Source organism: uncultured Allofournierella sp. (genome assembly GCA_944382705.1).
Classification (GTDB): Bacteria; Bacillota; Clostridia; order Oscillospirales; family Ruminococcaceae; genus Allofournierella.
This window is the reverse complement of the sequence record CALWNE010000012.1, coordinates 1-52,055: the sequence shown is the minus strand read 5'-3', so window position 1 is coordinate 52,055 and position 52,055 is coordinate 1. Positions and strand designations below refer to the sequence as shown.

The following is a 52,055-nucleotide window of genomic DNA, read 5'->3' as shown; positions in this document are numbered from 1 at the left end:
TTTGGAATTGTTTAATGTGATTTTCCATCACAATTAAGGTTCCGTTCAAGCTTCTTGATATTGTTCAATTTTCAAGGTCCTGGTCGCTTTTCTCTTGCGAGATAGCTTGTTTATTATATCTTGTCTTCAGTGCTTTGTCAAGTACTTTTTCAAGATTTTTTATTCAGCTTTTCAGCGACAACCGCGTTATCTGCGGCTCAGTTATAATATCACATTCCATGCCTAGAAGTCAACACCTTTTTTCAAAAAAGTGTGATTTATTTGAAAATCACCTTTTTTGCCCTTAAAACTCTGCTAACGGCTTACTTAAAACAATCCCCGGAGCACATTATAATGTGCTCCGGGGGCAAAGCGAACCAAATCGAATGTTGGATTTAATCTTACTTTATAATAATAGGCCTATTTTTATGGATTTGTGATTATCCTACAGTATGCTCTTTTATCGGCTCAGCAGGCTCTCTATGCGCAGCTTCCTTGCGCAGCAAGGGTGCATTTGCCTTCATCTTTACAAACAAGGGCAGATACTCCACTGCCAACACCGAGTTCTCCAGGCCATACCAGCGGGCCGGAGATCCTGCCACATGGCGGATTGCATACTTTGCGGTGAGAATGTTCTGATCCGATACCGAAAGCTCGCTTTCCGGCACTACTCTTTTGCGGATGATGCAAAAACGGAAACTTCCCACAATGCCTGGAGTCTGTACCGCATAATTTTGCTGCTGGTGGGGCAGCTCGCCGCTGCGCATCAATTCCTGCACAATCTGCCGCAGATACACATTTACACGCTGGTTTTCCTTAAAGCCCAGATTCAGCTGTACCCGAAAGATGTAATCGGTGCCAAAGCTCTCCACCGAATATTCCTTTTTATAAGGTACATCCTCCACATGGATATTTACAAACCAATAGGCTTTGGCCCGCTTGGGGCCTTTTTCCAAAATAGAATACAGAATGTCCCGCTCCACAAAATTGCAGTAACGGCTTTTGGTAAGGTAAACCAGGTTATCTGCAAAGCAGGGCACCGTTTCATCTCCACGCAAACGCTTCAGGGTCTCCTTGTACTTATCTACACTTAGGTAAATAGCCTGGGATTCCTCTACCTGGGTGCCCCGATGCCAAATGTACATCACCGCCAACAGCAGTGCTGCCAGCGTTACTGCCACATATCCCCCATCCAAAAACTTTGTAAGGCTGGAGAACAGGAACATCAGCTCCAGGCCGCCAAACAACACCAAAAAGCAATAAGCCGTAACCGTTTTCTTTTTGATGGTTTTTAAAAACACAAACAGCAGTAAGGTAGTCATCAGCATGGTTACGGTAATGGCCAGGCCATAGGCCGCCTCCATGCGATGGCTGCTCTGGAAATACAGCACCAGCAGCGAGCAGCCTACCCACAGACAGCTGTTCACCAAAGGAATATACAGCTGGCCCATGGTGTGGGAAGGATAGATTACCTGCATATGGGGCAGCAAATCCAGTTTGCAGGCCTCTGCCACCATGGTGAATGCACCGGTAATCAATGCCTGAGAAGCAATAATGGCCGCCAAGGTGCTCAGCAGCACTGCTACGGGACGAATCCCCTGGGGCATCATCTGAAAGAAGGGATTCAAATCCTCCAGCTCATACAAGCTGGCATCGTTTTGGTGCTGAATCAGCCATGCGCCCTGGCCCAGGTAGTTGAGTATCAGGCAGATTTTTACCAAAGGCCAGCTGATGTAAATATTCCCTTTGCCCACATGGCCCATGTCCGAGTACAGCGCCTCGGCACCGGTGGTGGCCAGGAACACACTGCCCAAAATAAAAATCCCCATCTTATTATAGGGGCCCACCAGCACATGCAGCGCCAGTAAGGGATTCAGTGCCTGCAGCACGCTCAAATCCATGCCCATGCGGTAGATGCCCAGGCCACCCAAAAACAAAAACCAAACCATCATCACCGGCCCAAAAGCCTTACCGATGGAGCTTGTTCCTGCCCTTTGAATCAAAAACAGTACCGCAATAATCAGCAGCGTAATCTGCACAATTCTGCCCTGCCCCACACCCAGTAGGGCATCCAGCGCCGGAATGCTTCGCAAACCTTCTATGGCGGTGGTTACGGTAACGGCGGGGGTAAGCACCCCATCTGCCAGCAATGCGGCGCCGCCAATCATTGCAAAAAACACCAGGTGCTTTCCATTTCTGCGCAGTATGCTGTACAGCGAAAAAATACCGCCCTCGCCATGGTTGTCTGCCTGCATGGCCACCAGAACATATTTTACGGTGGTAAGTAAGGTGAGCGTCCAGATAATCAGCGAGAGTGAACCCAGCACAAGCTGAGAGTTCATTGCCGCCAATCCCCCGTTTCCGGCCATAATGGATTTCATGACATACATGGGCGATGTGCCAATATCGCCGTACACCACACCAATGGCCACCAATGCCGCAGCCGCACTGATTGGTATGGCTGTATGTTTTTGTATCTGCTGCATTGTTTCCTCCTTTTATTTTCTGTTCGTCTTCACACAACAAAGGGCAAGCCGCCAGCGCATCGTCCTTGGGCCTGCCTGTCTCCTTTTGATTTGTTGCTGTGTACCTACATATCTACTCCTTTTAGTGGATAAAGTCAATGGCTTTTTATGTTTTATATTTTGCAACAAAAAATAGCACCTGCAAAACACGATGCTGCCGTGTTTTGCAGGTGCCGAAAAAACGCATTATTCTTTTTCAAATTTGCTGTTGAAGCGGTCCAGTGCCAGCGCAGCTGCCACGCCCACTGCCAGGCAGATCAGGTTAACTACCATGCTGGAGGAGGTTGCAAAGCTGTTGTAGGGTACAATCACCAGGGTTGCGGCAACCACAATGCCCACAATGCCATGGAACGCAATGGAGTAATGATGCTCAAACAGGCTGTCAATGGCCTTTGCCAGGCAGATTACTGTCACCAAGGCACCAATACCGCCCGGAATCAGCACGCTGAGGTTCAGATGGCCCAGACCCTCCACAAAGGGGGTGTACAGGCCCAGAGGCATCAGCAGGGTGGAAAAGCTCATGCCGGGGGCAATTACGCTGAGAGCCAGGCAGAATCCACAGAACAGATACCAGCCAAAGTTTGCAGTAATCTTCACCGAGAAGGTCTCCAGACCCACCAGCAGGCCCAGAACCACTGCAAAGGCTACTACCATGGAAATATAAGAGCCCTTGGTGCGGCCCTTCTGGCCTGCTTCACGCAGCAGGCTGGGCAGCATACCGGCAATCAGGCCCACAAACACGCAAACAGAAGGTTCAGGGTATTGATCCAAAAAGAACGCCAGAACATTTGCCACGCCCAAAAAGCCAATGCCCATACCAATAATAACAGGAATCAAGCGAGGCACATGGGTTTTAAAGTTCCGCACCGGGTTGGAGAGCAGCTCCATCACCGGCTTGTAAATTCCAAAAATCACACAGAGCACACCGCCAGAAATACCCGGCAAAACTGCACCCAAACCAATAAGTGCTCCCTGAAACACCTGAAACAGCAGGCTGAACAGATTTTTTTGCTGCTTGTTATTCTCCAAAATCAAACAATCCCCTTTCTTGGTTGAAGCGGCTTTCCGGCTGCTTCTGTTTTACTATTGTATGCGCGATAAATTGCAAAAAAGAAACCCGAATCTGCTTTTGGGAGCAGATTCGGGTTTTGGTGACCCATCCGGGAATCGAACCCGGGTTACCGCCGTGAAAGGGCGATGTCTTGACCGCTTGACCAATGGGCCTTATAAAATACAAAGTTTAGCTAAAACAGCAAGCATACTTCATCACCCACTATTGCGGGCAACCCCCAAGTATCCTAGCTAAACCTTGTATTAAGTGGTAGCGGTAACTGGATTTGAACCGGTGACACTTCGGGTATGAACCGAATGCTCTAGCCAACTGAGCTATACCGCCATGTATGTTGCTCCCTCAAGTGGGTGCTTTTATATTATATTCAATCATGATGGATTTGTCAACGATTTTTTAAAAGTTTTTTAAAAAAATAAATGGAAATTTATGGTTTTTTGTTTTTCCTGTTGTTTTGCTTTGCCCTGCAAAAAACCACCCCGGTTTTACGAAACCGGGGTGGTTAAAACAGCGCTGTATGTTGCGGTATTTGGGGAACAGTCTTTTTCTTCTTGGCTTTTTTCGCCGTTCAAAAATCAGTCCCCTTGGCAATGTGCCTGCTCTTGCCTTACTTGTTGGCAGGTACCAAAAGCTCCTTGCCGCCCATGTAGGGACGCAGTGCTTCGGGAATCTTTACGGTGCCGTCTGCCTGCAGGTTGTTCTCCAGGAAGGCAATCAGCATACGGGGAGGTGCCACGCAGGTGTTGTTCAGGGTATGGGGCAGGTAGTTGCGGCCATCCTCACCCTTTACACGGATTTTCAGGCGGCGGCTCTGGGCATCGCCCAGGTTGGAGCAGCTGCACACCTCAAAATACTTCTGCTGGCGGGGGCTCCAGGCCTCAATGTCGCAGCTCTTTACCTTCAGGTCGGCCAAATCACCAGAGCAGCACTCCAGCTGGCGCACAGGAATATCCAGGCTGCGGAACAGCTCCACGCTGTACTTCCACATCTTTTCGTACCATTCCATGCTTTCCTCAGGCTTGCAGACCACAATCATCTCCTGCTTTTCAAACTGATGGATGCGGTATACACCACGCTCCTCCAGGCCGTGGGAGCCCTTTTCCTTACGGAAGCAGGGGCTATAGCTGGTCAGGGTCTGGGGCAGCTGGCTTTCGGGCATCAGCTGATCCATAAAGCGGCCAATCATGGTATGCTCGGAGGTACCGATGAGGTACAGGTCCTCGCCCTCTATTTTGTACATCATGGCCTCCATTTCGGGGAAGCTCATTACGCCCTGCACCACGCTGCCGTGCATCATAAAGGGAGGGATTACATAGGTAAAGCCCTTGTCAATCATAAAATCACGGGCATAGGCCAGCACTCCCTCATGCAGCCGGGCAATGTCACCCAGCAGATAGTAAAAACCGTTGCCGGATACCCGACGGGCGCTGTCCAGGTCAATACCGTTAAAGCTCTCCATAATTTGAGTGTGGTAGGGAATTTCAAATTCAGGTACCACAGCCTCACCAAAACGCTCAACCTCCACATTGTGGCTGTCGTCGGGGCCAATGGGCACGCTGGGATCAATGATATTGGGCAGGGTGAGCATGATGTTGCGGATTTTTTCCTCCAGCTCGCCTTCCTTGGCCTCCAGCTCCTTCAGGCGGTTTGCCTGGGTAGCCACCTGAGCCTTTACCTGCTCGGCCTCTTCCTTTTTGCCCTGAGCCATCAGGCCACCAATCTCCTTAGACAGACGGTTACGGTCTGCACGCAGGGTGTTGGCCTCGGTTACGGTGTTGCGGTTTTCCAAATCCAGCGCAATCACCTCATCCACCAGGGGCAGCTTGCTGTCCTGGAATTTTTTGCGGATGTTCTCTTTTACCACTTCAGGGTTCTCTCGTACAAAACGCAGATCCAACATACAGGGTATCTCTCCTCTTTTTTATTGTTCCTTTTGGTAAGCGCCCAGCAGGTTGGCAAAATCGGTCAACTGCTGGTCGGAATAAAAATGCACGGTCAGGCTGCCCCGTCCGTTTTTGTAAGCAACCTTTACCTCATTGCCCAGCACCTGCTGTAAGGCAATTTCCACCTCGCTGGGCAGGGTAGACTGTACCGGCTGTTCCTTGGGCTCCTTTTCCGGCTGGGTCAGCTTTTTGCAAAGTGCTTCGGTCTGGCGAACATTCAAATCGTTCTCCACCACCTGCTGGGCAGCCTTTTCCTGAAGTTCCGGTTCTTCCAAGCCCAAAATGGCCTTGGCGTGGCCGGGGGTCAGGTGGCCGGTTTGCAGCCACTCCAGCGCACGCTGGGGCAGGTTCAGCAAACGCAGGCTGTTGGCTACAGAACTTCGGCTCTTGCCCAGCCGCTTGGCGGCCTGTTCCTGGGTTAGGCCGCACCGGTCCATCAGCTGCTTGTAACCAAAGGCTTCTTCCACCGGGTCCAAATCCTCACGCTGAAGATTCTCCACCAGCGCCAGTTCCATGGCTTCCCCTTCGGTTACATCCTTGATAACCACGGGAATTTCGGTCAGCCCTGCCAGACGGGCTGCACGCCACCGCCGCTCTCCGGCAATGATTTTATATCCCCCTGTGGCGCAGGGGCGCACGGTAATAGGCTGGAGCACGCCATGTTCTGCAATGCTGGCCGCCAGCTCGTTGAGGGGCTCCTCTGCAAAATCCTTGCGAGGCTGCTCCTTGTCCGGCTCAATATCCCGCAGGGGCAGGGTCATTACATCATTTCCCACATCCCGGACGGTCTCCTCAAACAGGCTTTCCAGACCCCGGCCAAGGCCGCCTTTTTTTACTGCCATGTTACCACTCCTTTACCGATTGTTCTCCAGCAGCTCCTGGGCCATGGCACGGTATGCCTCACAGCCCTTGCTGGACGGGTCGTAGTAATTGATGGGCTGTCCATAGCTGGGTGCTTCCGACAGGCGAACATTGCGGGGCACGGTGGTTTTGTACACCTTGTCCCCAAAAAATTTCTTCACCTGCTCCACCACCTGCAAGGTCAAATTCAATCGGCCTGCGTACATGGTAAATACCACGCCTTCAATTTCCAGGTAGCGGTTGTACAGCTTGCGCACGGTTTTGAGCGTGCTCATCAACTCCGAAAGACCTTCCAGTGCATAGTATTCGCACTGAATGGGAATCAGTACCGAGTCGCTGGCGCACAAGCCGTTCAAGGTAAGCAGGTCCAGGCTGGGTGGGCAGTCAATAAAGATGTAATCGTAATCGGAATTCACCTGAGCCAATGCCTCCCGCAAGCGATTTTCACGCCGCTCCATGTTCACCAGTTCCACCACTGCACCAGACAGCTGAATGTTGGACGGAACCACATCCACATGAAATTCTGTGTGCAGAATCACATCCTTGGTGTTTACCTGACCAATCAATAAATCGTATACACTATATTCTACATTTCGTTTTGAAATGCCATAGCCGCTGGTGGTATTGCCCTGAGGGTCCAGGTCCACAATCAGAACCCGTTTTCCCTCCTGTGCCACACAGGACGCCAGGTTCACGGCGGTGGTACTTTTACCAACGCCACCCTTCTGGTTCGCTACTGCAATGATTTTACCCAACGCTTGCGCCCTCCGTTTGTTCTATAAGTAAATATTGGCTCTGCTTGCAATATACCGTCTGCAACCAGGCTTCTTTGTGTATTATAGCATAGTTTATTCTTTCTGGACAGTATCGCCCATCATTTTCTGCCCCAAACCGCCTGTTTTTCGCAAAATGTTCCACGTGGAACATTTTGCACGCTGTTTCACAACTCCTGATTGTCTTTCTAGCCACCGAATCTTCTCTTTTTGATTCAAACTGATTTTATATTTGTTTTCAGGGCATCTTAACTCCTTTAGCAAATCAATGGCATTGTTGCACTTCGATTTTTTCGTTTACACTTGCCGAGCCGAGCCTTTTATGCTTTTTTCTTTCACCATGCAAAAATCAGTCTCCAACCATTCCGCCACTTTTTAATTAAATCTTCAAAAAATTTTGCCCTTCCTGAATTAAAGCATCTTTCCTTTCGTTCTTCAAATAATCCGATGTTCTTCTCCGGCACTTCCAGTCTCCAACAGCCGTCCTGCCTAAAATCAATCAGTGTTTTTGTAACCACGGTTAGTGCCCATCCGCTTTTCCAGGATTATCCGTCCATTTTAATTTATACCAAATCAAACGCTTGCGGTGGTGTTCAAAAAAACCGAATAAACCAAAAGCTCGAAAAATGTTCCACGTGGAACATTTTTCGAGCTTTCCATAAAATCCCCTGCTGTTAAGGGACAACAGTCTGGCTATATTCCTTTACCTTGGCAGCTTCCACCGGAATGCGCACCGTGTATTCCAGATAGCCTTCCTCCTCCTTTTTTTCTGCCTTCGCTGGTACTCCTGCCTCCACCATCAGCTGCACCGCCTTGTTGATGGTGTTTACAAAGATACGCACATCTCGCACCATGGGAATTCTCTTCCGCCTCTGGGGTGGCTGGGTCAGCATCCGTTCCACCAGTCCATCCGCCTGCCTGGCATTTAAGCCCTGCTGGGCAAACTGCTCCAGCGCCCGTTTCCTTTGGGGGCCTTCAGGCAGTCTTAAAATTGCCCTTGCGTGGCGTTCGGTGAGATTTTGCTCCAGGCAGTAGGCTTGTTCTTCCGGTGTGAGTGCCAACAGCCGAAGCTTATTATTTAAGGTAGGCTGTGCCATCCCCAGGCGGCGGGCTGCTTCTTCCTGGGTACAGCCCCACAGCGCAATCATTTCTTTAATCCCCTTCGCCTGGTCAAAAGCATTCAAATCCTGACGCTGCAAATTTTCCAGCAAGCTTAATGCAGCGGTTTGCTCGTCCTGGTAATCACACAAAATGGCAGGTACCTGGCTTAATTTGGCCATCCGGCAGGCCCGCAGCCTTCGTTCTCCCGCAATCAGCTCATACTTCTGCCCTCGTTTGCGCACCGTTACCGGCTGCAACAAACCGTTTTCCAAAATGCTCATGGCCAATCCCGCCAGTTCCTCTTCCTCAAATTGTGTGCGGGCCTGAAAGGGACAGGGCTGAATTTGGTCAATGGGCAACATGAGTACCTTTCCTTTTCCCTGTTTTTTGTATGGCAGTATCATCAAGTCCTCATCCTTTCCCAAGTGGTTTTATATTCCCTGTTTCAGGACCAATCTTTCCCGCCCGAAACAGCCCTGCGGCACACCTTTTCAGGACCAAAAAAACAGCACATTCCTGGTTCTCTGAAAGCTTAGCCGCAGCCTTTTCCAAAGTATACCATGAATGCGCTGTACGCACCAGAAAATTCCATTTACAAGGTTCTGGATTTTTTCGCCTGTTCTGTCATCACTTTAAGGGAGCTTTTGCAATTTTTCCACCGTTTCGGGGATATGCAGGGGGAGTTTGCGATATTTTTTTGCACACAATCAAGCTTCGGGCATCGCCACCTGGCAGCTGAAACTCCTTGCTCTCTGCAAACTTGCCCCCCAACTTGGCAATGGCACCACGGGCAGCCTGCAATTCCTCCTGGGCGGATGCGCCCTTCAAGGCAATAAATACGCCGCCCTGCTTCACCAAAGGCAGGCAGTACTCGGCCAAAACCGGCAGAGCCGCCACCGCCCGGGCACTGGCCACATCAAAGGCTTCCCGCCACTGTTTGCGCGCTGCTTCCTCTGCCCGCTCCTTGGCAAACTCCACGCCCGTCAGCCCCAGTTCACTGCAAACATACTTCAAAAACTCCACCCGCTTGCCGGTGGGTTCCATGAGGGTGAGTTCCAGCTGGGGCTTGTAGATTTTGGTCACCAAACCAGGGAACCCTGCACCACAGCCCACATCCACCATCCGGCCAGCCACCTGGGGCTGGGAGGCAAACAAAAGGCTGTCCAAAAAGTGTTTGATTTCAATCCCTTCCGGGTCGGTGATGGCGGTGAGATTCACCTTCTGGTTATACTCCACCAACATCTGAGCGTAGCGGTCCAGCTGGTCCAGCTGCAAGGCCGAAAGCTCAATTCCATATTCCCGGCAGCGTGCTTGCAAACGACTTTGTTCAATCATGCTTGTTTCTCCTTTTCCGCATTGGCTGCCGCCACTGCCACACTCAGCACCGAAAGGTCAGCCGGCGATACGCCGGGAATCCGTCCAGCCTGGGCCAGGTTCACCGGTCGAATTTTGCCCAGCTTTTCCCTTGCTTCCAGCCGCAGGCCACTCAGGGGCTGGTAATCAAAATCTTCCGGAATGGGAATGTGCTCCAGCCGCTTCACCTCTTTGATGGTGCGCATCTGGCGGCTGATGTAGCCCGCATACTTAATTTCGGTGGTAATACGACCTGCCATCCGCCGGTCTACCCCTTCGCCCCAGCCAATTACCTGGGCAATCAGAGAGTAGTCCAGTTCCGGGCGGCGCAGCAGCTCTGCGGCAGTTCCTCCCTTTTCCACGGGGGCAATGCCCGCAGCTTCCAGCACCGGATTCAGCTGGTTTGCCTTAATGCTGGTCTGTTCCAGTCGCTTGCGCTCCTGCTCCTTCACCGCCATGGCTTTCTGGTAGGCTTCCCATCGCACATCATCCACCAGGCCAGCCTGCCGTCCAATGGGGGTCAACCGCTCATCGGCGTTATCCTGGCGCAGGGTCAGCCGGTACTCGCTGCGGCTGGTCATCATCCGGTAGGGGTCCATTACGCCCTTGGTTACCAGATCATCCACCAAAGTACCCAGATAAGAGGTGTGACGGGGCAGAATCACCTGCTCCCGGCCCAGCACCTGAAGGGCAGCATTCAAGCCTGCCAGCAGGCCCTGGGCTGCCGCCTCCTCATAGCCGGAGGTTCCATTAAACTGCCCCGCACCATACAGACCCCGAACCGCTCTGGTCTCCAAGGTCAGCTTCAGGGCGGTGGGGTCAATGCAATCGTACTCAATGGCATAGGCCGGGCGCAAAATCTCCACATCCTCCAGCCCTTCAATGGTGCGGTACATGGCATTCTGCACATCCTCCGGCAGGCTGCTGCTCATGCCTTGCAGGTACATCTCCTCGGTGTCCAGTCCGCAGGGCTCCACAAAAATCTGGTGCCGTTCCTTTTCTGCAAACCGAACCACCTTGTCCTCAATGCTGGGGCAGTATCGGGGACCAATTCCCTCAATGGCTCCCCCATACAAGGGCGAGCGATGCAGATTTTCCTGAATCACCGCATGGGTGCGGGGATTTGTGTAGGCAATGTGGCAATCCACCTGATTTTTCACAGCACCCTCAGGGGTCAAAAAGCTAAAGGGTTCGGGCGGCTCCTCGCCGGGCTGGCGCTCCAGCACTGCAAAATTTACGCTCCGCCGGTGCACACGGGCAGGGGTACCGGTTTTGAACCGGCGCAGCGGCAGCCCCGCCTTGCGCAGGCTTTCGGTCAGCTGGTTGGCTGCGTGCTGGCCGTCCGGGCCGCTCTCCACGCTGGCATCCCCCACAAAAATACGCCCTCCCAGGTTGGTGCCGGTACACAGCACCACCGCCTGGGCAGTGTAGTAGCCATTTAACCGGGTGCGCACTCCGCACACCTTGCCTTCTTCCAGCACCAGCTCCACAATCTCGCCCTGCTTGATGTCCAGATGCTCGGTCTGCTCCATCAGATGCTTGGTGTAGGCATGGTAGGCGGTGCGGTCAATCTGCGCCCGCAGCGAATGCACCGCAGGCCCCTTGCCCCGGTTCAGCATCCGGCTTTGCAGGGTGGTGGCATCGGCTGCCAGACCCATCACACCGCCCAGCGCATCCACCTCCCGCACCAAATGCCCCTTGGCGGTGCCGCCAATGCTGGGGTTGCAGGGCATATTTCCAATGCCGTCCAGGCTCAGGGTAAACAGGGCGGTGCACACCCCCAGCTTGGCTGCCGCATGGGCCGCCTCAATGCCTGCGTGGCCCGCACCAATGACCACAACCTGATAATCTCCCAAATGATTCATGCTATCCTTGCTTCCTTCTTGCTATGCCCCATTTTGCACAGGTTACTTACCCACGCAAAACTTGGAAAATACTTCTTCAATCACAGCCTCGCTGGCATCCTCGCCCATCAATTGGCAGAGGGCCGTCAGGCCATCGTCCACGCACACGCTCACAGCGTCCAGTCCATACCCTGCCTCCATGGCTTCCAGGGCCTGTTCCAACGCCTCCTTGGCTTGCACTGCTGCACTCAGCTGCCGCTGGCTCACAAGACAGGGTGCATTCAAATCCAGCTGGGCAACGCCCAGCACCTGCTGCACCGCCTGCTCCAGCTCCTGCAAGCCCTGGCCCTGGCCTGCGGTGATGTGCACCAGCTGGTCAAAGCAATCTGCAATCTGGGCCGTGTCAAACCGGCGCTCCAGGTCTCCCTTGTTAATCAGGGCAATGGCCCGCTTGCCGCTGCATCGCCGGGCCAGCTCCAAATCGTCCTGGGTTACGCTGCGGGAACCATCAAACACAGCCAGCACCAGCCCTGCTTCCTCCAGCTTGCGGTGGCTGCGGCGGATTCCCTCCGCCTCCACCACATCTTCCGTGTGGTGGATACCGGCGGTATCAAACAGATTCAACCGGATTCCTCCCAGCATCACTGCCTGCTCCACCACATCCCGGGTAGTACCTGCAATGGGAGTCACAATGGCCCGGTCAAACCCGGACATCAGGTTCAGCAGGGTGCTTTTGCCCACATTGGGGCTGCCCACAATGGCTGCATCCACGCCATGGCGCAGCACCGCACCTGCCTCATAACCAGAAATCAGACTCTCCACCTGTTGCTTTACGCCGCACAAGGCCTGTCCCAGAGCCTGTTCTTCCAGTTCCGGCACATCTTCTTCGGGAAAATCCACCCAGGCTGCCAGGTGCCCCGCCAGTTCCAGCAGAGTGGTTTTACAGCCCTCAATGGCTGCCGCCAGGCTGCCGTTCAAAGCACTTTCTGCCAGGGCTGCGCCCTGTCGCCCTGCCGCGGCAATTACATCCATCACGCCCTCTGCCTGGGTCAGGCTGATGCGCCCATTCAAAAAAGCCCGCTTGGTGTACTCACCGGGCCCTGCCGGCACAGCTCCTGCCCCGATGCAGGCCTGAATCAGGCTTTGGGCAATCACCATGCCCCCGTGGCAGCTCAGCTCAATTACATCCTCGCCGGTGTAGCTGTGGGGAGCCCTAAAAAACAAAGCCACGCCCTCGTCTAGGGTGGTCTCACCATCCACAAAGCGGCCGTATAAGGCGGTGTAGCCCTTGGCCTTTTCCACCTGTTTTTCCGGGTTTCTGGGCCGGAACACCTTCCCGCCAATCTGATAGCTTTCCGGGCCGGAAAGCCGCACCACTGCAATGCCACCGGCGCCGGGTGGGGTGGCCAATGCCACGATTGTGCTGTTCATATCCACATACCTCCTTGTGCCGTCTTGCAACGGTGCAATGTAATTCGATTTATTTTATCACACCCACCGGGCAAGGGCAAGGCAAAGCCCTGCACAAACCCACACCGCCCGCTCTTTTTTGCCGCCAGCGTTCCTCCCCTTTTCTTCCTCCACACCTGCCCCTTATTTCCCCGGTCCGGCCCCTCCAACCCTCTGCACTGTTGAGGACTGCTTTCCCCTCTTATGCCATGCTCCCAGCACAAAGTGCAGCATTTTGCGCTGGGCTGTAAGCAGCACCTTTGCTCTGCTCCAAAACCAAAGCCCCCTGGGCCCTTAAAGGGCCCAGGGGGCTTTGCGAAAATTTACTGGATAATGGGAGGATTCTCTCCATAAATGGCCACATGGCCTTTCATAAAATCGTAAAAACTCTGGTACTGCTGGGCATCAATGGCCTGGGGCCAGGTCATGAGCACCAGGGGGTACCACGTCTGTTCCTTTTTATAGGGAATGTGGATGTAGTTGTAGTCATTGGCAACAAACCCACACCGCTCATAAAAGCCCTTTCGCCGCAGGGAAATTTCATCCTCAGGGGGGTCAATTTCCAGCACAATCCTGCTGCCTTTCGCCTTTAAAGCCTCCAGCACCCGGCTGCCATACCCCTTGTTCCGGGCCTGTTCCAGCACCGCAAAATGCTCCAGATACAAAAAGTCCTGGTGCTGCCAGTACATCACAAACCCCTGCACAGCACCTTCCTCCAAAATCAGATCCACGGCATAATCCGCCGCCTGCTCCATAGCTCGCTTCTGATCTGCCAGATTGCGCTTTTCAAATCCGGGAAAGCTCCGCTCATACAACGCCCAAATCCCTTCAAATTCCGGGTGAGTCCATTCTCTCATCCGCTTCAGTTCCATCCTTCTCTTACTCCTCTCCTTTGGGGCAGCTATTTGCTGCTCCATCCATTCAAAAATGCCCGGCTTTCTCCCTTGGGCGGAAAAAACCGGGCATTTTTATCAGGTGAATCTCACCCTTACAGTTCAATTTTGCCGTACAATGCAAACCCCTCTGCATCGTCAATCACCTGGGTGCGCTTGGGCGCAACAGGCTTTGCATTCTCATCCCGCTGTTCCTGGGCGAAGGTACGGCCAGGCACCTGGCTGCGGCGCTCGCTGCGCTGGCCGGGCTTGCGGCTGCGGGAGCGGCCTGCGCTGCGTCCAGCAGACTGCCGGGGCTGATCGGGGTAGATGACCACACGGCGCTGGGTGCCCTCACCCTTAGACTCACTGTGTACCCCTTCCATGGCGCCAATCACGCTGTGAATAATGCGCCGCTCGTAGGGATTCATGGGCTCCATGGAATGGCTGCGGCCATTTTTAAGTACCTTGGCACCCAGCCGCTGAGCCAGTGCTTCCAGGTCCTTTTCCCGCTTGCTCCGGTAACCGGCCACATCCAGGCCCAGCTTCAGGTAATCCCCTTCCAGGCGGTTGGCCACCAGGCCAGCCAGGTAGGAAAGGCTCTCCATGGTCTCACCACGGTGGCCAATCAGAACCCCCACTTCATCGCCCTCCACCTTTATGATGTAGGCCTCACCCTGCTGCTCTGCCCAGATGGTCAGATTTTCTGCGCCCATCAGGGCAAATACCTGGGTCAGGTACTCCATGGCAGCAGCCAGCTTGGGGTTGGCTGCCGTGTCCACGGGCTTGCTCTCTGCGTTCTCCTCCTCTGCCTGGGGCGCATCCGCCTGCTCCTGGGCAGCAGGCTGAGGCTCCGGCTGGCAAACAGGCTCCGGCTCCACCACCGGCTCCTGGGTGGGGATGGGGTCCAGCTGAGGCTCCAGCGCCTGGGCCCGCACCTTGGCAGGCACACGCTTGAACAGCCGCTGCACAGGCATCTCCAAAATTTCGATGCTCACTTCCTCACGGGGCAGGCCCAGCTGCTGGCAGGCAGCCTCGGTGGCCTCCTCCACCGTTTTGCCGGTGACGATCACTTCACGCATGATTTATTCCTCCTTACTCAGTTGGCTCAGGGGTACGGTGCGCTCATCCTTGTATTTTTCCTCGTCCAGCTTGCGGGCCATATCCAGCCGAAGCCGGTTCAGTTCAGCCTCGTTTACCTTTTTCACCGTCTTTTTTCCATTTTCCTCAACGGTTACTTCCTTTTTTTGCTTCTTTTCCCGTTTCTTCTGCTCAATTTCTTCCTGGATTTGCGCTTTCAGTTCTTCCGGGTCGTACATCTTGCGCAAAATTACGCTCTGCACAAACTGGAACAGGTTGGAAACAGTGTAATACAGGGAAAAACCAACGGGAACCTGGAAGGCAAACCACACAAACATCAGGCTGGTCATCCAGGGCATCAGCTTCATGCTGCCCTGCATCTGCTGGCCGCTCATCTTCATGGTGATCACGTTCAGCATGGCCATGGTTACAATGCTCAGCAGGGGGAAAACCAACAGGGCATTCAAAGCCATGCCGGGCTTATCCATCAGGTTAATGCCCATAAAGTTTACATGGAAATCCTGGATGGCTGCCAGCTGATCTGCGCTAAAAACATCCGCAAACATACTGGCGTCCCGCTGTACCTGCTGCACAATCTGGCTCTGGGTGGTGTAGTTGCTGGCGGCCAGGCCCATGACCTGGGCAGCCTGGTTAATCACCTCGCTGGGCAGATGCAGAATGTACTGCAAGGGCCGGTACACCACCTCAATGATACCAAAAATCACAAAGAGGTTCAAAAACATCGGCAGGCAGCCCGCTGCGGGATTGTAGCCATACTCCTGCTGCATCCGCATCAGCTCTTCGTTCTGCTTTTCCCGGTCTTTGGCGTACTTTTTCTGGATTTCCGCAATCATGGGTTGGTAGGCAGCCATGCGGGCGGTGCTCTTCTGCTGCTTAATCTGCAAAGGGAAGAACGCCAATCGAACTGCCACAGTAAACAGAATGATGGCCCAACCATAGTTGCCCACCAGTTCGTAAATCCACTGGAGCACATACCCCAGAGGAAGGCCGAGAATTCCTAAAAATCCCATATTCAATTCCTATCCGCCCCGCTTGCGCCCCAGGGCTTCGTTAATCTAGTTGTAGCGTAGGACAGTCCCCTGCGCAACGAAGGACCGTCATGAGGGGTTTTGTGCCGGCAAGCCTACCGGGGCCGGTAGAGCTTGCGCTCCTTGCTTTTCCAGCACCCTTTTGGGGGTACCGGGTCATAGCCTGCTTTTCCAAAGGGGTTGCAGCGCAAAATACGCCACACCGCCAGCAACAAGCCTTTTGCCGCTCCATGCAGCTGGATGGCCTCCAGGGCATACTGGCTGCAGGTGGGCCGAAAACGGCAGTTGCCGCCCAGATGGGGAGAAATATACTTCTGATACCCTCGAATAAGCAGCACGAAAACGCGGGCGATCATCAGACCAGTCCCGCGTCTTTCAGCAGTTGTTCGGCCGCCAGCCGGATTTCCCCGCTTTTGCAGCGGGCCGTCTGACCCCGTGCCACAAACACCAGATCCAGCCCTCCCACCTGGTAGGGCAGAATCTCGTAAAGTGCAGCACGAATCACCCGCCGTGCCCGATTTCGCTGCACAGCGTTGCCGATTTTTTTGGTGGCTGTAATGCCCACACGGGTTTTGCCCAGGCGGTTTTTTACCACATACAGCACCAGTTTGGGATGAACAAAGGCCTTGCCCCGGGCATAAGCCCGGCTGAACTCCTTGTTCCGGGTAATGGGGCGATAACGCATCTTTTTTCCTCGTATGGAAAAACAAGGCCACTCCTTTTGGTGTGGCCTTGTTCTGCTAAGCTCCCGCAGCGGCGGGCGTCGTTTGATTATTAGGCAGACAGCTTCGCACGGCCCTTGGCACGACGAGCAGCAATGACCTTACGGCCGTTCTTGGTAGACATTCTCTTCAGAAAGCCATGTACACCACTGCGATGACGCTTCTTGGGCTGAAAAGTTCTTTTCATAATATGTTCCTCCAAAAGGCCCCGCATGGGGCATGATTAATTCGGTTGCGGCCTAACCAATATTGGATATGGCCTTGCAACATAAAAGTATACTGGACATTCCTTGCCTTTGTCAACACCCAAAATCAAGAAATTTGGCTTTGTGCGGCCCTTTGGTGGTATCGAAGGGAGCAAACAGGACCATTCTTCTTTTACTATTATAGATGTATAGCTGGGCTTATCCGGGCTTTTCTCCCCTTTGAAGACCGTTTTTCATTGTCACACCCTTTTTTTTATGCTATAATGAAACAGATTCAAATTTTTTCGGTATGGGAGCGTTTTGTGTCTATGGATTCCTTCAACGATGTTTTAAGCGCAGCAAAAGAATACTGCAAAGAGCGCCTTGTGGATGCAACCTATAACCTCTACATCGACGGTCTGGAAGCAGTAAGCTTTGAGGGCAGCGGCAAGGTCGTATTGTCCGTGCGCAACGACTTTATCTGCACCATCGTCCGGGACCGCTACACCCCCCTGCTCAAGGAAGCTCTGGCTGCCGTGCTGGGTTTCGAGGTGGAGGTGGAGCTTGTGGTGCCAGCCACCGCTCCCGAAAAACCGGCAGCCCCTGCGGCGCAGCCGGCACCAGCGGTGCCCAGCGGCAAATATGATTTTACCTTTGAAAACTTCATTAAAGGCCCCTCTAACCAGTTCGCCTATGCGGCAGCCCAGGCGGTGGCCTCCAATCCCTCCGGCGCCTACAACCCCCTGTTCATCTACGGCCAGTCGGGTCTGGGCAAAACCCACCTGCTGAATGCCATCCAGGTGGAAATCAAAAAAAATCATCCCGACTTTAACATTGTCTATGTGGACTGCGAAAAGTTCACCAACGAAATTATCACCGCCATCCGGGAGGGCAGCACCGAGCTGTTCCGGCAAAAATACCGGGCAGCGGATGTGCTGCTGGTGGATGACATTCAGTTTATCGCCGGCAAGGAAAGCACCCAGGAAGAATTCTTCCACACCTTCAACACCCTGCACAATGCAGGCAAGCAGATTGTGCTGGCCAGCGACCGGCCCGCTAAGGAGATCAAAAGTCTGGAGGAGCGTCTGCGCACCCGCTTTGAATGGGGCCTCACTGCGGACATCCAGCCCCCGGACTTTGAAACCCGCGTGGCCATCATCCGCCGCAAGGCAGAGCTTTTCAACCTGGATATGCCCAACGAGGTGGCAGAATTCATTGCCAACCACCTCAAAAACAACATCCGCCAGCTGGAGGGTGCCGTCAAAAAGCTGAACGCCTACTATATGCTGGAGGGCATCCAGCCTGTCATTGGGGTAGCGCAGAATGCCATTAAGGATATTCTCAACGAAACCCAGCCGGTACCCGTCACCATCGAAAAGATTATTGGCGAGGTAGGCCGTACCTATAATGTAACCCCTGCCGAAATCCGGGGCATGCGCCGTACAGCCAACATCTCCGCAGCCCGGCAAACCGCCATCTATGTGGTGCGGGAGATTACCGGCATGAGCATGGAGGACATCGGCAAGGAGTTTGGCGGCCGGGATCACTCCACCATTGTGTACTCCCTTAAATCCATGGAGAACAATCTGAACAACGACCGTCACCTGAAAGAAACGGTGGAGGACATTATCAAGAATGTCCGTTCCTGACCGGTCCCTTTCCGGGGTCAGGCTATCCTGGCCCCGGTTTTTTGGGCCGCAGCCAGCAGGCAGTGGGTATCTTCTGCTTTTCTGGTAATCCGCTGGCCTCTTCCTTTTCAACCATTTCAAAGAGGGTTTTTCCCTCCTTATTATTTTTTTGTTTTTTCAGCGGCTTTCCGGCAGCGTTTTTTTGCAAAAATTACGGCTTTTTAGGGCCTTTTTCTTTTTTTGCTGCCAGGAAAATCGCCCTTTTGTGTCCCCATTATGACACGAAATGTGACATAATGGGGATTATACAGCCCGGAATAAACCACTGCATCTGGCCTGTTTTTCCTTAAAAAACTGGAAAAAACCACCCCTTTTCCCTCTCAAAGTTTTTCTCGAACTTTTCAACATTTAACAAACCCTTTTCCACCACCCATGTGGACAATCCTTCAACAAACACTTATTCACAAATTTTCAACTCCAAAACCACACTTCCACACCCCCTTTTTCCCCAGGCTGTGTGGGCATTCCCTTCACTTTTTCACAGTTTCAACAGCCCCTATTACTACGGCTACCGAAACTATGTTTTTTCATAATCGATTTCTCACCTTCCCTTCCACCGAAAGGAGCAAACACCATGAACATCATCTGCGATAAATCCCTTCTTTCCAGTGCCATTGACGGTGTGTCCAAAGCCGTCACCCTTCGTTCAGCCATCCCTGCACTGGAAGGCATCCTCCTAAAAGCCGATGGTTTCCAACTTACCCTCACCGGCTACGACCTGGAGATGGCCATCACCACCACCATCGAAGCCAATGTACGGAAACCGGGTGAACTTGTTCTATCTGCAAAACTATTAGGCGATATGGTCCGCCGTCTGCCCAGTGGCGAAATCACCATCTGCACCAACGAATCCGGAAATGCCACCATCAAGGGCGGCGTAGCCGAGTTCGACATCCTTGCCATGAGCAGTTCCGACTACCCGGATCTTCCCACCCCCGGTGCAGACCACACCCTCACCCTAAAAGCAGGTGTTCTGCGGGAAATGATTGAAAAAACCCTGTACGCCGTCAGTCAGGACGACAAAAAACCTGCCCACACCGGCGAACTTTTCTCCATCGAGCAGGACCGTCTCACCGTAGTAGCCCTGGATGGCTACCGGCTTGCCATTGTGGAGCGTCCGGTCCAGGCAGAAAAAAGCATCCGCATCATCATTCCCTCCAAAACCCTCACCGAAGTCAACAAACTTCTGGGTGAAGACAGCCAGGATGTACGCATCAGTGCCAACCGCCGTTTTGTTGTATTCCATGCTGGCAGCTACACCATCGTATCCCGTCTGATTGAAGGCGAATTTCTCAATTATGCCACCGTTATCCCCTCCGAAAGCAAAACCCAGGCAGTGCTGGAAACCAAAGATTTCATCGAAACCATCGAGCGGGCCAGCCTCATCATCACCGAACGGCTGAAAAATCCCCTTCGGATCCTCTTCGACCAAAAAGTAACCGTCCGCTGCCAAACCAACCTTGGCAAAGTGGTGGATGAATTCCCTGCTTCCATCCAGGGCGATCCGGTGGAAATTGGCTTCAACAACCGCTACCTGCTGGATGCGCTGCGCAATTCCCGCTGCGAGCGGGTTCGTCTGGAGATGAACGGCCCCCTGAGCCCGGTTAAAATTCTGCCTGCGGAGGGGGATGACTTCATCTACCTGGTACTGCCGGTGCGTTTCAAAAACGACTGACCTTCCAATATGCACTTTTGTTGCAACCTAAACAGGCAAATCCTTCCCTTTTGCATGCATAAAAATACAGCGAATATTCATACAAGGCGGATTTGCACCCTTTTTCAACTCCCGCCCCGCCATCCCCTCAGCATGGACGATTGTGCAAATTTCATTGCTTTTTCCGTCCTGCGTTGAAGACCTTCCCTCAAAAACCGGTCCTCAACGGGCGCCAACGCCCCTAAAAACCGGACCTGTTGGTCCTCAACTGCTCTCTGCAACTGGATGGCAGCCCACAAACGGCCCAGAGCCTTCTCAGCGGGCAGCAAAGCCCACTTCACTACGGTTCGGCCAGGACCCCAAAAGGAGAAACAACCCATGGAACAGATTCACATTCACACGGAATACATCAAGCTGGACGCCCTGCTCAAGCTGGCAGGTCTGGTGGAGACCGGCGGCGAAGCCAAGGTGCTTATCCAGGACGGCCAGGTGCAGGTAAACGGCGAGGTTTGCCTGATGCGGGGCAAAAAACTGCGTCCTGGCGACCAGGTTACCCTGGATGGCCGCACCGTGGCGATTGGCGGCTGAGTCCATGCGGATCACCGACCTTCAGCTGGAGCATTACCGCAACATCCGGCAGGCCCATTTTCAGCCGGGGCCGGAGCTAACGGTCATCTGCGGGCGCAACGGTCAGGGCAAAACCAACCTGCTGGAGGCAGTCTGGCTCATGACCGGCGGCAAAAGCTTTCGCGGCTCCAAGGACGCAGAGCTGATTCAGCGGGATCAGCCCTTTGGATCACTGCAAGCAGTCACCGAAACGGATCAGGGCCAGCAAAACCGCATTCACCTCACCATCGGCAGCAAGCAAAGCCCCCGGCCGGGGCGGTGCGCCCGCCGCAACGGAGTGGATTTGGGCCGGGCTGCGGCTTTGGCGGGCAGTTTTCCCGCCGTGGTATTTGAGCCGGGCAACCTGAACCTGATCAAGGGCAGCCCGGAAGGGCGCCGCCGTTTTCTGGATGCGGCCCTCTGCCAGCTCTACCCTGGCTATCTGGCCACCTGGCGCCGGTACGCCCGGCTTCTGGCCCAAAAAAATGCCCTGCTCAAGCAGTACCACCGCACCCCCGGTGCAGGGGAGATGCTGGATGTGTTCGACCAGGAGCTAGCCCGCCATGGGGAAGAACTGATGGCCCGGCGCAGCCGGTACATGGAGCTGCTCATCCCCTTTGCCCAGGAAAACTATGCCCAGATTTCCCGGGGCAGCGAGCCGCTGCAGCTGCACTACAAACCCAGCTGCGAGCCAGGGCAGCTGGCCCAGCTGCTGGACCAGGCCCGCAGCAGCGATTTGCGGGCAGGCTTTGGCACGGCCGGCCCCCACCGGGAGGACTTTGAGGTCCTTCTGGCAGGCCAGCCAGCCCGGCTGTATGCCAGCCAGGGCCAGCAGCGCAGTGCGGTGCTCAGCCTAAAACTGGCCGAAGCCAGCTGCACCCAGCAGATTACCGGGGAGCATCCGGTCATGCTGCTGGACGATGTGCTCAGCGAACTGGACGCAGTACGGCAGGAATACCTGCTCACCCGGATGCGGGGCAAGCAGACCATCGTTACCGCCTGCGATTCCAGTCTGTTTCACAAAACCGAAGGGGTCATGGTGTGCATGGAACAGGGCACCCTGCGTCCCCTCTGATACCGGGCCCTCGGGCCCTATGCGAAAGGAGTGCGGCAGAATGTACCTTCACCTGGGGCAGGACTATGTGGTCCATACCGACGACATCATCGGCATATTTGACATCGACACCACCACCATCTCCAAGCACACCCGGGGCTTTCTGCGCCATGCGGAGCAGGAAAGTGCGGTGGTCACCCTGAGTGACGAGCTGCCCAAAAGCTTTGTGGTAACGGACTTTCCCGGTGAAACGGTCTACATCAGCCCCATATCGTCCAAAACGCTGGAAAAGCGCTGCGGCAGGCTGGACCAGCTGGGCATCAACGAGCGGTAAGCTCCGCCGCCCTCAGAGGGCGGCCACACCAACGAAATCAATCCGGCAGCAGTCCCCAGCGGACTTGGCACCGGTTTATCACAACGCCTGACCGGGCAAGGGGTCCGGTTGGTGCGTTACGCAACACAGGAGGCAAGAAATGGCACAGGAAATCAACAAACAGCAGGTGGGCCAGGCCGAAGATTACGACGGCAGCCAGATTCAGGTCCTGGAAGGCCTGGAGGCGGTGCGTAAGCGGCCCGGTATGTACATTGGCTCCACAGGCCCCCGTGGCCTGCACCATCTGGTGTACGAAATTGTGGACAACGCCATCGACGAGGCGCTGGCAGGCTACTGCAACCACATCGAGGTCACCATCAAGAAGGACAATGTCATCGAAGTAACCGACAATGGCCGCGGCATTCCGGTGGACATCCAGCCCAAGCTGGGCATCCCTGCGGTCACAGTGGTGCTCACCGTGCTCCACGCCGGCGGCAAATTCGGCGGCGAAAACTCCGGCTACAAGGTGGCCGGCGGTCTGCACGGCGTAGGCTCCAGCGTGGTAAACGCCCTCAGCGAGTGGCTGGAGGTTATCGTCCGCAGGGACGGCAAGGAGCACTACCAGCGGTTCCAGCGGGGCGTGCCGGATGCTCCCCTGCAAATCCTGGGCCCTGCCACCACCACCGGCACCACCGTGCGCTTTAAGGCAGACCCCCTGATGTTCACCGAAACCACCGTCTACGACTACGAGACCCTGCTGGTGCGCCTGCGGGAGGAGGCGTTCCTGAACGCTGGGGTGCGCATCACCTTCACCGACGAACGGGGCGAGGAGCCTGTGCAGGAGAGTATGCATTACCAGGGCGGCATCTCCAGCTTTGTGGACTACCTGCAAAAAAAGCGGGATAACACCGTGCTTCATCCCCAGGTGATTCACCTGCGGGGCCAGCGGGATGACATCATTGCCGAGGTGGCCATGCAGTACAACGATGGCTTCAACGAGCTGATTCTCTCCTTCGCCAACAATGTGAACACCCCGGACGGCGGCACCCACGAGGAGGGCTTTAAAAATGCCCTCACCCGTGTCATCAACGACTTTGGCCGGGAAAAGGGCTACCTGAAGGAAAAGGACGAGAACCTCAGCGGCACCGATGTGCGTGAGGGCCTTACCTGCGTCATCAGCGTCAAGCTCACCGAGGCCCAGTTTGAGGGCCAGACCAAGGCAAAGCTGGGCAATACCGAGGTGCGCAGCCTGATTTCCGGCATGGTCTACGAGAAGCTCAAGGAATTTCTGGAAGAAAATCCCGGTGTGGCCAAAGCCATCTACGAAAAAGCCACCCAGGCTGCCCGTGCCCGTGAGGCCGCCCGCAAAGCCCGTGACCTGGTGCGCCGCAAAAGCGCCCTGGAAACCAGCCGTATGCCGGGCAAACTGGCGGACTGCCGGGAAAAGGACCCCTCCAAAACCGAGCTGTACATCGTCGAGGGTGATTCTGCCGGCGGCAGCGCCAAGCAGGGCCGTGACTCCAACATTCAGGCCATTCTGCCCCTGTGGGGTAAGATGCTGAATGTGGAAAAGGCCCGCCTGGACAAGGTCTATGGCAACGAAAAACTCATGCCGGTGGTGCTGGCCCTGGGCTGCGGCATTGGCGAGGAGTTCGATGTAAGCAAGCTGCGCTACCACAAGGTGTTCATCATGGCCGATGCGGATGTGGACGGCAGCCACATCTGCACCCTGCTGCTCACCTTCTTCTTCCGGTTCATGCGTCCCCTCATTGAGGGCGGCTATGTATACATTGCCCAGCCGCCCCTGTTCAAGCTGGCCAAAGGCAAGGATGTGCGCTATGCCTACGATGATGCAGAGATGAGCCGCCTGAGTGCCGAGATGGGCCAGGGCGTCAAGATCAGCCGCTACAAGGGCCTCGGTGAGATGAACCCGGAACAGCTGTGGGAAACCACCATGAACCCGGACAACCGGGTCATTGTGCAGATTTCCATCGAGGATGCCCAGAAGGCAGACGAAGCCTTCACCATCCTCATGGGCGATAAGGTGGAGCCCCGCCGCCAGTTCATCGAGAAGAATGCCGAGTACGCTACGCTGGATGTTTGATGGAAAGGACCGATAAGCAATGATAGAAAACAACCTCAATCCGGGCACCCATCTGATTGTCCGGGACATCAAGGACGAAATCGAAAAGGCCTTTTTGGACTACTCCATGTCGGTCATCGTGTCCCGTGCGCTGCCGGATGTGCGGGACGGCCTCAAGCCGGTGCACCGGCGCATCCTGTACACCATGTACGAGCGTGGCAACGACCCCAGCCACCCCTACCGCAAAAGTGCGGACACCGTAGGTGCGGTGCTGGGTTCCTACCACCCCCATGGTGACGCCAGTGTGTACGACGCCATGGTGCGCCTGGCCCAGGATTTCTCCATGCGCTATCCCCTGGTGGATGGCCAGGGCAACTTCGGCAGCGTGGACGGCGACCCCGCCGCTGCCTACCGATACACCGAAGCCCGCATGAGCAAGATGGCGGTGGAACTGCTCACCGACATCGAAAAGGACACCGTGGACTTTGGCCCCAACTTTGACGAAACCAAAAAGGAGCCCACCGTGCTGCCCAGCCGGTTCCCCAACCTGCTGGTAAACGGTTCCACCGGCATTGCCGTGGGCATGGCCACCAACATCCCGCCCCACAATCTCACCGAGGTTATCAACGGGGCCATTGCCCTCATCGAGCAGGATGACATCGACCTGGGCCAGCTGATGGAGCACATCAAGGGCCCGGACTTCCCCACCGGCGGCATCATCATGGGCCGCAGCGGCATCCGGGCAGCCTACGCCACCGGCCGGGGCAAGATTACCCTGCGGGGCCGTGCCGAAATTGAGGAAAAGAAGAACGGCCGGTTCCAGATTATCGTCACCGAAATTCCCTACATGGTGAACAAATCCCGCCTGATTGAGAGCATTGCCGACCTGGTGAAGGACAAGCGGGTGGAGGGCATCAGCGATCTGAACGACGAATCCAACCGTCACGGTATGCGTATCGTCATCGAGCTGAAAAAGGACGCCAATCCCCAGGTCATCCTGAACCAGCTCTACCGCTACACCCAGCTGCAGGATACCGTAGGCGTGCACCTGCTGGCATTGGATAAGGGCGTGCCCAAAACCATGACTCTCAAGCAGATGCTTCAGCGGTATGTGGAATTCCAGATGCAGGTGGTGCGCCGGCGCACCTCCTTCGACCTGAAAAAGGCCGAGGAGCGGGCCCACATTCTGGAAGGCCTGAAGCGAGCAACCGACATTGTGGACGCCATCATTGCCACCATCCGTGGCTGCAAGGGCGGCCAGGCGGAAGCCCGTCAGGCCATTATGGACGAATTTGGCTTTGACGAACCCCAGGCAGCAGCCATCTGTGCCTTCCGTCTGGGTCAGCTGGCAGGTCTGGAAATCCTCAAGATTGAGGGCGAGCTGGCAGAGCTGGCCGAAAAAATCAGCGAGTGGCGGGCCATCCTGGCCAGCGAGGCCAAAACCATGGAAATCGTCAAGGAGGAGCTGATTCTCCTGCGGGATAAATACGGCGATGAGCGCCGCACCGAGATTGCCCATGTATCCGGCGAGGTGGACATTGAGGACCTGATTCCCGTGGAGGAATGTGTCTTTACCCTCACCCACGACGGCTACATCAAGCGCCAGCCCAAGGACACCTACCAGGTGCAGAAGCGGGGCGGCCGGGGCATCTCCGGCATGAGCCGCAAGGATGAGGACTTTGTGGAGGAACTGTTCATTGGCTCCACCCACGACTTTGTGCTCTTTGTAACCGACCAGGGCCGTGTATACCGGCTCAAGGGCTACCAGATTTACGAGGGCAGCCGCACCTCCCGCGGCACCAACATCGTCAACCTGCTCCCGCTGCAAAATGGCGAGAAGGTCACCACCATGCTGCGTATGCCCGCCGAAGGGGCCCAGGGCTATCTGGTTATGGTCACCCGTCAGGGCGTCATCAAGCGTACCCCCATCGAGTCCTATGCAAACATCCGCAAAAACGGCCTGCTGGCGGTAAGTATGTACGAGGGCGACAGCCTTGCCTGGACCCAGATTACCACCGGCAGCGATGAGCTGATTGTTGCCACCCACGATGGCCTGGCCATCCGCTTCAACGAGCAGGATGCCCGCAGCATGGGCCGTTTGGGCCATGGCGTTCGTGCCATCCGGCTCCAGCCTCAGGACTATGTGGTGGGCGTTGGCGTGGTAAAGCCCGGCGCTACCGTGTTCACCGTTACCGAGTCCGGCAAGGGCCGCCGCAGCCGGGTGGAGGACTACCGCCTGCAAAGCCGTGGCGGCAAGGGTATCCGCAACTATGGCCTGGGCCAGGTGGCCGGCATCAAGGTGCTGGACGAGGACGACGACATCATCCTCATCAGCCAGGATGGCATCATCATCCGTATGCACGCTGCCGACATCAATGTGCAAAGCCGGTACGGCAGCGGTGTCCGGGTCATGCGTTTGGGTGAAGGCGACCGGGTGGTTACCGTAGCCCGCACCGAACATTCCGACGATGAGGAAGTGGCCAAGCCGGAAAACGAACCGGAAGAAGCCCTCACCCCCGAGCAGCTGGCAGCCCTGGAAGCGGAGGAAGCCGCCCAGGCCCAGGAACCGGTGGAGGATGAGGAGACGGCCGAATAAAGCCCATCCTTTTAGCAGATTGGCCGGGCTGAAAAGCCTTGTGTATGCTGTCCGGCTGCAATGCTGCAATGCATTCAAAATCCCCGCTGCAAGGCGGGGATTTTTTTGCGCCAGGCAGTTTGCGCACTTTTCCCGTGCGTTATTTGACGCAAACCAGTGAAAGGCATAGAAAAAACAATCCTTTTTGGTGAAATACACGGTTTTTGCAGGTGCAAAAAAATAGGCTTTGACGCAGGCATGTTGAGACCGTATAATAGAAAAGACTTGCAAAAATGGGGCTCGACCCCACGGTCTCCGGCACCGTTGCCTGCCCTTTAAGCTAGAGGAAGGCAAAAACGAAGAAAACGGGTGACCAAATAACATCACAGAAGGGATGAATCCGTGAAGATATTCAAGCCAGGGCGGCGCAGCGCCTTTACTCAAATCACTGTGTTTTTACTACTGTTGCTGGCAGTGCAGTGTGCTTTGTTCATGGGATTTTTGATTTTCGGCGGAACCATCGACCAAATGCGTACCGATGCCATTAACAGCCTGTGGCAGCACACCGAACAGCGCAAAAATTACATCCAAAACCGCATGATTCAGCATTGGAGTGATTTTTATCTGGTGCAAAAGCGCATGAACGATTCCATTGAGGGATATCTGCAGAGAAACCAGATGAGCACGCAGGACTTACAGGTAAACGATGAAAAAACCAATTACCTGCTGGAGAAAATCTCTCCCTACATCATAGAAATGACCCGCCAAAACAAGGTAACAGGGGCCTTTGTGGTGTTCACCGATGTTACCCAGACAAATCAGAATACAGAAGGCGGGCTCAAGGAATGCAAGCCGGGTGTTTACATCCGGGATTTGAATCCGGACCAAAACCCCGAGGATTTTTCGGATTTGCTTGTGAAATATGGGCCCTCCCAGATGATAAAACAGCTGAATATCACAGCAGATGAGGGCTGGCAGCCCTGCTTTCAGGCCTCCTGGCTGAATAGCCTTTTCTACAACCCACAGGAAATGTCGGCCCAGAGTGCATTCTCCAACCTGCGAGATATGGGCTACTGGACACCCCTCATCAAGGGCGGCAGCGATGGGCAGGATATCTGCGTGGTGTATACCCAGCCGCTGGTGGATTCCACCGGCCATACCTATGGCCTGGTGGGGGTGGAAATTACCGTTGACTACATCCGTACCCTTCTGCCCAGCAACGAACTGCGGTCCACTCAAAAGGGGTCCTACCTGCTGGCGACCCATGTTCCGGAAAATCCGGAAGGAGAATACCAGATCGTAGCCCTGAACGGCACACAAATGCAGGAATCCTTTCAGGTGGGCAGTATCGTGCATTTGAGCCAGGCAATGGTGGAGGGAGCAGAAGATTTCTATTTCGTTTCCACGGTCAACGGCGAAAGCGTCCAGGATGTTTATTATGCCAGCGTACACCCCCTGGAAATTTACAGCACGGACTCACCCTTTACCCAGGAACAGTGGGTGCTTCTGGGCGTTATGGAACAAGACAGCTTATTCAGCTTTGCAAACCAAACGATTCAATCCCTTGGTGTAATTGCCAGTGTCACGCTGCTGGTGGGCACCCTGATTTGTGCTTTGTCTGGCCGTCGCTTCTCCAGACCGCTCAGAAGGCTGGCCAGGCAGGTGCGTGGGATGGACCCCTCCAAGCCCGTTGCTCTTAGCCATACCGGCATTGCCGAGGTGGACGATTTGGCAGACGCTGTGGAGCTGCTCAGCCGCAATGTGGCGGAGAGTGCAGGCCGTATCTCCCGCATTATCCGCACAGCAGACCTGAGCCTGGCGGTGTTCCGGGTCAGCTGCAATGGCCCTCATCAGGTGGACTACACCGAAAATATGTTCCAGCTGTTTGAGCAGCCCACCCCCGACCAGCCCCTCACCCTGAGCCAGTTCAAAAGCTTTTGGGAAAGCATCCAGCCTCTGGCGGTGGAACAGGGCGAAAACAGCATCGTCTATCACCTGCATCCAGGCCAGCCGAGAGAGCGGTGGCTTCGCTGCAAAATCAGCCGCAGAGGCCAGGATGTGCTGGGTGTGGTGCTGGATATAACCGAAAGCAGGCTCAAGCAGCGCCGCATTGAGTATGAGCGGGATTACGATGCCCTTACCGACCTGCTCAATCGCAGAGCCTTCCAAAATCGCCTCCAGCAGCTGCAGGATAACCCCGATCTTGGCATAGCAGCCATGGTTATGATGGACTTGGATAATCTGAAGTATGTGAACGATACCTTTGGTCACGACTATGGCGATGCCTACATCCAGTGCATGGGGCAGGTGCTGCGCTGCTTCAGCGGGCCAAACACCCTTTGCGGCCGCATTTCCGGCGATGAATTCTATGTCTTTGCGTATGGGTACAAAACCCAGGAGGAGCTGGCCCAGCGGCTGAATCAGCTGCAAAAGGCCATCCAGCAGGCCAGCATAACCCTGCCCGACCACCAAAGCTATCGGCTGCGGGCTTCGGCGGGTGTTGCCTGGTATCCCAGGGATGCTGCCAACCTGAAAGAGCTTCAGCGCTATGCAGATTTTGCCATGTATCAAATCAAACATGGCACCAAGGGTACCTGTGGTGGCTTTGATCGCCAGGCTTACAACCGCACCGCAACAGTCATTTATAACAGCGGCGAGCTGAACCGGATTCTGGAACAGAAAGCCCTGGATTATGCGTTCCAGCCCATTGTAAGCTGTACCGATGGCTCCGTCCTTGCCTACGAGGCGCTGATGCGGCCCCGCTCCAATGTGCTGGCCAATCCCATGGACTTTATCCAGGCAGCCCGGCTCCAATCCAAGCTGTTTGAGGTGGATATCCTTACCTGGAAGCTGGCCTCCCAGTCGTTTTTCGAGCAAAGTCCCCAGGGCGAAACACTGTTGTTTATCAATTCCATTCCAAACTGGGCGGTTACTTCTGAGGTGGACCAAGCTTACCGTAAACAGTTTGGGCATCAGCTCCACCGCATCGTCATGGAACTTACCGAAGGCGATGAGCTGGACAACGATATAACCCAAAAGAAAAAGCAGGCTGCTGTGGATGCAGGCATCCGCATTGCGTTGGATGACTTTGGCTCTGGTTACAGCACCGATGCAGTCCTGCTAAAAACCAAACCGGATTTTGTCAAGCTGGATATGAGCCTGATTCGAGACATCGACCAGGATAACCACAAATTCACCTTGGTACGCAATCTGGTGGAGCTGTGCCATAGCATGGGCAGCAAGGTGGTGGCCGAAGGGGTGGAAACCGAAGGCGAACTGCGCACCCTCATGACCCTCCAGGCAGACTATGTACAGGGGTACCTCTTGGGCCGCCCGGCATTCCAGCTGAGCCAGCCCTCGCAGGACCTGCAGCAGCGCATCCAGGTATGGAATGAGCAGCTGCAAACCTATGGGTCTTTGTAATCCGGCGGCAGATGCTGCCACTTGAAAGCTCAAAAGCCCCAGGCAGGCCAAAAGGCCGCCTGGGGCTTTCTGCATTCAATCGGCCGCTTTGGCAGCTGTGTGGGGCATGGGGGGTGAGCAAGGCCCTGCACCTGAGGCTCATGGCCATCAAAACAAAAACGCCCTCTGGCTTCTTTGCTGCAAGAAACCAGAGGGCGTTTGCCTTAAAAATATTTACAAAAAGTAATAAGATAAAGAGAGTATACAAAAATCGGTGGATTTTCCTCTCTGAAAGGCCGCTTCCAGCTCGGTTTATCCCCTTTGCCAACAAGGAAATGCCGGTGGCTTACAGTGCTCCGGCTGTGCGCAAGGCATGAACCTTCAGCAAAGCAGCCACGGTTTTGCTGTCCCGGATTTCTCCCGTCATCACCAGATTCAGTGCCTGCTCAAAGGGCATGGAGTGGCAGGTCAAAAACTCTCCCTCATCCAGGTGCGCCTGGCACTGGGTCAGGCCGGTGGCCAGCCAGGTGTAAATAATTTCGGTGCAGTACCCCACAGTTGGGTAGATAGGCCCCAGGTCCCGGTATTGTTCAGCCCGCAGGCCGCATTCCTCCTCCAGCTCCCGCTTGGCCGCTTCCAAGGGGGCCTCTCCCGGTTCCAGCTTGCCTGCCGGCAGTTCCCACAGTTCCTGGCCAAATGCGTAGCGGAACTGGCGCACCAGATAAACCTGCCCGTCCTGGGTTAAGGGCAGCACGCAGGCCCCGCCGTTGTGGTGCACCACCTCACGGGTGGACTGGCGGCCATCCTCCAGCAGAACCCGGTCCACCGTTACCTTTACCACCCGGCCCTCAAACCGGGTGGATTGTTCCAGTGTTTTTTCCCAATGTTCCATGGCTTACTCCTTTTCTGGGGCTTGGGCGGGCAGCAGGCTGCAAGCAACCTTCTGAATGCGCCGTTCCCCTACCTTCACTACCGTAAACCGAAGACCGCCCCACTCCACGGTTGCCTGTTCATCCTGGCTGGGAATGTGGCCCAAACGGTCGCTGATTAAACCGCCAATGGTTTCAAATTCGTCCCCTTCCTCCGGTTCCGGGCATTCCAGTCCAAAGGCTTTGAATGCATCCTCCAAATCCAGGGCACCGTCCAGCAAAAAGCCGTTTTCGGTGGCAACAAAATCCGCTTCCTCCTGGTCGTATTCATCCTGAATATCGCCCACGATCTCCTCCAGAATGTCCTCCATGGTCACAATACCGGCGGTTCCGCCGTACTCATCCATCACAATGGCAATCTGGGTGTGCTGCTTTTTAAAGTCCTTCAGCAGCTCCGCCGCAGGGCGGGACTCCGGCACATACATGGCAGGGCGCACAAACTGCACCACCGGCTTTTGCAGCAGCTCCTGGCTGCTGAACAGCCGCAGCAGGTCCTTCACATACAAAATGCCCACCACATCGTCAATGCTTTTGCGGTACACCGGCAAACGGCTGTTGCCGGATGCAAGCACCATCTCCACCGCCTCCCGGCAGCAGGCGTGATCGCTGAGGGCGTTCACCTCGGTGCGATGGGTCATCACATCCCCCGCCGTTGCGTCCGAAAGATCAAAAATATTGGTAATCATGTCCTTTTGTGCGGTGTCAATCAAATCCTGTTCGCCGGCATCGTCCACCAGGTCGTACAAATCCTCCTCGGTCACCACATCGTCGTTGCCAAGGCCCGCAGGGCTAAGCAGCCCCGAAAGCCAGGCGGGCAGCCTCAGTTCCCGTTTGGCGGCAGCCCAGCCGGCCAGCATACCGGCCGCCAGCACCAGCAGCACACCCAAAGTTACCACCAAAATAAACAGAACAGGGTGGGCTTGAGTTATCCTGTCAGTAAAATCCATGTAAAAACCTCCGTTCGGTAATTATGCAAAACAGGGGAAAATCGTGCGATTATGGGCAGATGCAGCCTGCTGAAATGCAGGCCGTCTGGGTATAGTATGTTACCATATTAGAGGATGACACCGGCCTTGTCAATGAAAGCAAAGTAAAATCCCAAACAGCACAAATCGCTGGCAAAACAGGAAATAAACCAGCAGATTGCAAAAACCAAGTAGTTTGATTCGTTAATAAAATGCTTGGTTTGCTCAAAAAGCTGGCACAAAACGGTTTACTTTGCACCGGGGTTTTGATAAAATGTATCTATGTAATAGCGCCCGCTACCCCAAGCCCTTTGGGGCAGGACGTTAAATACTAAGTTATGGAGGAAGAAACATGCCTAGAGCAAAACAGTCTATGGATGGCAACACCGCTGCCGCGCATGTAGCCTATGCGTTCAGCGAAGTTGCTGCTATCTACCCCATCACCCCGTCCAGCCCTATGGCAGACTATGTTGATCAGTGGTCTGCTGCGGGCCGTAAAAACATCTTTGGTAGCCAGGTAAAGGTTATGGAGATGCAGTCTGAGGCTGGCGCAGCCGGTGCCGTACACGGCAGCCTGGCAGCCGGTGCAATGACCACCACCTTCACCGCCTCTCAGGGCCTGCTGCTGATGATTCCCAACATGTACAAAATCGCCGGCGAGCTGCTGCCCACCGTGTTCCATGTGTCTGCCCGTACCGTGGCAAGCCATGCCCTGAACATCTTCGGTGACCACAGCGATGTGTACGCCTGCCGCCAGACCGGTTTCGCCATGCTGGCCGAAACCAACCCCCAGGAGGTCATGGACCTGTCTGCTGTGGCTCATCTGGCTGCAATCGAGGGCCGTGTTCCCTTCATCAACTTCTTCGACGGCTTCCGTACCTCTCACGAGATTCAGAAGATCGAGAAGTGGGACTACGCCGACCTGGCTGAGATGGTAAACTGGGACGCCATCAACGAGTTCCGCAACCATGCGCTGAACCCCGAGCATCCCACCATGCGCGGTTCTCACGAGAACGGCGACATCTTCTTCCAGCATCGTGAGGCCTGCAACAAGTTCTACGACGAGCTGCCCGCTATCGTAGAGAAGTACATGGCCAAGGTAAACGAGAAGCTGGGCACCGACTACCAGCTGTTCAACTACTACGGCGCTGCCGACGCTGAGCGCGTTATCATCGCCATGGGCTCCATCTGTGATGTGGCCGAAGAAGTAGTGGATTACCTGACCGCCAAGGGCGAGAAGGTTGGCCTGGTAAAGGTTCGCCTGTACCGTCCCTTCGTAGCCGAAAAGCTGCTGGCCGCCATCCCCGCTACCGCCAAGAAGATTGCTGTGCTGGACCGCACCAAGGAGCCTGGCGCTCTGGGCGAGCCCCTGCACCTGGATGTTGTTACCGCCCTGCGTGAGGCTGGCAACGATGTTCCTGTAATCGCTGGCCGTTATGGCCTGGGCTCCAAGGACACCCCTCCCTCCAGCGTATTCGCTGTGTACGATGAGCTGTCCAAGGACGCTCCCAAGGCTCGCTTCACCCTGGGCATCGTGGACGATGTTACCAACCTGAGCCTGGAGGAGAAGCCCGCTCCCAACACCGCAGCAGAAGGCACCGTAGAGTGCAAGTTCTGGGGTCTGGGCGGCGACGGCACCGTTGGTGCTAACAAGAACAGCACCAAGATCATCGGTGACCATACCGACAAGTACATTCAGGCTTACTTCCAGTACGACTCCAAAAAGACCGGCGGCGTAACCATCAGCCACCTGCGTTTTGGCGATAAGCCCATCAAGAGCCCCTACTACATCAACAAGGCTGACTTCGTGGCTTGCCACAACCCCAGCTATGTTGTAAAGGGCTACAAGATGGTTCAGGATGTTAAGCCCGGCGGTATCTTCATGATTAACTGCCAGTGGAGCGACGAGGAGCTGGCTCACCATATGCCTGCTGAGTCCAAGCGCTACATCGCTCAGAACAACATCCAGCTGTACACCATCAACGCCATCGACAAGGCTGTTGAGATTGGTCTGGGCAAGCGCACCAACACCATCCTGCAGTCTGCTTTCTTTGCTCTGGCCGGCGTGCTGCCCCGTGAGGACGCTCTGAACTACATGAAGGAAGCCGCCAAGAAGACCTTCGCAAAGAAGGGCGATGCCATCGTTGAGATGAACTGGAAGGCCATCGATGCCGGCTTCGACGCCTACCACAAGGTAGAAATCCCCGCTGAGTGGGCTACTGCCGAGGATGCAGCCGACAACACCCAGCTGCAGGGCAATGCCGCTACCGTTAAGATGGTTAAGGACGTCATGGAGCCTGTTTCCAAGATGGACGGCGACAGCCTGCCTGTTTCCGCCTTCATGGATTATGTGGATGGCCAGTTCGAGCAGGGCGCTTCCGCTTACGAGAAGCGTGGCGTTGCTGTGAATGTTCCCGAATGGAACGCCGACAACTGCATCCAGTGTAACCAGTGTGCCTATGTCTGCCCCCATGCCACCATCCGTCCCTTCGCTCTCACCGAGGATGAGGTTGCAAACGCTCCCGCTTCCCTCAAGAGCAAGCAGATGACCGGCAAGGGCTGCGAGAACTACAAGTTCACCATGGTAGTTTCTCCCCTGGACTGCATGGGCTGCGGCGTATGTGCTAATGTCTGCCCCGCTCCCAACAAGGCTCTGACCATGGTTCCCCAGGAGAGCCAGGCCGAGCAGCAGGATGCCTTCAACTACTGTGTTGACAACATCCGCAAGAAGGACGGCATGATGGCTGAGACCACCGTTAAGGGCAGCCAGTTCAACCAGCCCCTGCTGGAGTTCTCCGGCAGCTGCGCAGGCTGTGCTGAGACCGCTTACGGCCGTCTGATCACCCAGCTGTTCGGTGAGCGTATGTACATCTCCAACGCTACCGGTTGTTCTTCCATCTGGGGCGGCCCCGCTGCTACCTCTCCCTACACCACCCACAAGGAGTCCGGCTTCGGTCCCGCTTGGGCTAACAGCCTGTTCGAGGACAACGCCGAGCACGGTCTGGGTATGTACCTGGGCCAGAAGGTTATCCGTGAGTCCCTGGCTGCCAAGCTGCACGAGCTGGCCGATGTGACCACCGTTCCCGAGAAGAAGGCTGCCATCGAGGAGTACTTCGCTACCTACGAGGACGGCAAGGCTAACCTGGAAGCTACCAAGAAGCTGGTTGCTCTGCTGGAAGCTGATCCTGACTGCCGTTTCAGCCAGGAAATCCTGCCCAAGAAGAGCTACCTGTCCAAGAAGAGCGTTTGGATCTTCGGTGGCGACGGCTGGGCATACGACATCGGTTTCGGTGGTCTGGACCATGTTCTGGCTTCCGGCGAAGATGTCAATGTGATGGTATTCGATACCGAGGTTTACTCCAACACCGGCGGCCAGGCTTCCAAGGCCAGCCAGATTGGCCAGGTTGCACAGTTTGCTGCTGCCGGTAAGGCCATCGGCAAGAAGAGCCTGTCCGAAATCGCTATGAGCTACGGTTATGTCTATGTTGCTCAGATTGCAATGGGCGCCGACATGAACCAGACCATCAAGGCTATCACCGAGGCTGAGAGCTACCATGGTCCCTCTCTGGTTATCGGCTATGCTCCCTGTGAGATGCACGGCGTCAAGGGCGGCATGACCAACTGCCAGGCTGAGATGAAGAAGGCTGTTGCTTGCGGCTACTGGAATATGTTCCGCTTCGATCCTCGCAAGAAGGCCGAAGGCAAGAACCCCTTCACCCTGGACTCCAAGCCTGCTACCGCAGACTACAAGGAGTTCATCTCCAACGAAACTCGTTACAGCCGTCTGAAACTGGCCTTCCCCGAGCGTGCTGAAGAGCTGTTCGACCTGGCCGACAAGAAGGCTAAGGAGCGCTACGCTTACCTGCAGAAGCTGGTTAAGCTGTACTCCACCGAGGAGTAATCTCCTCTCTCCCTAAAGGGGCGTTCGAATTGAAAAGGGTCCATACCTTGTGCACAAAGGGTATGGGCCCTTTTTCTTATGCCAAAATCTTGCCCCTCAAGGGCCACTCTACGAAGCGTAGGTTGTGTTTGAGGGACCCCTTCGGTAAGATAAGGCCATAGCATATTGCGCAATGCAAGAAAGGAAGTTTGAACCAATGGCTTATGTAACCGCCGCAACCATCCGCCAACTGCGAGAGAAAAAACGCCTGACCCAAAAAGAGCTGGCCGACATTCTTTGTGTAAGCGATAAAACCATCTCTAAGTGGGAAACCGGCAAGGGCCTGCCGGATGCCGCCATCCTGGAGGATTTGGCCGCTGCCCTGGGGGTTTCCATTACCCAGCTGTTCACCGGCGATTTAAGCACCAACCAGAACCAGGCCGGCAACCTGAAAAAGATGGAGTTCTATGTCTGCCCGGTGTGCGGCAATGTGATTACCGCCCTGGGCAAGGGCAGCTTCTGCTGCTGCGGCATTCCCCTGCCTGCCCTGGAACCAGAGGTTTTGGAGCCGGAAGAACAGCCCACCCATGACCTGAAGGTGGAAATCATTGATGGAGACTACTACCTCTCCATGGAGCACTCCATGACCAAAACCCATTCCATCTCCTTTATGGCCTATGTCACCGGGGGCACTGCCGAACTCATCAAGCTCTATCCGGAGCAGGAGGCTGCTGTCCGCTTTCGCAAAAAGGGCCATGGCATTCTGTATGCCTATTGCACCCGCCACGGCCTGTTCCGCAAGCTGGTGTAAAAGCCCTTTTGAGAGGAAATTAAGAGGGAATGATGTCCCGCTCTGTACCGGTATTCAAAGGCTGGTGAGGGCCTGCCTTCCAGCAAACAATCCCCTATCCTATATGCAAAAAGGCCGCCGATAGGCGGCCTTTTTGCATATAGTAATAAGGAATGCTGCTTGCTTGGTGCATAACATAAAAAATTGTCAATGTCTCTTGCGGCACCTGCTGGCAGTGTGGTAAAATCCAAATCATACAAGCAAATGGAAATGATTTCCTCCTAAGCCGCTATAAAGCTAAGCCCAATCAAACCCACTGGGTAAACCAGCAGCGGGAGCAGGTAAGGCCAAAGAGGGAGAGTTCCATTTGGCAGGGAATGCAGTGCAAACAGGAGGTTCGTTACAGTGAATGCCAAAAAAATGCTTCAGCCGCTACAAAGCAATCGGCTATTCCATGTGGTTCTGTTTTTGGGGGCCGTATATTGGCTGAGTACCAGCATCTTTATATTGCTGGGCTCACCGCTTCTGTTTTCCATCAACGACTACCGGCCAAACTATATGCTGGTAATGCAGCTGGCAGGCATTGCAGTGCTTGCCTACCTGGCAGCGGATGCCGGTGCGATGAAGCCCAGTCAGTGGGTACGGTTTGCGGCGGCAGGCATTGCAGGCTCCTGGCTCTGGTGCCTGGTAGCCCTGGCCATGGAACAGGCCCAGCTGTGGGTCAACAGCCAGACCCTGCCCATCTGGGCGTACAGCTGGTTTAGCACCCTGCACCTGCTGGTGGTGGATGTTTGGTCGGTGGTGGTACTGTTCCGGCTTGCAGCCGCCATTGCCCAGTGGCCCCGCCCCCAGCACACCGCCCAGCAAGAAAGCCCAATGAAGGTATTGTGGCTGGTGGCACTGGTGTGCAGTGTGGTACTGGTTCGGTTGTATCAGGCCAGTGCATCCATCCAGCATCCCGGTCTTATGCAGTGGCAGACCACCTTCCAGGCGTTGGCTATCTTTGCGCTGCCCATGGCGTTAGTGGGTTTGTGTGCCTATACACTGGCCCCGCGGAGCAAACACGAAAAGGCCCTGTAACCCAAAGGCTGCCTTGCAAAACAATCAATCCAAACCTGGCGGGCTGTTCAAAAGCCTGCCGGGCTTTTTTGTGGGCCTGCCAGTCCCAGGCATTTTGAACGGGTTTTGATTTTTGCCCCCAAAAAGGCTATAATGAAAATAGAAAAGAAAACGGTCTTTTGGAAAAAAGCGTTTGAGCAAAGCGTTTTTGTGCCAAGGGGCCGCCTTTGTTTTTTTAGAGCAAAGGCCCCCCAAAAAGCTGTTTGCTGGCCGTTGCTCATTGGAAAGGAAGCGATTACAGATGAACCCGCAAAAAAAAGAACTGGTCGAGGATTTACTCTTTGATGTGGTGGGCAGTATCCTGTTTGGAATCGGGGTATACACCTTTGCCCTAAAGGGAGAATTTGCCCCGGGAGGCATCTCCGGCCTGGCCCTTATCATCAATTCTCTTACCGGTCTGCCCATTGGTGCCATGACCCTGGTCCTCAACATCCCCATTGTGGCACTTACCTTCCCCATATTGGGGCGTAAATTTCTGCTCAAAAGCCTTCGCACCATGGTCATTAGCTCGGTCATCATCGACGGCGTACTGCCCTTGTTTCCGGTGTATGAGGGCAACCGGCTGCTCAGTGCAGTGTTCAGCGGCATTCTCATGGGCATTGGCCTTGCGCTGATTTATATGCGGGATTCCTCCACCGGCGGTGCCGATTTCGTGATTCATGCCGCCAAGCGCAAAGCGCCCCACCTGAGCTTTGGCCAGATTAGCCTGTTTATGGACGCCGCCATTATCCTGCTGGGTATCCCCGCCTTTGGAGATATTGACTCTGCCCTCTATGGCATGATTTCCGCCTTTGCCCTTACCATCGTTATGGATAAAATTATGTACGGTGCAGGCAGCGGAAAGCTCGCCATGATTATTACCGATTATGGCAAGGAGGTAGCCCGGAGCATCGACCAGGCGGTGGAGCGGGGCGCAACCCTGGTGGATGTAACCGGCAGCTATTCCGGGGAACGCAAGGACATGGTGCTCTGTGCCTGTTCCAACAACGAGGTGTTTAAGGTGCGCAGTGCGGCCCACAAGGTGGACCCTGCCGCCATGGTGATGATTTGCGAAGCAACAGAGGTGTTTGGCGAAGGATTCCGCCCTCCGGAACTGCTCCATAAATCCTGAAGCACCAACAATTGGTACCGGCAAAAATTTTAAAAAGTTGAGCGAAAAATCCATTCCAAAAGACTGGAAAGAGAATTTTCTACAAGAAATAAACAAAAACTTTTACACCATGTATACAGGGCTAAACAGGGTGAGATTGTTGAAAACTATGTTGAAAGAGTTGAAAACTCCAAAAAACCCCGATTGTTTTCCACAATTGGAAGTGAAAAAATAGGATTCGTCAACAGAATGTTGAATTCATAGCCCCTAAATGTTGGGAGGTTGGTGGATAATGTTGAAAACATTTTAACGGAAACCGAAGCAACAAAAACGAATATATGCGCCCTTGCCCGGCCATTTTTCCCTTTGCCCTGCACCCATTGTCTGGTACAGTAAAGATATCGTTTAAATTCAAAAATCAAAAAGGAGAGTTGGAATCTTATGAACTGGATTTCTCGGTTGGAACGCCGGTTTCCCCGGTTTGGCATCCCAAACCTGATGTTGTATGTGGTGCTGGGCCAGCTGATTTGCTGGATTGGCGTCATGTTCGTTAACGCAAATCTCTATGGCCTGCTTACCCTCAGCCGTGCCCGCCTGCTGGAAGGCCAGATTTGGCGGCTGGTTACCTTTTTACTGGTGCCGCCCCTGCAATATAATCCTTTGTTTGTAGCCCTGGAGCTGTACTTTTTGTACTGGATTGGTTCCGCCCTGGAGCGGGTATGGGGCAGCTTCCGCTTTACCCTCTATGTGGCCTTGGGGATTGTGGGGGCCTGGCTGGCCTGTTTGGTGGTGGGAGCTGCCAATACCTCGGCCCTGTCCTACTCGCTGTTCTTTGCCTTTGCGTACCTGTTTCCCAACATGGAGGTGCTGTTGTTCTTTGTGCTTCCTGTTAAGATAAAATGGCTGGGCTGGATTGCCGCCGCGCTCTATCTGGTGGATTTTTTGCTGGCCTCTCTGCCCATGAAGCTGGCCCTTGTGCTGGGCCTGCTGGGCTTTTTGGTGTTCTTTGGCCGCGGCGGCATCCAGCGGCTGAAAGACAGCTACACCAACTACCAGCGGCGCAAGGCCTGGCAGAACCAATGGCGGCAATAACAGGGATTTACAAAACGCACAGCCCTTTTTTGTATAGAAATTTTACCGCTGCTATGCTATAATAAAGCCAGGAACCTCCCCGCCGGCAGGGGCTGCCAAACAGCGGCCAATCCAACGGGAGGCGACGACTTATCATATCAAGGCAGGCGGTTTTGGCCGGCTGATTCAGCCATTCTTCCACCAGCGGTCTGGATTGCCTCCTGAAAGGGGAATTGCGCTATGAAACTTATCACTGCCATTGTAAACAAAGAGGATTCCAAGCAGCTGTGTAATATGCTCATCAAGGAGGGCTTTTCCGTCACCCGTCTGGCCACCACCGGCGGTTTTCTGATGGCTGGCAACATGACCCTGATGATTGGCACCGAGGACGAAAAGGTGGATACCTGCATTGATCTGATTGCCCAGTGTTGCAAGCAGCGCACCGAGGTAGTGCCCAGCACCGCCAGCTATGGCATTGGCGTGGCAACTGCCTACCCCTTGCAGGTAACGGTGGGCGGCGCAACGGTGTTTGTCACCAATGTGGAGCGGTTTGAAAAACTGTGATGCTCCAGTCTTTTTTGGGCAACGAGGCCCTCAAGCGAGATTTGCAGGCCGCCCTGCGTGCAGGGCGGCTTTCTCATAGTGTTTTGCTCTGCGGTCAGGAGGGCTGCGGGGCCGGTTATGCGGCCCGCTGCCTGGCGGCAGACTATCTTTATCCCCAAGGCGGGCCCCAGGCCCAGGCCGTGATGGAAAGCCGTGCAGCCGAATGTCTGGAGGTGCGTGGCGAGGGTGCTTCCGGTGAAATTAAGATTGACCGCATCCGCCAGATTCGCCGTCAGGTGTTTGAAACAGCCCTCTCGGCCCAGGGCCGGGTGGTCATCCTGTACGGGGTGCAGCATCTGAACCAATCCAGTGCCAATGCCCTGCTGAAGGTGCTGGAGGAGCCGCCCCAAGGGGTGCTCTTTGTGCTGACGGCCAGCAGTGCGGCGGCGGTGCTGCCCACCATCCGCAGCCGGTGCAGTCAGTACACGGTGGCGCCGGTCAGCCCCCAGCAGTGCAGCCAGTGGCTGGCCCAGCACTGCCCCAAGGCCCCCCAGCGGGAACTGCTGGCACTGGTATACGACGGCTGCATTGGCCGTGCGGCCCACGCCGCCCAGGACCCGGCGGGGCAAAAAAACTTTCAAACCGCCTGCACCATTGCCGGGCAGCTGGCAGCGGGCAGCCGCTATCAGGTGCTGTGCAGCCTGGCAGCCTACGAACGGGATAAACCCGGCGCCCAGCAGCTGCTGAGCGACCTTGCGGCCCTGGGCAGTGCAGCCCTCTCCCATCCGGGATGCTGCGGCCTGTCCCCTCACCAGGGGGCGGTGGTTGCTGCCGCCTGCGGCCAGGCTCAGGAGGAGATGGCCCGCAATGTAAACCTTAAATTGCTGCTCACCAACCTGGCCGTGCGCCTGACCAAGCAGGGGTGAGGGCGCCTTCTTTCCATACCAGCCTCCCGCCCAAAATCCGCCGCAGGGCAGGAGATGTGACACCATGCTGCCCCGCGGCAGGGCAAAAGTACTAGCAATTGTATGAAAAAAGTAATTTCTGTGCGCTTTAAGGCCGGCGGAAAGGCCTATTATTTTGACCCCGCAGGGCTGGACATCAAGCCCGGCGACCATGTAATTGTGGAAACTGCACGGGGTACCGAATGCGGTGAGGTGGTGGCTGGCCCCCGGGATATCTCGGACAGCCAGATTATCCGGGAGCTGAAGGCGGTCAAACGCATGGCAGATGCCGTGGATGTGCGCCGTATGGAAAAAAACCGGGCGGACGAGAAAAACGCCTTTGACCTGTGTGTGCAGCGCATTGCCGCCCACAAGCTGGACATGAAGCTGGTGGATGCGGAGTACAACCTGGACCGCAGCAAAATTGTGTTCTACTTTACAGCGGATGGCCGCATCGACTTCCGGGATTTGGTCAAGGATTTGGCCAGCGTGTTCCACACCCGCATTGAGCTGCGGCAGATTGGCGTGCGGGATGAAAGCAAGATGCTGGGCGGCCTTGGTATCTGCGGCCAGCCCTTTTGCTGCAGCCGTTTTTTAAAGGACTTCCAGCCGGTTTCCATTAAGATGGCCAAGGAGCAGGGTCTGAGCCTGAACCCCACCAAAATCAGCGGCAGCTGCGGCCGGCTGATGTGCTGCCTGGCCTACGAGCAGAAGGCCTACGAATACCTGAACAGCATCACCCCCATGGTGGGCAGCGTGGTGAGCACGCCGGAATTTGAAGGTGTGGTGGTGGAGGCAAACCCCGTGAGCGGTATGCTGAAGGTTCGCCCCCTGAACGAATCCCTTGCACCCCGGTACTTCCGCCGCAGTGAGTGTGTCTATCTGCGGGGCGGCAAACGGGCGCCCAAAAAGCCGGATCCCGACCAGCTGTAACCCTGCTCTCCTGGGCAACAAAACACCCGCTCCCCCTTGAATTTTGGGGATTTTGTGCTACAATAAAGGGCAGAAAGAGGTTACCCCTCTTTTGGAGGCTTAGCCTCTACATTCTGTGTAATACTACAAGGAGGAAAACGACCATGGCTTATGTAATCAACGATACCTGCATTTCCTGCGGCACCTGCGCTGGCGAGTGCCCTGTTGATGCTATCTCCCAGGGTGCAACTCAGTACGAGATCAACGCTGACACCTGCATTTCCTGCGGCACCTGCGCTGGCGCTTGCCCTGTTAGCGCAATCGAGGAAGGCTGATTTCGGCTTTTTTCAGGCATCAAGTATGAAACAGCGGGGTGCTTACCCCGCTGTTTTTTTGTAGTTTTATCTTGCGGGGCTGCCCTACGGCCAGCCCCTTTACAGGAGCATTGCCATGGACTATTCCGTTGAAACCTTACACAATGGCACGCAGGTGTGCATCAGTGCCAACCACCGCTTTGGCACCGATGCCATGCTGCTGTCCGGCTTTTGCCGCCCCCGGCGGGAGGAGCTGGCGGTGGATTTGTGCAGCGGCTGCGGCATTGTGGCGCTGCGCTGGCACGATTTGGGCCACCGGGGCACCTGCCGTGCGGTGGAGCTGGACCCAGAAGGCACCCAGCTGCTGCGCCGTTCCCTGGAGCTTCAGCCGCAGGCGGCCCATATCCAGCCGGAAAACGCTGATCTAAACAAGCTGCAAGCCCAGCCCCAGTTTCATGTGGTGGCGGCAAATCCCCCCTATTTTACCGGCGGCTTTGTAAGCCCCCGCAGCGCCCGGGCTACCGCCCGCCATGAGGGCGGCTGTACGCTGGAGCAGGTGGCCGCTGCGGCAGCCAAACTTCTGCGGGACGGGGGCCGGTTTGCGGTGTGCAACCGCCCGGAGCGTCTGGCGGAAACCTGCCGTATTCTCAGCCAGGCAGGTCTGGAACCCAAGCGGTTGGTGTTTGCCAAGCAAACCCCCGCCCACACACCTTGGCTCTTTTTGCTGGAAGCGCAAAAAAACCGAAAGCCCGGCCTTCGGTTTGAGCCGGATATCTTTATGGCGGACTATACCGGCCGCCCCAGCCTTCAGCTACAGGCTATTTATCGGCAAGGGATGTAATGCCCTGGCACAGAATGGAGGAAATTTGTTTTGGCAGGAACACTCTATATCGTTGCCACCCCCATCGGCAACCTGAACGACCTTACGCCCCGTGCCGCCGCTACCTTTGGAGCGGTGGATTTTGTGGCGGCGGAGGATACCCGGGTCACCCTGCGGCTGCTGAACCATCTGGGCCTTAAAAAGCCCCTGGTAAGCTATTACGAGCACAATCAAAAGGAGAAGGGCAGCTACATTCTGGAGCGCATTCAGGCAGGCGAAAGCTGCGCTCTGTGCAGCGATGCAGGAATGCCCGCCATCTCGGACCCTGGCGAGGGCATTGTGCGGGATGCGCTGGAACAGGGCATCCAGGTGGTGCCCATCCCCGCTGCCAGTGCCTGCGTTACAGCCCTGGCGGTGTCCGGGCAGGATACCAGCCGGTTTGTGTTTGAGGGCTTTCTGCCTGTTGTAGCCAAGCAGCGCAAGGAACGGCTGGAAGGCTTGCAGCATGAGCAGCGTACCATGATTTTTTACGAGGCACCCCATAAGCTGAAGGCAACCCTTCAGGCCATGGAGCAGGCTTTTGGTGCAGACCGCAGCATCACCCTGGCACGGGAGCTGACCAAGCTCCACGAGGAAATCCAAAAAACCACACTGGGCCAGGCGCTGGCTTATTACCAGCAGAATACCCCCCGGGGTGAGTATGTGCTGGTGGTGGCAGGGGGAACCGCCGAACCCCAGCAGCAGGAACAGCCTACTCTGGAACAGGCTGCCCAGGCTGCCCGCCTGCTGATGGAGCAGGGGCTCTCCCCCACTGCGGCGGCAAAACAAGCCGCTCACGGCACCCCTTTTTCCAAAAGCCAGGTTTACCGGCTGCTGATTGAGGAGGAATAAGCGGTGGCAGAATATCTGGTAGTATCGGATAGCCACGGAGTCTATCTTTGGGTTCGCAAAGCGCTGGAGGAGCATCCCCAGGCGGCAGGCATCCTGTTTTTGGGGGATGGCCTGCGGGATATGGAGCGTCTGCGGCGGGATGGCTGTACCCTGCCCATGTACCTGGTGCGAGGCAACTGCGACAGTGTGCTGGCCTGCCCCAAGGAGATGGTTCTGGAGCTGGAAGGGGTTCCCGTTCTGCTCTGCCACGGCCACTGCTATGGCGTAAAGGACTCGCTGGCGGATCTGGCTGCCCATGCAGCCCAAAAACAGGTACGGATTGCCTTTTTTGGGCATACCCACCTGCCCACGGTGGAGGAGCATCAGGGGGTTACTCTGTTTAACCCCGGCAGCATCGGTGCGCCCCGTTTTGGCGGCCCCAGCTACGGTGTGTTCACAGTGCATCCCGATGGCTCGGCGGAGCTGCACCATCAGGAAGTGGAGTGTGCATTCTAGCCCCACCGGCCCACGGCCCTAAAAGCAAAAAAACACATCCCCGCAGTACCCTGCGAGGATGTGTTTTTTGTTGCTGGCATGGGCGGTACAAGGCGATGGAGCTTTTTAAATCTGCAAGGGGTGCTTTGGCACAGCAGCAAACAGCAAGGCACCTTCCGCACATACAAAAAGGGAGCACCCATTCGGTGCTCCCTTTTTTGTGTGTGGATACCCAGAGGCCCCCCACAGGCTCTTACAGAAACAAAAAAGCCCTCCGTGTTTGCGGACCACGGAGGGTATCTCGTAAGGGGTATCGCTTTGGTGTGAGGAGGAATCATGTACAGAACTTCGGTTGCGGCTCCGTTGTTCTGTGATTTTAGTATAGTCATAACTTGCGTAAGAACTTTTAAAGCAATATGAACATTTTGTAAATTGCTCACTGCTGGCTGCTGGCCTGGCGCAGAGCCTGAGCAACCGGGGCTACCTCTACCTTTTTATCCTGTTCAAAGTGGGCAGAATGCAGGTAGGTGTTGAAATGCTCCACTGTGTAATGGCCGGTGGAGCGGGGCAGGGCCAGCTGGGTGTTTTTGCCGGTAAACACCACCACAGTTTCCACAGGTACCTGCTTGATTTTGGCGGCAAACAGGGTGTCTCGCAAAATGCGGGCGGACTCCTGGGCCCGGTTCAGAGGGTTCGCAAAGGTCCGGCGCTGGCCGTTAATCTCCTGTACCCACTGCTCTTCTTCGGCGCTGCCATATACGGTACCGCCGTAGCCCAGGCACTTTACGCCCAGTACGCCAAACCAGCCCACCAGCACAGCGTCCAGGTCGGTGCTGCCCTTCTGGCTGGAAATGGCCAAGGGTTCCACCACTTCAAAATCATTGGCAGCAGCATAGCGGCGCAGGCTGCGCAGTACGGCCTGGCGGTTTTCGTGCTCATCCTCAGGCAGTTCACCGGGCCGCAGAGCATCGGTCTTGTAAACGGGGCTGAACCGGTAAATCAGCCAACCGGTGGCGCCAATCAAAATTACCCAGAAAAAAATCTGAAGCACTAACTGTATATCAAACATGGCAACAACAACTCCTTTTAACACGCAGATTCAGCTGTGAGTTTCTATTATTTATTGTAGCAAAGGCCCGGCGGTATTTCAACCACCGCTCCCGCTGCGGTGCAGCTGCCGGAACTGGGAAGGGCTTAGCCCGGTTTCCCGGCGGAATAAACGGGAAAGCATCTGGGACGGAAAGGCGAGTGGATGATTCATCAACTATTAGAACAGGTGGACACAGCCAAGGTAGTAAAGGAGTTGGGTGAAATTAATCTGTCACGGCCAGATTTCACAACGCTGTCCCTGGATGCCCAGCGCATTCCAGAACCGGCAACAATAAAAGCAAGGTCCCTGCACCGTATGGATGCAGGGGCCTTGCTTTGAGTCTAGTACACAAAAGACAAGAGCCTGTGTTCCGTAGAACACAGGCTCTTGTTTGCTTGGTGCGCTGGAAGGGATTCGAACCCCTGACCTTCTGATTCGTAGTCAGACACTCTATCCAACTGAGCTACCAGCGCGGGTGCAAGAACTATATTACCAGACACTATAGGTTTTGTCAACGCTTTTTTTAAAAAAATTTGATTTTTTTTAAAAAACCTTAAAAAAGGGCCTTTTTTGGCCCTAAAAAGGCCTTTTTGGGGCCAAAAACAGCAGTTTAAGGCCCTGTAAAAGGGATTGAAAGGCTTCTAAATTCAAAAAAATCTGTGGATGAACGAGTAAAAAAATCAAAAAATATTTTTTTAACAATAAAATAGGCCCAAAAAATTGCCCGGTCTCCTTGCGGAGTCGTAAAAAATGTGTGAAAAATCAGGAAAAATCTTTTTTGCCTTTATAATGTAATATATAATAGACAAGAACTGCCATATGGTTTACCAGTTGGAGCAAAAAAACCATACCTGTCAAACCGGGTTTGGGTTCCAACAAACTGGCAGAAGTTTTTTGCTCTGTTTTTTGAAGTACAAGTTTATTGCTTTGGGGAAATTTGTGCGCTGCAAGAAAACAGTATTGCTTTTTGGAGAAAATTTCATCAAGTGCAAGTTTTTGCGTCAGCTCAAAATGAAATGCACCGATTTTTGGACATAAAGCGTGACAAACATAGGGTTTACCTAGAAGATATCAAAAATACTGTTGACAAATTTAGTGGAACAAAGTAGCATATAATTTGTATCTAATGGCGCGATGCCTCAAAAAATGGCCACAAAAACACAAGAATGTTGTTCTTTCAAGGGCAGTTCGTCCTGAAGGGGAAGGCACTTTTGTGGGCAGCGTGTCAAAAGAATGGAGCAATTTATCACCGGTCTATGGCTGGTGATGCAAAGCAATGAAGATAAGGAGTGAATGAGATGGTCAAATATGCCATCAAACGCATCGCCATGGGCCTGCTAACCCTGTTCATCGTGGCGACCCTCACCTTTTTCCTCATGAATGCCGTTCCTGGCGGTCCGTTCGTGGCGGAAAAGAACATCAGCAACGAAGCCAAGGCTGCGTTGGAAGCAAAGTACGGTATGGATAAGCCGCTGATAATTCAGTATAAAAACTATATGCTCAGCGCCTTAAAGGGAGACTTTGGCTGGAGCCTGAAGCAGCGTGGCCGTACAGTGAGTGACATCATTGCTACTAAGTTCCCTGTTTCTGCCCGTTTGGGCGGCACCGCTGTGGTGGTAGCCCTGGTAGTGGGCATCCCCCTGGGCTGTCTGGCTGCCTACAACCGTGGCAAATGGGCCGATAACACCATTATCTTCTTTGCCACCTGCGGCATTGCAGTCCCCAGCTTTGTAACCAGTGTGCTGCTGCTGTATGTATTTGGCTCAAAGCTAAAGGTCTTACCAACCATTGGCCTGGACTCTCCGGCTCATTATGTTATGCCTGTGATAGCCCTGGCCTTCTATCCTTCCGCCTATATTGCCCGCCTCATGCGCTCCAGCCTGCTGGATGTTATGGGCCAGGATTATATGCGCACCGCCCGTGCAAAGGGTGTTTCCAGCTTTAAATCCCTGTTCAAGCACGCTCTGCGCAACGCCATTCTGCCGGTTGTTACCTATGTAGGCCCCATGCTGGCCGGCCTGCTGGTGGGTTCCTTTGTGGTAGAAAAGATTTTCACCATTCCCGGCCTGGGCCGTGAGTTCGTTTCGGCCATCACCAACCGTGACTATACCATGATTATGGGTACCACCATCTTCCTGGCTGGTCTGGTTATCTTCATCAATGTGGTGGTGGACATCCTGTACAAGATGATTGACCCCCGCATTAAGCTGAAGTAAGGAGGATGTACTATAAATGGATATGCAAAAAAATCCTTTGAGCTTGCAGCTCGATTTCAAGCCGGAAGATTTCCAGCTTGCTTCCAAAGATGAAAAGGAAAGCCTGGTGGTCATGCGGGAGAGCGTGAGCTTCTGGAAAGATGGCATGCGCCGTTTCCGCAAAAACAAGATTGCTATGGTCAGCCTGGTGGTTATTCTGATCATCATGGTTCTGGCATTCATTGTGCCCGCTTTCTATCCTTACAGCTATGAGGAGCAGATTCGCGGCAGCAGCAACCTGGCTCCCTTCCAGTACTCTGCAGCGGAGCAGGAGCGCATTGCCGCTGGCGAAAAGGTGTTCCCTCACATTGCCGGTACCGACCGTTTGGGCCGTGACTACGCCATCCGCCTGATGATGGGCGCCCGTATCAGCCTGCTGGTTGGTATTGTGGCCAGCGCCATGGTTCTGGTCATTGGTTCCATCTATGGCTCCGTTGCCGCTTTCATGGGCGGCTGGGTGGATATGGTAATGATGCGTATTACCGATATCATCTATACCATTCCGGACATTCTGCTCATTATTTTGCTGGGCTTTGCCCTCAAGGGCCCCCTGGACGCTCTGGCAAGTGCCCCCGGATTTGGCTGGCTCAAAACACTGGGCCCCAACCTGGTAAGTATCTTTGTGGTGTTTGCCCTGCTGTACTGGGTCAGCATGGCCCGTATCGTGCGCAGCCAGGTGCTGGCATTGCGTGAGGCCGAATATGTAACTGCTGCCCGTGCTCTGGGTGCTTCCAACGGCCGCATCATCAAAAAGCACCTGCTGACCAACTGCATTGGTACCCTGATTGTTACCACCACCCTGCAAATCCCCTCTTCTATTTTTACCGAAAGCTTTATGAGCTTTTTGGGTATGGGCGTAGCTGCTCCCATGCCCAGCCTGGGCAGCCTGGCCACCGAGGCCCTCAACGGCATGAACACCTACCCCTATCTGCTGTTCCTGCCTGCGGCCACCATCAGCATTATCATTCTGAGCTTCAACCTGCTGGGCGACGGCCTGCGTGACGCCTTTGACCCCAAGCTGAAGAACTAACGAAAGGAGAAGCGAATCATGAGTAATACCCTGCTTGAAATCAAAAATGAACGCCTCTCCTTCTTTACCCCTGCCGGTGAGGTAAAGGCACTGAACGATGTGTCCTTTACCCTGAAGGAGGGCGAGGTGCTGGGCATTGTGGGTGAGTCCGGTTCCGGTAAATCCGTAACTGCTTACTCCCTGATGGGCCTTACCGCTTACCCCGGTAAGCTGATTGGAGGCCAGCTGCACTTCAACGGCCACGAAGTGGAAAAGATGAAGGAGAAGGAGTTCCGCAAGATGCGCGGCAACGAGGTGTCCATCATCTTCCAGGACCCCATGACCAGCCTGAACCCGGTTTACACCATCGGCAATCAGATTATGGAAATGGTGCTCCTGCACACCAACAAAACCAAAAAAGAAGCCTATGACCGTGCCCGGGAGCTGCTGGAGCTGGTTGGCATCAACGAGCCGGACCGCCGCTTGAAGCAGTACCCTCACGAGCTGTCTGGCGGTATGCGCCAGCGTGTGATGATTGCCATTGCCCTGGCCTGTGAGCCCAAGCTGCTGATTGCAGACGAGCCCACCACTGCACTGGATGTAACCATCCAGGCCCAGATTCTGGAATTGATGATGGACCTGCGAGAAAAGCTGGGCATGAGCATTATCATGATTACCCACGACCTGGGTGTTGTAGCCCGTATGTGCGAAAAAATCGCCGTTATGTACGCCGGCCGCATTGTGGAATACGGCACCACCGATGAGATTTTCTACAATCCCAAACACGAGTACACCAAGGGTCTGATTAACTCCATCCCCAAGCTGAACCAAAAGGAGAAGGAGCGTCTGGTGCCCATTGAGGGTACCCCCATCGACCTGTTGAATCCCCCCGCTGGCTGCCCCTTCGCTCCCCGCTGCCAGAACTGCATGAAGATTTGCCTCAAGCAGATGCCCCCCCGTGCAGACCTGAGCGACACCCACTATACCCAGTGCTGGATGGTGCAGAAAGCGGAGTTTGAGGCCAAAGGAGGAAAAGCCTAATGAGCGAGCAGAAAAAACTGGTTGAGGTGCAGCATCTCCAGCAGTACTTCCATGCCGGCGGCGTTGGCAAAAAGCGCAAGTATGTGCAGGCTGTGGACGATGTGAGCTTTTTCATCAACAAGGGCGAAACCCTGGGCCTGGTAGGTGAGTCCGGCTGTGGCAAAACCACCACCGGCCGTACCCTGCTGCGGCTCTACGAGCCCACCGATGGCCGCATTATCTATGATGGCGAAACCATCTTCGACTCCGGCAAGCTGCCGGACTCCAAGGGCAAAATTGCTGTGGATATGCTACCCTACCGCCGCAAAATGCAGATTGTGTTCCAGGACCCCTACGCTTCTCTGGACCCCCGCATGACCATTTCGGACATTGTGGGCGAGGCCATCGACATCCATAAGCTGGCCGCCAACGAGAAGGACCGCCGTGACCGCATCATCAGTATGCTCCAGCGTGTGGGCCTGAACTCCGAGCACGCCAACCGCTACCCCCACGAGTTCTCCGGTGGTCAGCGTCAGCGTGTGGGCATTGCCCGTGCACTGGCAGTAAACCCCGAGTTCATTGTGTGTGACGAGCCTGTTTCCGCTCTGGATGTATCCATCCAGGCACAGGTGGTCAATATGTTCGAGGACCTGCAAAGCGAGCTGGGCCTGACCTATCTGTTCATTGCCCATGACCTGAGCATCGTAAAGCATATCTCCAACCGCATTGGCGTTATGTACCTGGGCAAGATGGTGGAGCTGGCCGATAGCTATGAGCTTACCTTCCACAGTGTGCATCCCTACACCCGCAGCCTGATTTCTGCCATTCCCATTGCAGATCCCAAGGTTGCCCGTACCTCCCAGCGTATCGTTCTGGAAGGCGATGTACCCAGCCCCCTGAATCCCCCCACCGGCTGCCGGTTCCGCACTCGCTGCCCCTACGCAGACGAGCAGTGTGCCTGCGAGGTGCCCGAATTCAAGGAGGTTGGCCCCGGCCATTGGGCCGCCTGCCATCACCTGGATCGGGTGAAATAATCCATTCAAAGCCCCCTGTTTTGTGGCATTGCCGCAAAGCAGGGGGCTTTTGTGCTGTACCGGTTCGTTTTGTGCAAAATGGAGCAAAACATTCCTTCAAAAGACCAAACGCCTCTGCACCAAAAGGGCATTACAAAAAATGTGTACTCAATAGAAAGACAGAAAATAAGCCGAAAAAGAACCGAAAAAGAAGAACCATAAAACAATAGAAAGACTTCACAAAAGCGCCTATGTAAAAAATACCCAATGAAAATGGCCATAAATAGGCGATTAAACGCTTTTTGGACAAAAAACAAAAAACGATAAAAAAATGCTTGCTTTTTAAAAATAAAGTGATACAATGATAAAAACAAAAGGCAAGAGAGAACAAAAGTGTTCTTGAATTGCGCACACTCAGGAGAGGGATCGGTCAGAGGAGTGGCCGCAGTCCTTTTCGGAAACAGTTAGGAGGAATACGACCATGAAAAAGATGTTAGCCCTTGTGCTGGCAGCCGTAATGGCCCTGAGCATGGCTGCCTGCGGCGGCAGCAATTCCGCCAGCGGTACGGACAGCTCTGCAAGCACTGCCCAAACCGGCACTGCCCAAGGCAACAATGTGACTGTACAGCTGGGTCCTAACCCCGAAACTCTGGACCCCGCCCTCAACTCCACCCTGGATGCCGGCAACATGATTATCACTGCCTTTGAGGGTCTGCTGCTGATTGACGAGGAGCAGAAGGTAATCC

43 protein-coding genes, 3 tRNA genes and 1 pseudogene are annotated in these 52,055 nt (G+C 54.8%); 26 read left to right on the top strand and 21 right to left on the bottom strand.

The window, feature by feature from the left end:
* Positions 1-419: 419 nt before the first annotated feature.
* The 17 genes from ACH2EM_RS01690 to rpmH form a co-directional block, all read right to left on the bottom strand.
* The gene (locus ACH2EM_RS01690) at positions 420-2,465 is read right to left on the bottom strand and encodes a KUP/HAK/KT family potassium transporter (protein WP_395150316.1); all 2,046 of its coding nucleotides are present in this window, start codon (positions 2,463-2,465) and stop codon (positions 420-422) included.
* Between the two features lie 225 nt (positions 2,466-2,690).
* Entirely contained in the window at positions 2,691-3,533 is an 843-nt protein-coding gene (locus ACH2EM_RS01685) for a DUF368 domain-containing protein (RefSeq protein WP_395150315.1), read from the bottom strand.
* Between the two features lie 120 nt (positions 3,534-3,653).
* Positions 3,654-3,728, bottom strand: a tRNA-Glu gene (locus tag ACH2EM_RS01680).
* Between the two features lie 95 nt (positions 3,729-3,823).
* Positions 3,824-3,900 (bottom strand) — tRNA-Met (locus ACH2EM_RS01675).
* 280 nt (positions 3,901-4,180) lie between these two features.
* Positions 4,181-5,473 carry a serine--tRNA ligase gene (gene serS, locus ACH2EM_RS01670; protein WP_395150313.1) on the bottom strand — a complete coding sequence of 431 codons (1,293 nt, stop codon included), beginning with the start codon at positions 5,471-5,473 and terminating at the stop codon, positions 4,181-4,183.
* A gap of 21 nt (positions 5,474-5,494) precedes the next feature.
* A complete protein-coding gene (locus ACH2EM_RS01665) occupies positions 5,495-6,358 on the bottom strand; it encodes a ParB/RepB/Spo0J family partition protein (protein WP_395150312.1) in 864 nt (287 codons plus the stop codon).
* Between the two features lie 12 nt (positions 6,359-6,370).
* Positions 6,371-7,132 (bottom strand): ParA family protein, encoded by a 762-nt coding sequence (locus tag ACH2EM_RS01660; RefSeq protein ID WP_395150311.1) that lies wholly within the window; start codon positions 7,130-7,132, stop codon positions 6,371-6,373.
* A gap of 692 nt (positions 7,133-7,824) precedes the next feature.
* Entirely contained in the window at positions 7,825-8,613 is a 789-nt protein-coding gene (locus ACH2EM_RS01655; RefSeq protein ID WP_395150310.1) for a ParB/RepB/Spo0J family partition protein, read from the bottom strand.
* A gap of 265 nt (positions 8,614-8,878) precedes the next feature.
* The gene (gene rsmG / locus ACH2EM_RS01650; RefSeq protein ID WP_395150309.1) at positions 8,879-9,586 is read right to left on the bottom strand and encodes a 16S rRNA (guanine(527)-N(7))-methyltransferase RsmG; all 708 of its coding nucleotides are present in this window, start codon (positions 9,584-9,586) and stop codon (positions 8,879-8,881) included.
* Positions 9,583-11,469 carry a tRNA uridine-5-carboxymethylaminomethyl(34) synthesis enzyme MnmG gene (gene mnmG, locus ACH2EM_RS01645; protein ID WP_395150308.1) on the bottom strand — a complete coding sequence of 629 codons (1,887 nt, stop codon included), beginning with the start codon at positions 11,467-11,469 and terminating at the stop codon, positions 9,583-9,585. The genes rsmG and mnmG overlap by 4 nt, the downstream gene beginning before the upstream one ends.
* Before the next feature lie 42 nt (positions 11,470-11,511).
* The gene (gene mnmE / locus ACH2EM_RS01640) at positions 11,512-12,879 is read right to left on the bottom strand and encodes a tRNA uridine-5-carboxymethylaminomethyl(34) synthesis GTPase MnmE (protein WP_395150307.1); all 1,368 of its coding nucleotides are present in this window, start codon (positions 12,877-12,879) and stop codon (positions 11,512-11,514) included.
* Positions 12,880-13,220: 341 nt separating this feature from the next.
* On the bottom strand, positions 13,221-13,769 hold the full coding sequence (locus ACH2EM_RS01635; protein ID WP_395150305.1) for a GNAT family N-acetyltransferase: 549 nt from the start codon (positions 13,767-13,769) through the stop codon (positions 13,221-13,223).
* 116 nt (positions 13,770-13,885) lie between these two features.
* Positions 13,886-14,851, bottom strand: coding sequence for an RNA-binding cell elongation regulator Jag/EloR (gene jag / locus ACH2EM_RS01630; protein ID WP_395150304.1), 966 nt, complete (start codon positions 14,849-14,851; stop codon positions 13,886-13,888).
* A gap of 3 nt (positions 14,852-14,854) precedes the next feature.
* Positions 14,855-15,880: a YidC/Oxa1 family membrane protein insertase gene (locus ACH2EM_RS01625; protein ID WP_395150303.1), complete on the bottom strand. Its 1,026-nt coding sequence runs from the start codon at positions 15,878-15,880 to the stop codon at positions 14,855-14,857.
* 113 nt (positions 15,881-15,993) lie between these two features.
* Complete coding sequence (gene yidD / locus ACH2EM_RS01620; RefSeq protein WP_395150302.1) at positions 15,994-16,254, bottom strand: membrane protein insertion efficiency factor YidD; 261 nt, start codon at positions 16,252-16,254, stop codon at positions 15,994-15,996.
* Positions 16,254-16,583 carry a ribonuclease P protein component gene (gene rnpA / locus ACH2EM_RS01615; RefSeq protein WP_395150301.1) on the bottom strand — a complete coding sequence of 110 codons (330 nt, stop codon included), beginning with the start codon at positions 16,581-16,583 and terminating at the stop codon, positions 16,254-16,256. The genes yidD and rnpA overlap by 1 nt, the downstream gene beginning before the upstream one ends.
* Positions 16,584-16,672: 89 nt before the next feature.
* Positions 16,673-16,807, bottom strand: a complete 135-nt coding sequence (rpmH, locus tag ACH2EM_RS01610) for a 50S ribosomal protein L34 (RefSeq protein WP_395150300.1) — start codon at positions 16,805-16,807, stop codon at positions 16,673-16,675.
* 327 nt (positions 16,808-17,134) lie between these two features.
* Between rpmH and dnaA the strand changes: the two genes are divergently transcribed.
* From dnaA to ACH2EM_RS01570, 8 genes are all read left to right on the top strand, one after another.
* A complete protein-coding gene (gene dnaA, locus ACH2EM_RS01605) occupies positions 17,135-18,454 on the top strand; it encodes a chromosomal replication initiator protein DnaA (protein ID WP_395150319.1) in 1,320 nt (439 codons plus the stop codon).
* A 613-nt stretch (positions 18,455-19,067) separates the two neighbouring features.
* Positions 19,068-20,168, top strand: coding sequence for a DNA polymerase III subunit beta (gene dnaN / locus ACH2EM_RS01600; RefSeq protein ID WP_395150299.1), 1,101 nt, complete (start codon positions 19,068-19,070; stop codon positions 20,166-20,168).
* A gap of 357 nt (positions 20,169-20,525) precedes the next feature.
* Entirely contained in the window at positions 20,526-20,735 is a 210-nt protein-coding gene (locus ACH2EM_RS01595) for an RNA-binding S4 domain-containing protein (protein WP_395150298.1), read from the top strand.
* A gap of 4 nt (positions 20,736-20,739) precedes the next feature.
* Positions 20,740-21,828 carry a DNA replication/repair protein RecF gene (gene recF, locus ACH2EM_RS01590; RefSeq protein ID WP_395150297.1) on the top strand — a complete coding sequence of 363 codons (1,089 nt, stop codon included), beginning with the start codon at positions 20,740-20,742 and terminating at the stop codon, positions 21,826-21,828.
* Between the two features lie 40 nt (positions 21,829-21,868).
* A complete protein-coding gene (gene remB / locus ACH2EM_RS01585; protein WP_395150296.1) occupies positions 21,869-22,141 on the top strand; it encodes an extracellular matrix regulator RemB in 273 nt (90 codons plus the stop codon).
* Between the two features lie 139 nt (positions 22,142-22,280).
* Positions 22,281-24,224: a DNA topoisomerase (ATP-hydrolyzing) subunit B gene (gene gyrB, locus ACH2EM_RS01580; protein WP_395150295.1), complete on the top strand. Its 1,944-nt coding sequence runs from the start codon at positions 22,281-22,283 to the stop codon at positions 24,222-24,224.
* A gap of 19 nt (positions 24,225-24,243) precedes the next feature.
* Complete coding sequence (gene gyrA / locus ACH2EM_RS01575; protein ID WP_395150294.1) at positions 24,244-26,799, top strand: DNA gyrase subunit A; 2,556 nt, start codon at positions 24,244-24,246, stop codon at positions 26,797-26,799.
* Positions 26,800-27,180: 381 nt separating this feature from the next.
* On the top strand, positions 27,181-30,201 hold the full coding sequence (locus ACH2EM_RS01570; RefSeq protein ID WP_395150293.1) for an EAL domain-containing protein: 3,021 nt from the start codon (positions 27,181-27,183) through the stop codon (positions 30,199-30,201).
* 325 nt (positions 30,202-30,526) lie between these two features.
* Here the strand turns inward: ACH2EM_RS01570 and ACH2EM_RS01565 are convergent, their stop codons facing one another.
* Positions 30,527-31,072 (bottom strand): NUDIX domain-containing protein, encoded by a 546-nt coding sequence (locus tag ACH2EM_RS01565; RefSeq protein ID WP_395150292.1) that lies wholly within the window; start codon positions 31,070-31,072, stop codon positions 30,527-30,529.
* Positions 31,073-31,075: 3 nt separating this feature from the next.
* A complete protein-coding gene (locus tag ACH2EM_RS01560; RefSeq protein ID WP_395150291.1) occupies positions 31,076-32,056 on the bottom strand; it encodes a hemolysin family protein in 981 nt (326 codons plus the stop codon).
* A 370-nt stretch (positions 32,057-32,426) separates the two neighbouring features.
* Here ACH2EM_RS01560 and nifJ point away from each other — a divergent pair, with 370 nt between their 5' ends.
* From nifJ to ACH2EM_RS01500, 12 genes are all read left to right on the top strand, one after another.
* Positions 32,427-35,975, top strand: coding sequence for a pyruvate:ferredoxin (flavodoxin) oxidoreductase (gene nifJ, locus ACH2EM_RS01555; RefSeq protein ID WP_395150290.1), 3,549 nt, complete (start codon positions 32,427-32,429; stop codon positions 35,973-35,975).
* Positions 35,976-36,171: 196 nt separating this feature from the next.
* Positions 36,172-36,765 carry a helix-turn-helix domain-containing protein gene (locus ACH2EM_RS01550; protein ID WP_395150289.1) on the top strand — a complete coding sequence of 198 codons (594 nt, stop codon included), beginning with the start codon at positions 36,172-36,174 and terminating at the stop codon, positions 36,763-36,765.
* A gap of 384 nt (positions 36,766-37,149) precedes the next feature.
* Positions 37,150-37,824: a hypothetical protein gene (locus ACH2EM_RS01545; protein ID WP_395150288.1), complete on the top strand. Its 675-nt coding sequence runs from the start codon at positions 37,150-37,152 to the stop codon at positions 37,822-37,824.
* A gap of 280 nt (positions 37,825-38,104) precedes the next feature.
* Positions 38,105-38,974, top strand: a complete 870-nt coding sequence (locus ACH2EM_RS01540; protein ID WP_395150287.1) for a YitT family protein — start codon at positions 38,105-38,107, stop codon at positions 38,972-38,974.
* A gap of 420 nt (positions 38,975-39,394) precedes the next feature.
* Positions 39,395-40,045: a rhomboid family intramembrane serine protease gene (locus ACH2EM_RS01535; RefSeq protein WP_395150286.1), complete on the top strand. Its 651-nt coding sequence runs from the start codon at positions 39,395-39,397 to the stop codon at positions 40,043-40,045.
* A gap of 219 nt (positions 40,046-40,264) precedes the next feature.
* Positions 40,265-40,588: a cyclic-di-AMP receptor gene (locus tag ACH2EM_RS01530; protein WP_395150285.1), complete on the top strand. Its 324-nt coding sequence runs from the start codon at positions 40,265-40,267 to the stop codon at positions 40,586-40,588.
* The gene (locus ACH2EM_RS01525) at positions 40,588-41,493 is read left to right on the top strand and encodes a hypothetical protein (RefSeq protein ID WP_395150318.1); all 906 of its coding nucleotides are present in this window, start codon (positions 40,588-40,590) and stop codon (positions 41,491-41,493) included. Before ACH2EM_RS01530 ends, ACH2EM_RS01525 begins: the two co-directional genes overlap by 1 nt.
* A gap of 102 nt (positions 41,494-41,595) precedes the next feature.
* Positions 41,596-42,444 carry a stage 0 sporulation family protein gene (locus ACH2EM_RS01520; RefSeq protein WP_395150284.1) on the top strand — a complete coding sequence of 283 codons (849 nt, stop codon included), beginning with the start codon at positions 41,596-41,598 and terminating at the stop codon, positions 42,442-42,444.
* A gap of 143 nt (positions 42,445-42,587) precedes the next feature.
* Positions 42,588-42,758, top strand: a complete 171-nt coding sequence (locus tag ACH2EM_RS01515) for a DUF362 domain-containing protein (protein WP_395150283.1) — start codon at positions 42,588-42,590, stop codon at positions 42,756-42,758.
* Between the two features lie 115 nt (positions 42,759-42,873).
* Positions 42,874-43,578 (top strand): tRNA1(Val) (adenine(37)-N6)-methyltransferase, encoded by a 705-nt coding sequence (locus ACH2EM_RS01510; protein WP_395150282.1) that lies wholly within the window; start codon positions 42,874-42,876, stop codon positions 43,576-43,578.
* Between the two features lie 30 nt (positions 43,579-43,608).
* Positions 43,609-44,448, top strand: a complete 840-nt coding sequence (rsmI, locus tag ACH2EM_RS01505) for a 16S rRNA (cytidine(1402)-2'-O)-methyltransferase (RefSeq protein ID WP_395150281.1) — start codon at positions 43,609-43,611, stop codon at positions 44,446-44,448.
* A gap of 3 nt (positions 44,449-44,451) precedes the next feature.
* Positions 44,452-44,943 (top strand): metallophosphoesterase family protein, encoded by a 492-nt coding sequence (locus ACH2EM_RS01500; RefSeq protein WP_395150279.1) that lies wholly within the window; start codon positions 44,452-44,454, stop codon positions 44,941-44,943.
* Positions 44,944-45,358: 415 nt separating this feature from the next.
* On the opposite strand, the gene ACH2EM_RS01495 is transcribed toward ACH2EM_RS01500, so the two are convergent.
* Positions 45,359-45,991, bottom strand: coding sequence for a nuclease-related domain-containing protein (locus ACH2EM_RS01495; protein WP_395150278.1), 633 nt, complete (start codon positions 45,989-45,991; stop codon positions 45,359-45,361).
* Between the two features lie 183 nt (positions 45,992-46,174).
* On the opposite strand from ACH2EM_RS01495, the gene ACH2EM_RS01490 reads away from it, so the two are divergent.
* Positions 46,175-46,351, top strand: coding sequence for a hypothetical protein (locus tag ACH2EM_RS01490; RefSeq protein WP_395150277.1), 177 nt, complete (start codon positions 46,175-46,177; stop codon positions 46,349-46,351).
* Positions 46,352-46,408: 57 nt separating this feature from the next.
* On the opposite strand, the gene ACH2EM_RS01485 is transcribed toward ACH2EM_RS01490, so the two are convergent.
* Positions 46,409-46,485, bottom strand: a tRNA-Arg gene (locus tag ACH2EM_RS01485).
* Between the two features lie 825 nt (positions 46,486-47,310).
* Between ACH2EM_RS01485 and ACH2EM_RS01480 the strand changes: the two genes are divergently transcribed.
* The 5 genes and pseudogenes from ACH2EM_RS01480 to ACH2EM_RS01460 form a co-directional block, all read left to right on the top strand.
* Positions 47,311-48,228, top strand: a complete 918-nt coding sequence (locus ACH2EM_RS01480; RefSeq protein WP_395150276.1) for an ABC transporter permease — start codon at positions 47,311-47,313, stop codon at positions 48,226-48,228.
* Between the two features lie 22 nt (positions 48,229-48,250).
* Entirely contained in the window at positions 48,251-49,297 is a 1,047-nt protein-coding gene (locus ACH2EM_RS01475) for an ABC transporter permease (protein WP_395150317.1), read from the top strand.
* Positions 49,298-49,315: 18 nt separating this feature from the next.
* On the top strand, positions 49,316-50,317 hold the full coding sequence (locus tag ACH2EM_RS01470; RefSeq protein ID WP_395150275.1) for an ABC transporter ATP-binding protein: 1,002 nt from the start codon (positions 49,316-49,318) through the stop codon (positions 50,315-50,317).
* The gene (locus ACH2EM_RS01465) at positions 50,317-51,330 is read left to right on the top strand and encodes an ABC transporter ATP-binding protein (RefSeq protein WP_395150274.1); all 1,014 of its coding nucleotides are present in this window, start codon (positions 50,317-50,319) and stop codon (positions 51,328-51,330) included. The genes ACH2EM_RS01470 and ACH2EM_RS01465 overlap by 1 nt, the downstream gene beginning before the upstream one ends.
* 460 nt (positions 51,331-51,790) lie before the next feature.
* Positions 51,791-52,055, top strand: a pseudogene (locus tag ACH2EM_RS01460) (peptide ABC transporter substrate-binding protein); the annotation flags it as partial.

Coding starts and splice junctions, on each gene's coding strand:
- rnpA (WP_395150301.1), bottom strand. CDS start 16,583: ATGCGTTATCGCCCCATTACCCGGAACAAGGAGTTCAGCCGGGCTTAT.
- mnmG (WP_395150308.1), bottom strand. CDS start 11,469: ATGAATCATTTGGGAGATTATCAGGTTGTGGTCATTGGTGCGGGCCAC.
- ACH2EM_RS01470 (WP_395150275.1), top strand. CDS start 49,316: ATGAGTAATACCCTGCTTGAAATCAAAAATGAACGCCTCTCCTTCTTT.
- ACH2EM_RS01560 (WP_395150291.1), bottom strand. CDS start 32,056: ATGGATTTTACTGACAGGATAACTCAAGCCCACCCTGTTCTGTTTATT.
- ACH2EM_RS01475 (WP_395150317.1), top strand. CDS start 48,251: ATGCAAAAAAATCCTTTGAGCTTGCAGCTCGATTTCAAGCCGGAAGAT.
- rsmG (WP_395150309.1), bottom strand. CDS start 9,586: ATGATTGAACAAAGTCGTTTGCAAGCACGCTGCCGGGAATATGGAATT.
- ACH2EM_RS01625 (WP_395150303.1), bottom strand. CDS start 15,880: ATGGGATTTTTAGGAATTCTCGGCCTTCCTCTGGGGTATGTGCTCCAG.
- ACH2EM_RS01565 (WP_395150292.1), bottom strand. CDS start 31,072: ATGGAACATTGGGAAAAAACACTGGAACAATCCACCCGGTTTGAGGGC.
- ACH2EM_RS01530 (WP_395150285.1), top strand. CDS start 40,265: ATGAAACTTATCACTGCCATTGTAAACAAAGAGGATTCCAAGCAGCTG.
- ACH2EM_RS01510 (WP_395150282.1), top strand. CDS start 42,874: ATGGACTATTCCGTTGAAACCTTACACAATGGCACGCAGGTGTGCATC.
- ACH2EM_RS01535 (WP_395150286.1), top strand. CDS start 39,395: ATGAACTGGATTTCTCGGTTGGAACGCCGGTTTCCCCGGTTTGGCATC.
- nifJ (WP_395150290.1), top strand. CDS start 32,427: ATGCCTAGAGCAAAACAGTCTATGGATGGCAACACCGCTGCCGCGCAT.
- gyrB (WP_395150295.1), top strand. CDS start 22,281: ATGGCACAGGAAATCAACAAACAGCAGGTGGGCCAGGCCGAAGATTAC.
- ACH2EM_RS01665 (WP_395150312.1), bottom strand. CDS start 6,358: ATGGCAGTAAAAAAAGGCGGCCTTGGCCGGGGTCTGGAAAGCCTGTTT.
- ACH2EM_RS01690 (WP_395150316.1), bottom strand. CDS start 2,465: ATGCAGCAGATACAAAAACATACAGCCATACCAATCAGTGCGGCTGCG.
- ACH2EM_RS01520 (WP_395150284.1), top strand. CDS start 41,596: ATGAAAAAAGTAATTTCTGTGCGCTTTAAGGCCGGCGGAAAGGCCTAT.
- ACH2EM_RS01490 (WP_395150277.1), top strand. CDS start 46,175: ATGATTCATCAACTATTAGAACAGGTGGACACAGCCAAGGTAGTAAAG.
- dnaN (WP_395150299.1), top strand. CDS start 19,068: ATGAACATCATCTGCGATAAATCCCTTCTTTCCAGTGCCATTGACGGT.
- ACH2EM_RS01525 (WP_395150318.1), top strand. CDS start 40,588: ATGCTCCAGTCTTTTTTGGGCAACGAGGCCCTCAAGCGAGATTTGCAG.
- mnmE (WP_395150307.1), bottom strand. CDS start 12,879: ATGAACAGCACAATCGTGGCATTGGCCACCCCACCCGGCGCCGGTGGC.
- ACH2EM_RS01495 (WP_395150278.1), bottom strand. CDS start 45,991: ATGTTTGATATACAGTTAGTGCTTCAGATTTTTTTCTGGGTAATTTTG.
- ACH2EM_RS01655 (WP_395150310.1), bottom strand. CDS start 8,613: ATGTTGCCCATTGACCAAATTCAGCCCTGTCCCTTTCAGGCCCGCACA.
- jag (WP_395150304.1), bottom strand. CDS start 14,851: ATGCGTGAAGTGATCGTCACCGGCAAAACGGTGGAGGAGGCCACCGAG.
- yidD (WP_395150302.1), bottom strand. CDS start 16,254: ATGATCGCCCGCGTTTTCGTGCTGCTTATTCGAGGGTATCAGAAGTAT.
- ACH2EM_RS01635 (WP_395150305.1), bottom strand. CDS start 13,769: ATGGAACTGAAGCGGATGAGAGAATGGACTCACCCGGAATTTGAAGGG.
- ACH2EM_RS01515 (WP_395150283.1), top strand. CDS start 42,588: ATGGCTTATGTAATCAACGATACCTGCATTTCCTGCGGCACCTGCGCT.
- remB (WP_395150296.1), top strand. CDS start 21,869: ATGTACCTTCACCTGGGGCAGGACTATGTGGTCCATACCGACGACATC.
- dnaA (WP_395150319.1), top strand. CDS start 17,135: ATGGATTCCTTCAACGATGTTTTAAGCGCAGCAAAAGAATACTGCAAA.
- gyrA (WP_395150294.1), top strand. CDS start 24,244: ATGATAGAAAACAACCTCAATCCGGGCACCCATCTGATTGTCCGGGAC.
- rpmH (WP_395150300.1), bottom strand. CDS start 16,807: ATGAAAAGAACTTTTCAGCCCAAGAAGCGTCATCGCAGTGGTGTACAT.
- ACH2EM_RS01540 (WP_395150287.1), top strand. CDS start 38,105: ATGAACCCGCAAAAAAAAGAACTGGTCGAGGATTTACTCTTTGATGTG.
- ACH2EM_RS01595 (WP_395150298.1), top strand. CDS start 20,526: ATGGAACAGATTCACATTCACACGGAATACATCAAGCTGGACGCCCTG.
- ACH2EM_RS01550 (WP_395150289.1), top strand. CDS start 36,172: ATGGCTTATGTAACCGCCGCAACCATCCGCCAACTGCGAGAGAAAAAA.
- serS (WP_395150313.1), bottom strand. CDS start 5,473: ATGTTGGATCTGCGTTTTGTACGAGAGAACCCTGAAGTGGTAAAAGAG.
- ACH2EM_RS01465 (WP_395150274.1), top strand. CDS start 50,317: ATGAGCGAGCAGAAAAAACTGGTTGAGGTGCAGCATCTCCAGCAGTAC.
- recF (WP_395150297.1), top strand. CDS start 20,740: ATGCGGATCACCGACCTTCAGCTGGAGCATTACCGCAACATCCGGCAG.
- ACH2EM_RS01480 (WP_395150276.1), top strand. CDS start 47,311: ATGGTCAAATATGCCATCAAACGCATCGCCATGGGCCTGCTAACCCTG.